The sequence below is a fragment of the Halomonas daqiaonensis genome (genome assembly GCF_900109725.1).
In the GTDB taxonomy this organism is placed as follows: Bacteria; Pseudomonadota; Gammaproteobacteria; order Pseudomonadales; family Halomonadaceae; genus Halomonas; species Halomonas daqiaonensis.
Window position 1 is genome coordinate 1 of sequence record NZ_FOBC01000027.1, and the last position, 46,451, is coordinate 46,451.

Genomic DNA, 46,451 nt, shown 5'->3' on the forward strand with positions numbered 1-46,451 from the left:
ATCAGGCTCCAGGTGGCGGAAGACCCGGCTGAAGGTGTCGTGGCTGGGAATGCCATGGGGCAGCGTCAGGAAGCGGCGTAGGAAAGGTTCTTTCGACTGTCCGAAAAGCGCCATATCTGAACAGTCCTCAGCCCCACAGAGCACAGCGCAGAGGGCAATAAACAGGATCTCATCCAACTCGTGACGGGCGTTGGGCCCCCTGGGGTCAGGCAGATCGGAAAAGCAGCTGGTGACAGATGCCATATCACTCCTTGATACCGGCACATAGCGGATACCGGCAAGAGTGCCTACGATGCGGGCAGCGTGTCTATGGACGACTACTTATCTAACTGCGATAGCCCTGCAGTATACCGCCCCTGCCGTGGCTGTGAACCGCGGGCCCGGTTACAATCGGTCCTCGTCTCGACCCGAACCCTCCGACTCCAGGATGCCTTGTGGCTGATTCTCCCGCTGATGTGTCTTCCTCCACCCTCGTGCTGAGCGACGAGGCCCTCGCCGAAGGCCTGGTTACCCTGCGTGACTGCCTGCGCTGGGCCGCCAGCGAGTTCCACCTGGCGGGCCTCTTCTATGGTCATGGCACCGACTCCGCCTGGGACGAGGCCGTGGCACTGACGCTGGGCGCCCTGCATCTGCCCTGGAATGTCGACCCGGCGGTGCTCGAGGCGCGGTTGCTGCCCATGGAGCGTACCCGCATCGTGTCGTTGGTGCGGGCCCGTATCGAGACTCGACGTCCTCTGCCCTACCTGCTGGGTGAAGCCTTCTTTGCCGGGGCTCCCTTCAGCGTCGACGAACGGGTGCTGATTCCGCGCTCGCCTGTCGCTGAACTGATCGAGCATGGCTTTGCCGCCTGGTTTCCCGACGAGCCCCCGGCACGGGTACTTGATCTCTGCACTGGGTCAGGCTGTATCGGCATCGCCACGGCGCTGCATCTGCCGGGCTGCGAGGTCGACCTGGCCGATATAAGTCCCGATGCCCTGGCCGTGGCCCGAGAGAACATTACCCGCCACGACGTGGGCGAGCGGGTGCGTGCCGTGGAATCCGATCTCTTCGCGGGGCTCGCTGGGCCACGCTATGACCTGATCGTCTGCAATCCGCCCTATGTGGATACCCGCGACCTGACCACCATGCCCGCCGAGTTCCGCCATGAGCCCGCATTGGCGCTGGGCGCCGGGGCCGATGGGCTGGATATCGTGCGGCGCATCCTGCGTGAGGCCCGCGAGTACCTCACTGGTGAGGGCGTGCTGATCGTCGAGGTCGGCAATTCCGACCACCACCTGGAGGCCGCCTTCCCCGAGGTGCCCTTCCTGTGGCTCGAATTCGAGCGTGGTGGCCAGGGCGTGTTTGCCCTGACCGCTGATGAACTCGACGCCCATGCGGCGTCCTTCGCCTGATTTCCCTCTCCCGATCCAGGAGGAGCGCCCATGTCCGGTAATACTTTCGGTAAGCTGTTCACCCTTACCACCTTCGGCGAGAGCCACGGCCCTGCGTTGGGCGCCATCGTCGACGGCTGCCCGCCGGGATTGACGCTCACCGAGGCGGACCTGCAGCACGACCTGGATCGTCGCCGTCCCGGCAGTTCCCGCCACACCACCCAGCGCCGCGAGCCCGATCGGGTAAGGATCCTCTCCGGCGTCTTTGAAGGGGTGACCACCGGCACGACCATCGGCCTGATGATCGAGAACACCGACCAGCGCTCCAAGGACTACTCGGAGATCAAGGACCAATTTCGTCCGGCCCACGCCGACTACAGCTACCATCACAAGTACGGGATTCGTGACTACCGCGGCGGCGGACGCTCCAGTGCACGGGAAACGGCCATGCGGGTAGCGGCCGGGGCCATCGCCAAGAAGTATCTCGCCGCACAAGGGATCATTGTACGCGGCTTCATGAGCCAGCTCGGCCCCATCGAGATCGAGTTCAAGCAGTGGGACGCCGTGCACGACAATCCCTTCTTCTGCCCCGATCCGGACCGCGTGGCAGAACTCGAGACCTACATGGACCAGCTGCGCCGTGACCAGGACTCGGTGGGGGCAAGGATCACCGTGCTCGCCGAGGGCGTGCCGCCGGGGCTCGGCGAACCGGTCTTCGACCGCCTGGACGCCGAGCTGGCTCACGGCCTGATGAGCATCAACGCGGTGAAGGGCGTCGAGATCGGCGATGGCTTTGCCGCCGTGGGCCAGCGTGGCAGCGAGCATCGCGACGAAATGACTCCCGAGGGCTTTCTCTCCAACCATGCCGGCGGCGTGCTGGGCGGTATCTCCAGTGGCCAGACGATCATCGCGCATCTGGCACTCAAGCCTACCTCCAGTATCACCACGCCGGGACGCAGTATCGATGTTCACGGCAACCCGGTTGAGGTGGTCACCAAGGGGCGGCATGACCCCTGTGTAGGCATCCGTGCCACGCCTATCGCCGAAGCGATGATGGCGCTGACCCTGATGGACCATCTGCTGCGCCACCGCGGCCAGAATGCCGAGGTCCAGGTATCGACACCCCGGCTGCGTTGAGCCGCGCCATCCGTCATGGCTGCTACACTCCAGTAGACCACCAAGAAGAGTGACGCCATGAAGATCAACGTCGAGTTCGACCTGACACCCGAGGAGTTTCGCCAGGCGCTTGGCCTGCCCGATGTGGAGGCCTTCCAGAAGGATCTGCTTAACCGGATCCAGAAGCATATGGAATCGGGGGTGGAGGGGTACGACCCGATGAGCCTGATGCAGCCCTTCCTTCAGCAGCCCGGCTTATCGCAGAACCTCTCCCAGAATCTCTCTCAGGGGCTGTCCAGTTTCGGCAACTACCAGCAGATGATGCTCGACATGCTGACCAAGGCTGCCAGTTCCGCGAGCAGCGGTGGTGGAGCAGCGAGCGAGTATCAGAAGGGTCAGAAGAACCAGAAGACCGAAGCTGGGGGCTCCGGTAACTCGGGGAACTCCTCCAGTGGCTCTGCCGGAACGTCCAGCACCGGCAGCAGCTCTCGCAAGTCCACGGCCAGTGCCCGCTCCCGCAGCAAGCGTGAGAGCTGACAGCGTGAAACGTCGGCGCTTATTCGACCTTCGCAGTAGGTGCTGTTAACACAGTTGCAACTGTAGAGGTGGAATACTACGCTTTGTGCATTGCAGCAAACCGATCGTTACCGATCCTCGAGGAGGAATTCGATATGAAAGACCAGGACAAGATGATGGACGCATTCAACGAGCAGACTCGTCAGTTCTTCGAACCGATGCGTAAGCTCAACTCGCTGATGCTGAACAACATGGAGAAGATGACTCAGTATCAGATGGAGTCCATGAAGCGCTATAGCCAGATGGGTACTGAGCGCATGCGGGACGCCAGCGAGATCAGCGATGCCGAGGGCATGAGGGACTTCGGTACTCGCCAGACCGAGATGATGAACGAGCTTTCCAAGCAGATGCTCGAGGATGCCAAGGCGATGAGCGAGATGAGCCTGGAATTCAAGGCTGAACTCGAGAAGCTCTACGCCGAATCGGGCAAGCAGCTCGCCGAGCAGGCCGAAAAGGCCGGTCAGGCTGCCAAGGGTGAGGCACCGAAGTCGGATGAACCCGCCAAGGCGAGCAGTCAGTCCACGTCGCGCAAGCGCTGATATCGCGATAACCTAATCGCGTCTGTCCGGTTCTCGGGTCACGAGGGCCGGACAGTGCCGTTGTTGGCCATATCGAACCCTAGGTCGGTTCCAGTCTCCGCCCGTCAGAAACACCGGCCTTCATGAATAACAGGAGGGGGCAATGCAGTCAGGGGTGCAAGCACCGACACAGGTCGAGCTCGAGGCGTGGAACGCCCAGCTCGCCGTGATCGGCGAGGAATACAAGGCCTTGATGCAGGATCTGCTGGCGCGCATGGTGCCCAGCGATGCAGCGGAATCGGTCCATGAAGATATGCGCCAGTGCTTCCAGGCCGGTGCCCAGTCGCTGATGCAGAACCCGCCCCTGCTTTGGCAGACCCAGTCGCGACTGCTCCAGGATCAGTTCCAGCTCTGGCAGCAATCGCTGCGTCGTCTCGCCGGTGAGGACGTCGAGCCGTTGATCACGCCGAGCAAAGGCGATCGTCGCTTCAAGGACGATGCCTGGCTTGACGACCCCTATTACCTGGCAATCATGCAGCAGTACCTGCTGTTCTCGCGCACCGTGGAAGAGCTGATCGAGAGCCTTGACGGTCTCTCGGAGGACCAGAAGCGCAACCTCGGTTTCTATGCGCGTCAGCTGGTCAATGCCATGGCCCCGACCAACTTCGTCACCACCAATCCCGAGGTGATGCGCAGGACCATGGAAACCCGAGGTCAGAACCTGATCGAGGGACTGGCCCGGTTGCGCGAGGACCTGGCCAACTCCGCCGAGGGCATCAATGTCACCATGACCGATCGCAGTGCCTTCGAGATCGGTGAGAACATTGCCGTCACCCCGGGGGCGGTGGTCTACGAGAACGAGTTGATCCAGCTGATCCAGTACACGCCGACCACCGAGCAGGTCTACAAGACGCCGTTGCTCGTGGTGCCGCCCTGGATCAACAAGTACTACATCCTCGACCTTCGCCAGGATAACTCCCTGGTCCGATGGCTGGTGGAGCAGGGCCACACCGTCTTCCTTATCTCCTGGCGCAACCCTGGTCCCGAGCAGCGTGACCTGACTTGGGCCGACTACATGCAGATGGGTCCCATCGCCGCCATGGGGGCCATCGAGCAGGCTACCGGCGAGAAGTCGGTCAATCTGATGAGCTACTGCATCGGTGGAACGCTTGCCGCCTCGACCGTGGCCTACCTGACCAGCACCCGGCGTGGTCGCAAGGTCAAGTCGGTAACCTACATGGCTACCCTGCAGGACTTCCGTGACCCGGGCGAGATCGGTGTCTTCCTCTCCGAGACGGTGCTCGAGGGCATTGAGGCCAAGCTCGAGCGTGACGGCTACCTGGACGGTCGGGTCATGGCCTACTCCTTCAACCTGTTGCGCGAGAATGACCTCTTCTGGTCCTTCTACATCAACAATTACCTGAAGGGTAACGCGCCGGCTCCCTTCGACCTGCTCTACTGGAATACCGACGGCACCAACCTGCCGGCCGGGACCCATGCCTGGTACCTGCGACGCATGTACCTGGAGAACCGTCTGGTCCAGCCGGATGGCATCGAGCTCGATGGGGTCAAGATCGACCTGCGCAAGGTCTCCACGCCGAGCTACTTCATCTCCCCCAAGGATGACCACATCGCCAAGTGGAACAGTACCTACTACGGTGCCCTCCTGCCCAAGGGGCCGGTCAAGTTCGTGCTGGGTGGCTCCGGTCATATCGCCGGAATCGTCAATCCGCCCAGCAAGAACAAGTACGGCTACTGGACCAACGACGAACTGCCGGCTACCGCCGATGAGTGGCTGGAGGGCGCTCAGCCCCATGAAGGCTCCTGGTGGCCCCACTGGCAGCAGTGGATCACCGAGAACGGCTACGTGGACACCGAGAAGCTGGTACCGGCGCGACAGCCCGGTGATGGCGAGCTCGACATCCTCGAACCGGCGCCGGGGCGCTATGTGCGCATGACTATCCCCGAGGTGCTGGGCGATAAGTAAGCACCGAGCTGTAAGCGCCGAGCCGTCTAGTGGCAGGGGCCGGTGACGAGGTAGAAAACAAAAAACCCGCTGGACTCTTTGTCCACCGGGTTTTTTTATGGCTTGGCCGCTTGGCCGCTTGGCCGCTTGGCCGCTTGGCCGCTTGGCCGCTTGGCCGCTTGGCCGTTAGTAGCTCGGTCCTCGGCACCGCAGCCGCAGGCCGGGCACCACCAGCAGGGCCGCCAGCAGCCAGGTCGGCCAGCTGCCCGTGCGGGTGAAAGGGGTGAGACCTTCCATGGGCGTGACTTCACCCTCGAGGATGGTGGTCTCGAACTGCGGTGCCCGGGCAGTGATCCTGCCCTGTGGGTCGATGAAGGCGGTGACGCCATTGCTGGTGGCACGCACCACCGGGCGGCCGTTTTCCAGGGCCCGCAGGCGGGCCATCTGCAGGTGTTGCAGGGGCCCGATGGAGGCCCCAAACCAGGTGTCGTTGGAGACCGTGAGCAGGACCCCCGCACCGCGGGCTCGAGAGGCTACCAGGTCGGCATAGATGATCTCGTAGCAGATGGCATTACCGAGGGTCAGCTCGCCGGCGCGGATCGGTGCTTGATTGGCCGGTCCCGGGGTCATGGTCGGCGCCGGCAGGTCGAAGAAGGCGATGACCCCGCGCAGCAGGCTCTCCAGGGGCAGGTATTCGCCGAATGGCACCAGGTGGGCCTTGCGATATTCACCCTCGACGTCGCCTCGGCCGACGACGCTGTTGTAGTAGAGGCCGCTGTCGTCACGCTGGAGGACGCCGGTGAGCAGATCGGTGCCCGTCGGCAGGCTGGCCCTGGCGCGGTCGAGGATGGGCGCAGCCTGGTCCTCGAACATGGGCAGCGCGGCCTCGGGCCACACCACCAGATCGATGTCCTTCTCTAACTGGCGGGTCATCGATAGGTAGGTGTCGACCGCGCGGCGCTGCCCCTCGGGGGTCCACTTGATCAACTGGGGGAGGTTGCCCTGAAGCAGGGCGACGCGCACAGGCTCGCTGACGGGCGAGGTCCACTGTGCGGGCAGGACCAGCGGTACCAGCCACAGCACGGCGATGGGCGCGATGGCCCACCAGCGGCGCCGCAGGACCTCGATACCCAGGCTGCCCGTTAGGGCGGTGATCAGCGAGAGCAGGTAGACGCCACCCACCGGGGCCCAGGGGGCGAGCGGCGAGTCCACCTGGCCAGTGCCCAGCAAAAGCCAGGGGAAGCCGGTGAACAGCCAGGTTCGCAGCCACTCGCCGAGCACCCAGGCACCCGCAAAGCTAAGCGCTGCGAGGTGTGGCCCGCACAGTCGCCGGTAGAGCCAGAGAGTAATGGCGAAGAACAGCGCCAGGCCTGCAACGAACAGCGCGGTGAGGAAGAGTGCCAAAGGCACCCCGGTGTATCCGTAATCATGAATCGAGACATAGACCCAGGAGGCGCCGGAGCCGAACAACCCCAGCCCATAGCACCAACCGCGAAGCGCCGCCTGAGCGGGTGTCAGGGCATGAAGGCCCAGGTAGACGAGGCCGGCTGCCACCGGCGCAAGCCACCAGAGCTCGAAGGGGGAGGCGGTCAGGGTGGTGAGGCCGCCGGCGATCAGTGCCGCCAGGCAGCCCAGTGCTGGGGTCAGGCGGAACTCAGCCAATGGTTTGTCCATCCGTGGTCATCGGGTCGCGCTACTCCTCGTCGCTCTCCTCGCAGGGTTCGGCCTCGAGCAGGCGGATGCGGCGGTTGTCGGCGTTGAGCACGGTGAAGCGCCAGCCACCTATCTCGGTATGCTCGCCGCGTCCCGGCAGGTGGCCGAAGCGCTGCATCACCAGGCCGCCAAGGGTGTCGAACTCGTCGTCCGAAAAGCGGGTGCCGAAGCGTTCGTTGAAGTCCTCGATGGTGGTCAGGGCACGAATCGCATAGCGATCGTCGCCTAGCTCGCGGATATCGATCTCTTCGTCGATGTCGTGTTCGTCCTCGATCTCGCCGACGATCTCCTCGAGGATGTCCTCGATGGTGACGATGCCCGCCGTACCGCCATACTCGTCCACCACCACCGCCATATGGTTGCGGGTGTCCTGGAATTCCTTGAGCAGGCTGTTGAGGCGCTTGGATTCGGGTACGAACATGGCCGGTCGCAGCACCTCGTCGAGTTGGAAGGGCGTGCCGTTCCCGTGGCCGTTGCGCAGCAGGGGCAGCAGGTCCTTGGCCAGCAGGATGCCCTTGACCTCGTCGAGATTCTCGCCGATCACCGGATAGCGGGAGTGGCCGGTTTCGAGGATCACCGGCAGGTATTCCTCGAGGGGTTGGTCGAGTGCGATGGCGGTGATCTGGGAGCGCGGGATGAGGACTTCACGCACCTGCTGATCGCTGATGTTCAGGGCGCCCTCGATGATCATCATGGCGTCCTGGTCGAGCTTGAGGCGGGAGCCCGCCTGGCGCAGGAATTCCAGCAGTTCGTCGCGGGAGCTGGGTTCATCGCTGTCGCTGGACAGGGCGCTGAACAGCTTGTCGAGCCAGGACTTGTTGCCCTGGCTGCTCGATCGATCTTCGCTCATGCGTCGGCTCTCTCGTCCTCGGTATCGGAATCGCGATTCGACGGCGCATAGGGGTCGGCGATCCCCAGCGACGCGAGTATTTCACGCTCGATGGCCTCCATGGCCTCGGCCTCGGTGTCTTCCTCATGGTCATGGCCCAGCAGGTGCAGGGTACCGTGGACCACCATGTGAGCGTAGTGAGCGCGCAGCGACTTGTCCTGCTCCGCGGCCTCACGGACCACCACCGGGTGGCAGATCACCAGGTCACCGAGCAGCGCAAGCGTGATCCCGGGCGGGCTCTCGAAGGGAAAGGAGAGCACGTTGGTAGGCCTGTCCCTGCCGCGGTAGTCACGATTGAGAGCCTGGCTCTCGGCGTCATCGACGAAGCGGATGGTGAGCTCGTGGCGTGATTCATCGGCATGGCGCGTTAATACGACGGCCACCCACTCCTCGAGCTCGGCCTGGCCCGGCAGGTCATCGGCCTCGAGCGCGACCTGGCGGTCGAGGAGAGAGTGGCTCATGAGTCGGCGGGTCCCTGGTCGTCGTGGCGCTGCCTGTCATGTCGGACACGCTCCAGGCGTTCCTGCCGTTGTGTCTCGCGTTGCTCGCGCTGGGCACGCTCGGAGGCTTCCTGTTCGGCCTCGAAATGGTCATAGGCCTCGATGATGCGCTGCACCAGCGGGTGGCGCACGACGTCCTTGGCGGCGAAGTGGGTCACGCCGATGCCGGGAGTCTCCTTGAGTACCTCGAGTACCTGGATCAGCCCGGAGGCCTGGCCACGGGGCAGATCGACCTGAGTGATGTCGCCGGTGATCACCGCGGTGGAGCCGAAGCCGATGCGGGTCAAGAACATCTTCATCTGCTCGCGGGTGGTGTTCTGGCTCTCGTCGAGGATGATGAAGGCGTTATTGAGGGTGCGTCCGCGCATGTAGGCCAGCGGGGCGATCTCGATCACCTGACGCTCGATCAGCTTGGCGACCTGCTCGAAGCCGATCATCTCGTAGAGAGCGTCATAGAGGGGGCGCAAGTAGGGGTCGATCTTCTGGGCCAGGTCGCCGGGCAGGAAGCCGAGCTTCTCGCCGGCCTCCACGGCCGGGCGCACCAGCAAAATGCGGCGAACTTCCTGCTGGTTGAGGGCCTCTACCGCCGCTGCTACGGCCAGGTAGGTCTTGCCGGTGCCCGCCGGACCGATGCCGAAGTTGATGTCGTGGGCACGTATGCTCTGCACGTAGCTCTGCTGATTCAGGCCGCGAGGCTTGATCAGCGTACGCGGGGTGCGCAGCAGGACCTCGTCCTCCGCCTCGCCGCCTTCCTCTTCGTCTAGTGCCTCCAGCCCCGATTCCTGCAGGAAGAGATGCACGGTGTCCGGGTCCAGGTCGCTGGCCTCTGTCTCGCGGTAGAGGTGCTCCAGCACGTTGGCAGCTGCCTTGACGTGATGCGTCGGTCCGGCGAGCTGGAAGATGTTGCCGCGGTTGCGAAGCGTGATACCGAGCCGCGATTCGACCAGTTTGAGGTTCTCGTCGCGTTGGCCACAGAGATTGGCCAGGCGACGGGGGTCGTTGGGCTCGAGGTTCAGGGTGATGATGCGATTGGCCTGGGAGGCTGGTTGGGTCAAGTCGGGGTGGTCCTGGCTAATGGATGTAGGATCAGCTTACTGCCCCGGAGCTCGCCGGGGCAACGGCAGAGCGACTCAATAGCACGCCGGCGAAGCGAGTTCGCCACGCAGCGAATTGGGCAGCGCCTCGCTGATCTCCACGTCGACGAAATAGCCGATCAGCTCGGTGGGGTTGGGCGCACGGAAATTGACCACCCGGTTGTTCTCGGTGCGTCCGGAGAGCTGGCCCGGGTCTCTCGGCGAGAAGCCGGTGACCAGGATGCGCTGGGTGGTGCCCACCATGCGCCGGCTGATCTGCATCGCCTGCTGGTTGATGCGCTCCTGGAGAATCGCCAGGCGCTGCTTCTTGACGCTTTCCGGGGTGTCGTCCTCGAGATTCGCGGCCGGCGTGCCCGGGCGTGCCGAGTAGACGAAGCTGAAGGAGTGGTCGAAGCCGATGCGGTGGATCAGATCCATGGTGGCCTCGAAGTCCGCCTCGGTCTCGCCGGGGAAGCCGATGATGAAGTCCGAGGAGAAGCTGATGTCCGGGCGCAGTTCGCGGATACGCTCCAGTTTCTCGACGTATTCCTCCACGCCGTGGCCGCGCTTCATGGCCGCGAGCACGCGATCCGAGCCGGCCTGCACGGGGAGGTGCAGATGGCTGACCAGCTCGGGAATCTCGCCGTAGGCCTCGATCAGGCTGTCGGAGAATTCCACCGGATGGGAGGTGGTGAAGCGCACGCGGTCGATGCCCTCCACCGCCGCCACGCAGGCGATCAGCTCGGCCAGGTCGATCTCGTCGCCCAGCTGGTTTTCGCCACGGTAGGCATTGACGTTCTGGCCCAGCAGGTTGATCTCGCGCACGCCCTGTTCGGCGAGGTGGATGACCTCGTCCATCACCGGTTCGAAGGGGCGTGAGACCTCCTCGCCGCGTGTATAGGGCACCACGCAGAAGGTGCAGTACTTGGAGCAGCCTTCCATCACCGAGACGAAGGCGGTGGCGCCGTCGGAACTCGGCTTGGGCAGGTGATCGAATTTCTCGATCTCGGGAAAGGTGACGTCGACTACCGAGATCTGGTCCTGCTGGCGCGAGTCGAGCATCGACGGTACCCGGTGCAGGGTCTGCGGCCCGAAGACCATGTCGACATGGGGCGCGCGCGTGCGAAGCGCCTCGCCTTCCTGGCTGGCCACACATCCCCCGACGCCGATCAGCAGGTTGGGGTTGGCCTCCTTGAGCTTCTTCCAGCGACCCAGCTGGTGGAATACCTTCTCCTGGGCCTTCTCGCGGATGGAGCAGGTATTGAGCAGGATGACGTCGGCATCGCGTTCGTCGTCGGTGAGCTCGAGCTGGTGGGATTCGCCGAGCAGATCCGCCATGCGCGCGGAGTCGTACTCGTTCATCTGGCAGCCGTGCGTCTTGATGAAGAGTTTCTTCGCCATAAGAATAGGTCGCGGCATCTGGCGCGACGATGCACCGGTGGATGGATGTTGGCGGGTGGCCGAATGGCTACCCGGAAAGACCCGTCATTATACGCCCGGGCCGCCATCGGGGCCAGCTGTCGTCAGTCGCGACTGTGGTACCCTGTGCGTCTCGCCGGGATGGGTGCGGGAGCCTGTCCTGGTCAGAAAATGACCGGAAGCGCCATGGGGCAGTTGGCATGCCGGCTGCCGGTCGCTTTCCAGCGGTTTTCCCGATGGTTGTCCACAGCCGCTGTGGGTAACCGATACCACGAACATCAGCATCGCCGCCACGGTCTTCTGTGGGTGGTGAATCTTTCGCAACACGCGAGCCTTGGACAGCCAGGACAACGGCATGACGATACACAGACTCAAGATTCTGACACTGGGCGTGGCGCTCGTGACGCTCCCCCTAACCCTGCATGCCCAAGAGGAAGTCGACGCTACCGCCTGGGTGTCGGACGACCTCACCACCTTTGTGCGCAGCGGCCCGACCGATGGCTATCGGATCATCGGAACCCTGACCGCCGGTGAGCCGGTGACGGTCCTCGAGACCAGCGGCGACTACAGCCGAGTCGTTGACGCCGAAGGTGACACGGTCTGGATTCTGAGCGACGAGTTGCAGGAGACCCCCAGCGCCCAGGAGCGATTGCCGGTGATGGAAGCTCGGGTGGAGGAATTGACCGAGGAGCTTGCCGGCATCAACGACACCTGGCAGAGCCGTACCGCGTCGATGAGCGAGACCCTCGAGGTCCGCGAGCGGCGCATCGCCGAGCTCGAGTCGCGCAACGCAGCCCTCGAGGAGGAGACCGAGCAGGCGCGCTCCACCATTCGTGAGCTCCAGGCCCGCCTGGATACCCAGGAAGAAGACCTTCTGATGCGCTACTTCATGTACGGTGGCGGTGTCGCTGGGGCCGGGTTGCTGGTGGGGCTGATCGTGCCCCACCTGCCGCGTCGTCGTCGCAAGCGCGATCGCTGGTTCTGACGCGGGCAGGGGGAGAGATGGCCAACGAATGGCTGGCGCGCTGGCGCGAGGGGCGCATCGGTTTCCATCGTGACCGGCCCCATCCGATCCTCGTCCGTTACTGGCCCAGCCTGGGGGCGCGCCCCGGCACCAAGGTACTGGTACCGCTGTGCGGCAAGAGCCTGGACATGCGCTGGCTGGCGCGCCATGACCACCCGGTGCTGGGCATCGAGCTGGCCGGGCAGGCCATCGAAGAGTTCGTCGCCGAGGGTGTGGGGGAGCTGACGCGTTACCGCCAGGCGGGTTTCGACATCTGTCGCCAGGGCAACGTGGAGCTGTGGTGCGGCGATTTCTTCCACTTCCATATCCAGCAGGCGGCGGAGATCGGTGCCTTCTACGACCGCGCCGCCCTGATCGCCCTGCCGGCGGCTACCCGCCAGCGCTACGCCTTCCATCTGGCCCAGTTGATTCCCCCCGGCGCTCGAGGGCTGCTGATCAGCCTGACGCGTGGCCCGGGCGGCCCGCCCTTCAGCGTCTCTGCCGAGGAAGTGCGCGAGCTGTTCGAACCCAACTTTCGCGTCACGCACCTGGAGGACGGCGAGCCGGAGCCCAACGGCTTTCGCGAGAGTGCCTGGGCGCTGGTACGCCGCGGCCCGCTGACCTGAGAGGATTCAGCGGGCCAGCAGTCGTCCCAGCTCGGGGTCGCGGAAGGCGCGGTCGAGGCCGTCGGAGAGCAGCTCGTTGACCATGCGGGTGTTGGCCTCCTTGCCGGGGCGCATGGCATAGCTCTGGGTGCGGCGCGAGGTGTAGGTGCCGGTATAGGTGGTACCGTCGTTGGTCGCCTCGGCGACCAGTACCGACTCGAGCCTTGCCTCGTCGATCACGGGACGGCTATTGCCACGCTCGTAGCCCAGGTGATCGAGGGTCAGTGTCAGGCTGGGTCTTCCCTCGGCGGGCTCCGGGGTGGGAGTGAAGCCCATTTCCCTTACGGCGCGTTCTGCCTCTGCCTGCAGCCGAGGCACCAGCTCATGGGCCTCCACCGTGATCACCGCAGTGGACATGGCACTGCCGGTGCGGGTGCCGATGACCTCGCTGTCGCGATCGTCTACGGCTGTCACGGTGACCGCCTGGCCGCTACCGCTCTGCGGCACCTGGGCCGTGCGCTTGGGGTCGAGTTGCAGGTAGTGAGGGCTTGAACAGCCGGCCAGCCAGCCGGTGATGAGCAGCAGGGCGCAGGCACCCAGGAAATGGCGACGCTGCATGGAAAGTCTCCCAATGATGGCAGGGCCTCGAGTATAGCCTCCGCCCCGGGTAGCGGGAACCGGTGCGAGACCCCTTGCCTGCAAGGGTTTACACTGCAGGGACAGCCTCAGGAGCCTCGACATGATCCGACCCGCCACATGGGAGGAGTTCCCGCATCTTGTCGACATCTGGTTGCGTGCCTCCCAGCAGGCCCACCCCTTCATTTCCGAGGCCTACTGGAGGGCGCTTGCCGATGACATGGCGCTTCGCCGCTTGCCCGCCTGCGAGGTGCTGGTGCTGGAAGCCGGGCAACGCGTGATCGGCTTCTGTGCCATGCATGGCGATCATCTCGAGGCGCTGTTCGTGGACCCTGAGGTGCAGAGCTTCGGGTATGGCAGCGGTTTGATGGCCCACGCCATGGCGGGCCACTCGTATATCACCCTGTGGGTCTATTCCCGTAATGTGCGCGCCGTCTCCTTCTATCGACGGCTGGGTTTCAACATTGTCGATGAACGCGAGGACCCGCAGACCGGGGAGTGGGAGTCACTCATGGCCTGGTCACGCTGACGGTGTGCGGTGAGGTCCTGACCCTCGCGGGGCTCTGGTAGAATGCCCGGGATCGCGCGATCGCCTGCACACCCTCATGACGGATGACTCCATGACAGACACGACCCGCGACTTCCTCATCGCTCCTTCCATTCTTTCCGCCGATTTCGCCCGGCTGGGCGCCGAAGTGGATGATGTCCTTGCCTCCGGCGCCGATATCGTGCATTTCGACGTGATGGACAACCACTTCGTGCCCAACCTCACGATCGGGCCGATGGTCTGCGAGGCCCTGCGCAAGCACGGGGTAACGGCGCCCATCGATGTCCACCTGATGGTCAAGCCGGTGGATCGGCTGATCGGCGATTTCATCGACGCCGGGGCCAGCTACGTCACCTTTCATCCCGAGGCTTCCGACCACATCGACCGCTCGCTGCAGCTGATCCGCGACGCTGGCTGTCAGTCCGGCCTGGTCTTCAACCCGGCCACGCCGCTCTCCTTCCTCGATTACGTGATGGACAAGGTCGACATGATCCTGCTGATGAGCGTCAATCCCGGTTTCGGAGGCCAGTCGTTTATCCCCGCGACCCTGGACAAGCTGCGCGAGGCCCGGCGGCGTATCGATGCCTCGGGCCGCCCGATTCGCCTGGAGATCGATGGCGGGGTGAAGGTCGACAACATCGCCGAGATTGCCCGGGCGGGGGCCGATACCTTCGTGGCTGGCTCGGCGGTGTTCAAGGCGCGCAACGAGGCCGATCCGCATCGTTACGATAGCGTGATCCGCGATTTTCGCGACCAGTTGGGCAGGCTATAGGCCACCCCTTGGAAGAGACGCCTCCCACCCCTCTGTGGCACATCTACCTGGTGGAGACGGCCGGCGGAGCACTCTATACCGGTATCACCACCAACGTGACTCGCCGCCTGGCCGAGCACCGTACCGGCCGGGGGGCCAAGGCGCTGCGCGGTCGCGGGCCCCTGATACTGCGCCATCACGAGTCGGTAGGTGGTCACGGTGAGGCGCTGCGCCGCGAGGCCGAGATCAAGCGGCTCTCGGCGGCACGCAAGCGGGCCTGGCTGGAGGATCGGCAGGCCGAGCAAGACGATCAAAGGCGGCAAGGAGCGAGCATGCACCCCATTCTTGACGGTATCGAGCTGGTGGCCTTCGATCTTGACGGCACCCTCATCGACTCCGTGCCGGACCTGGCCCTGGCCGTGGATGCGGCCCTGGCCGATCTGGGCCTGCCGCCCCCCGGCGAGACGAAGGTGCGCGACTGGGTGGGTAATGGCTCGCTTGTTCTGATGGAGCGCGCGCTGCGGTGCGCAATTCAGGCTTATGGCGAAGCTTCTCCCGACGAGGCGCCAGGGACCGATCGCAGAGGGGATCCTATGCCATGGATGGCATCGGTAGCGCCCAGGGAGGGGGTCACAGCGCCCCCTCGAAGATCAGTCGCCGGAAAAGCCTCACCGCAGACACAAATATACGACAATGCCTTGTTGGAGCGCGCCCACGCCGCCTTTCTTGAGCACTACGGCCGCGACCCCGGCGCTCATACCCGGCTCTATCCCGGGGTGCGGGAAGCGCTGGACGCTCTACGCGATCGAGGGCTCCCGCTGGCGCTGGTGACCAATAAGCCCTACGCCTTTATCGCACCGATCCTCGATGGCTTCGGTCTCAGTGATACCTTCGCGCTCTGTCTGGGCGGCGACAGCCTGCCCGAGAAGAAACCCGATCCGGCTCCGCTGCTGCATGTGGCGGCCCACTTTGGCGTTTCGCCTTCGGCCTGCCTGATGGTCGGTGACTCGCGCCATGACATCGCGGCCGGACGCGCCGCGGGGTTTCGCACCCTGTCCGTGACCTATGGCTACAATCACGGCGAGCCGGTGCGCGACAGCGGCCCCGATGGCGTGGTTGAATCGCTCTCGGAACTCGTTTAACGTGATTTCGGCTAATGCTATAAGCGCGGCCCAATCAATATGTTATTGCTATAAGACGCGGAAACCACTTGATGATCAGCCGCACGAAGCCCGACTCCCTCTCGACCGTTGGTGGCGCCATGGCCGCCGTCCGACGCCTGCCCCGTTCGCCTGCCCGCTGCGGCTGGCGATGGTGACGCTCGCCTCGCGAGCCTGACCCGCAGCGCCCCCTGCGCCCGCCATCGCCAACCCGTCATATCGAGGACCCGGGCATGATGACCCCCGAACGTTTCCATGAGCTGGCCGACGCCGGCTACAACCATATTCCGGTCACCCGCGAGGTGCTGGCCGATCTCGACACCCCGCTTTCCACCTATCTAAAGCTGGCCGACGCCCCCTGGACTTTCCTGCTGGAGTCCGTGCAGGGCGGCGAGAAGTGGGGCCGCTATTCGATCATCGGGTTGCCCTGCCGCGAACGTATCGAGATCCGTGGCTTCACCGTCAGCCACATAGTCGATGACGAACTCCACGGCGCCGCCGAGGTGGCGGATCCCCTCGAGTGGATCGAGCAGTTCCAGGCTCGCTTCAAGGTGCCGCGCCTCGATGACCAGCCGCGCTTCGACGGTGGCCTGGTGGGCTACTTCGGCTACGACACCATCCGCTACATCGAGCCGCGACTGCGCAGCGAGGCCGCCGCCAAGCCTGACCCGCTGGGCGTGCCGGATATCCTGCTGATGGTCTGCAACGACCTGGTGGTGTTCGACAACCTCTCCGGCCGCCTGGCCTTGTGGACCCATGCCGATCCGGCTGAGGCCGGCGCCTACGCCAGCGCAGTGGAGCGCCTGGAAGCCCTGGAGATTCGCCTGCGCAGTGCCACCCTCAATACCATCAGCCCCGGCACCGGACGCGCCGCGGTGGAGGAGGGTCACTTTACCTCGGGCTTCACCGAGGAGGGCTTCAAGGCGGCCGTGGAAACCATCAAGGAGTATGTGCTGGCCGGCGACGTCATGCAGTGCGTGCCCTCCCAGCGTATGTCGATCCCCTATCAGGCGCCGCCGCTCGATCTCTACCGGGCCCTGCGCAGCCTCAACCCCTCGCCCTACATGTTCTACCTGAACCTGGGCGATCATCAGGTGGCGGGTTCCTCGCCGGAGATCCTCACGCGGCTGGAGGAGGGCGAGGTCACGGTGCGCCCCATCGCCGGCACCCGCAAGCGCGGCTATAGCGAGGAGGAGGATTGGGCCCTGGAGGCCGACCTGCTCGCCGATCCCAAGGAACTCGCCGAGCACCTGATGCTGATCGACCTCGGGCGAAACGACGTGGGGCGCATCAGCGAGACCGGCACGGTGACGGTGACCGACCGGATGGTGGTCGAGCGCTACTCCCACGTGATGCACATCGTCTCCAACGTGGTCGGTCGCCTCCAGCCGGGGCTTTCTGCCATGGACGTGCTGCGCGCCACCTTCCCGGCGGGCACCGTGTCTGGCGCGCCCAAGATTCGTGCCCTGGAGATCATCGACGAACTGGAGCCGGTCAAGCGTGGCGTCTACGCCGGCGCGGTGGGGTACCTCTCCTGGCACGGCAACATGGACACCGCCATCGCCATCCGTACCGCGGTGATCAAGGATGGCCAGTTGCATGTCCAGGCCGGGGGCGGTGTGGTGGCCGACTCCGTGCCCGAGATGGAGTGGCAAGAGACCCTCAACAAGGGCCGCGCCATCTTCCGTGCCGTGGCCATGGCCGAGCGCGGCCTGGACAATCTCGAGTGATACGCCACCCCTGAATTCCTTGCGTCTGGCCTTGACCGGACGAGCGCCCCGCGGGCGGGAGAGAACGACCATGAAAGTCTGCATGATCGATAACTACGACAGCTTCACCTTCAATGTGGTGCAGTACCTGGGAGAACTGGGCGCCGAGGTGGTGACCCATCGCAACGACGCCATTAGCCTGGAGGAGATCGAGGCCCTGGCGCCGAGTCACCTGGTGATATCGCCGGGCCCCTGCACGCCCGACGAGGCCGGCATTTCCATGGCGGCCATTCGCCGCTTCGCTGGGCGGCTTCCCGTGCTGGGGGTCTGCCTGGGTCATCAGGCGATCGGCCAGGTCTATGGCGGCAAGGTGGTCCGAGCGACCCAGGTAATGCACGGCAAGACCTCGCGGATCCGCCACCTCGGCCAAGGCGTTTTCGAAGGCCTCGAGGACCCGCTGGAGGTGACGCGCTACCATTCGCTGGTGGTGGAGCGCGAAAGCTTGCCCGACTGCCTCGAGGTCACCGCCTGGTGCGACGATGACGACGTCACTCCGGGGCTGATCATGGGGCTGCGCCACCGTGAGCTGGATATCGAAGGGGTGCAGTTCCACCCCGAGTCGATCCTGACCCGCCAGGGCCATGAACTCTTGGCCAACTTCCTGAAACGTCGCTGAGCCGTGCCCATGCCAGAGGAGACCAATGTCATGCAGATGCGAGAGGCCATCGGTGCGGTGATGCGCCGTGAGAACCTGAACTTCGCCGAGACCCACGAGGTTATGCGCCAGATCATGACCGGCGAGGCCAGCGATGCCCAGATCGCCGCCTTCCTGGTGGGCATGGCCATGAAGGGCGAGACTGCCGAGGAGATCAGTGCCGCGGCTCAGGTGATGCGCGAACTGATGAACCCGGTCCGGCTGCAGGCCGACAACGTGGTCGACATCGTCGGCACCGGGGGCGATGGCGCCAACCTCTTCAACGTCTCCACGGCGGCGAGCTTCGTGGTTGCCGCGGGCGGGGCCCATGTCGCCAAGCACGGCAACCGTGGCGTCTCCTCGTCGTCGGGCAGCGCGGACCTCTTCGCCGTGGCGGGCATCGATCTGAACCTGGATGCCGAGCAGGTGGGCCGCTGCATCGAACAGGTGGGCGTGGGCTTCATGTTCGCTCCCAACCACCATCCGGCGATGCGCTATGCCGTGGGCCCGCGTCGCGAGATGGGCGTGCGCACCCTGTTCAATATCCTGGGGCCGCTGACCAATCCCGCCGGCGTCCTCAACCAAGTGCTGGGCGTCTATGCCCCCGAGTTGGTGCCGCTGATGGCCGAGGTGCTGCGGCGTCTGGGCAGTGACCACGTGCTGGTGGTACATGCCGAGGACGGCCTCGACGAGATCTCGCTGGCGCAGCCGACCCTGGTTGCCGAACTGAAGGATGGCGAGATTCGCGAATACGTCATCACCCCCGAGGACTTCGGCATCGAACGCCAGTCACTGGACCCGCTGCGGGTGAAGACCGCCGAGGACAGCCTGCGACTCGTCGAGCAGGCCCTGGTGGGCGATGGGCCGGCAGCGGACATCGTCGCGCTCAATGCCGGTGCCGCCCTCTACGTCTCGGGGGTGTCCGACAGCCTCGCCGAGGGCGTAGCCATGGCCCAGGATGCCCAGGCCTCGAAGTTGCCGCTCGAGAAGCTCAGGGAACTCGCCAACTTCACCCGCGTGTTCACCCAATGAGATCCGACATGACCGATAGCCGCCCCCTGCCCACCATCCTCGAGCGCATCCTGGCCCGCAAGGAGGAGGAGGTCGCCGAACGCCGCCGCGTCGTCTCCGAGCAGGAGCTGCTGCGCCTGGCCGCCGAGCAGTCCGACCCACGGGGCTTCGTCGCCGCGCTCGACCGTGCCATCCAGGCCGGTGACCCGGCGGTGATCGCCGAGATCAAGAAGGCCTCGCCCTCGAAGGGAGTGATCCGCGAGGACTTCCGCCCCGGAGAGCTCGCCGCGAGCTACGCCGAGGGCGGTGCGGCCTGCCTCTCGGTGCTCACCGATGCCGACTTCTTCCAGGGTCATGAGGACTTCCTGATCGAGGCACGCGAGGCCTGCACCCTTCCCGTGATCCGCAAGGACTTCATCACCCACGGCTATCAGGTCAGCGAGGCTCGCGCCCTCGGCGCCGACTGCATCCTGCTGATCGTCGCCGCCCTCGACGATGCCCGCATGGCGGACCTGCATCGCCAAGCCGTGGAGTTGGGCATGGACCTGCTGGTGGAGGTGCACGACGCCCAGGAGCTGGAGCGGGCCCTCAAGCTTGACCTCGCCCTGGTGGGCATCAACAACCGCGACCTGCACACCTTCGACACCCGCCTGGAGACCACCTTGGAATTGCTGCCGCGCATTCCCGCCGGCGTCACCGTGGTCACCGAATCCGGCATCCATACCCGCGATGACGTGCTGCGCATGCGCGAGCACGACGTCAACGCCTTCCTGGTGGGCGAGGTCTTCATGCGCGAGGCCGACCCCGGCCAGGCTCTTCGCCGGCTGTTTTTCTGAGCGAGCGGTGGGAGGAACCGAGAAGGGCCGGCGATGCCGGCCCCTCTGGTTTGTGCATCAGCGATCCAGCAGCCACATCACCGCCGAGAGCACCACGCTGATGATAATCATGGTGGTAATCGGGAAATAGAACGAGAAGTTCTCGCGGCGTATGGCGATGTCGCCGGGGAGCTGGCCCAGGGGCAGCCTGGAGAGCCAGGGCCAGAGCAGGCCCACAGCGATAACGAGCAGGCCGATCAGGATCAGGGTTCGGTTCATGGGTTCGCCTCCTTTCGCAATGATCTCACGAGTGCGGCAGGAGGCCCAACGGCAGCTCCTCTAGAAGCTCAGCTCGAGACCGGCGAAGTAGGTGCGTCCCGCGGCGGGTTCGTAATAGCGTCCTCCGAAGGAGTTGATGCGCACGTTCTCGTAATACTCCTCGTCCAGCAGATTGCGGACCCCCAAGTTGGCGCCCAGCCGAGTATTGCTGCCACCGAGGCGCCAGCTGTCGCCGCCCTTGAGGTGGAACAGCCAATGATCGTCGATCTTCACTTCGTTGGCGTTGTCGGCATAGTAGTCGCCGGTGTACTGGGCCTCGAGGGTGGCGAAGCGGTCACCGCTGCCGTACCAGGTCAGGCCATTGTGCCAAACCTGACGCGGCTGACCGGGCAGGCGATTGTCGGCGAAGTCGTTGTTGCCGTCATCGAACCGGTCGAAGCGATAGTCAGTCAGCGTCAGGGCGCTCGTCCAGCGCCAGTCCAGCGAGAAGCTCCAGTCCAGTCCCAGTTCGATACCGTCTCGGGAGGTCTTGCCGGCATTCTCGTAATAGGTCCTGCCGTCAGTGGCCTCGAAACCTATCAGTTCATCATCGACATTTACCGAGAAGGCCACCAACTCGTAGCCCAGGCCATTGCCGAAGATGCCACGAAGTCCGACTTCACGGTTCAGTGCCTTCTGGGGTTCGATCTCGGGGTTGAAGCCGCCGCGGCCGTCGGGGCGGGCGAACTCGGTGAAGGTCGGCGTCTCGAAGGCGTTGGCCACCGTGGCATAGACCTGGTGGTCGGGCTGGTAGCGGTAGCTCATCCCCAGGCTGCCGGTCCATTCACGAAAGGTGCGCTCGCCGCTGTCATCCTGGTCGTCGGTGAAGAAATGGTCGTCGATGTCCATGTGTACCTGGTCATGGCGGATGCCGGCGCTGAGATCCAGTGTCTCAGTGAGCCCCAGCTCCGACTGCAGGAAGACACCCGCTGAGGTGGCATTCTGCTGCTCATCGCCGGTGATGCCGGTAACATCACCCTGGGGATTCACTGAACGCCGACCACGATCGTCTTCCTGACGCGCCAGGTCGACGCCGGTGACATAACGCAGTGTCATGTCACCCACCGTTAGTGCCCCCGTGTAGTCGGCGCCTCCACCATAGTAGTTCCGCTCATAGTCGATCAGGCTGCTACCCGGAAAAGGCAGTTGCTGTTCGAAATCCCGGCGGCTGGCGAAGCCACGGATGTTGATTTCGCCGCCCAGGGCGTCGAGGTCTTCGTAGTGCAACCCGACCAGCTGCTGTTCCACGCTCTGCCCCGAATCCAGCGGGATTGCCACATCGCGCGCCTGGCGTCGATCCTCCTTGACCTCCTCGAGGGTCAGGGCACTGGGATCCTTGGCGGTGGGCATATCGAGGATATTGACCAGCGCTGACAGGGTCCGGTTATCATCCAGGCGATAACCGATGCGCGCATTGAGCAGCCGCTTTTCCACATCGCTCTGTTCGCGGTAGCCGTCGAAATCCAGCGCCGAGACACTCACGCTGTGCACCCAGTCGCCGGTTTCACCGCCATTACGCACTGAAAGCTTGCGAAAGTCGTCGCTGCCGCCCTGAAGCTTCAGGACAGGCGAGCGCGGCATCTCGCTGCCATCGCCGGTGGTGATGTCGATCACGCCACCTGCGGCATTGCCGTAGAGCACTGACGAAGGCCCGCGTATCACCTCGATGCGCTCGGCGCTGTCCAGGTCCACGGCATCGATCTGGGCTTGGCCGTCGGGCAGGGTGTAGGGAATGCCGTCGACACGGATATGCAGGCCGCGGATGCCGAAGGTGCCCCGGGCGCCGAAACCGCGGCTGGAGATGCGCTGGCCCTGGGCGAAGTTGTCGCGGTTCTGCAGGAAGACCCCGGGCACCCTGTCCAGGGCCTCATCCAGTCGAACACCTTGCTGGCCCTGCTGGATGTCCTCGCGGGTCAGGGTCGAGACAGCAACCGGGGTGTCGTAGAGGTCCCGCGCGAGTCGCGGCGCGCTCACCGTGATGGTCGGCAAGGCCTCGTCGGCTGAAGGGCCATCGTCCTCATCCAGGTTGCCGAGGCCTTCGGTGGCCTGGGCCCAGGAGAGGGTGCTCCAGCAGGCCAGCAGCAGGAAACTGGAACGATACGGCATGGGCTCATCCCTTATTGTGTTTTTGGTGAACGATCGATCCGGCGGCGAGTGGTTCTTGACATCAGGGTGACGGTCAGCGCCGGCAGGAAGGTCACCGTCACGAAGGCGGTGCCGAGCAGGCCGAAGAGTACTATGGCACCCACGCCGCGATAGAGCTCGGTGCCTTCGCCGGGCAGAAAGACCAGCGGCGAGAGCCCGCCGATGGTGGTCAGGGTGGTCATGGCGATGGGGCGCAGGCGGCTGGCCACGGCATCACGTACCGCCTGGCGCACGTCGGTGGAGGCCTCGCGCAGGTTCTCGCGGGCCTGGTGCACCACCAGGATGGGGTTGTTGACCACCGTGCCCATCAGGATCAGGAAGCCCAGCATGGTGATCATGTCGAAGGGCTGGCGGATCTCGGCGAGCCCGATGCTGGGCAGCCAGCCGCCCACCAGGTTCATCAAGGCCAGGCCTACGATGCCGCCGGCCGCTCCCAGCGGGATGGTAGCCAGGATCAGCAGCGGATAGCCCCAGTGCGCGAAGATGGCTACCAGCAGCAGATAGACGAGAGTCAGGGCGATCAGTCCGTTGTCCATCAGCGACACGCGGGTGGCATCCAACTGGTCGCCGGCACCGGTAAGGGTGATGTCGATGTGCCCCGGCAGTTCCCCCGAGGCGCGCAGGTGGTCGATCACCTCACGGTTCACCCGTTCTATCCCGGCTTCCAGGGGAACGTCGCGCGGCGGAATGATGTCGAGGGTTACGCTGCGCCGGCCATCCACGCGTCGTAGCGTGGCGGTAGCGACGGTCTCGCGAATCTCCGCCAGGCTGCTCAGCGGCAATGTGACACCCAGGGGCGTATGGACTGGTAGGTCGACGAGGTCGTCCAGATCGGTGTTCCCGATGTTGGGCCCATAGCCGTAGAGGTCGATCTTCTGGTCCTCGAGATAGAAGTTGTCCAGATAGGCACCGTCGGTGAGGGCGGCCACGGTGGTGCCCAACGCCTCGGCATCCAGCCCCAGTTCAGCGGCCCGATCCCAGTCCGGGTACACCTCGATCAGCGGCTGCCCCAGGGCCAGTGACGACGGCCGCGACTGGATGCGTGGATTGTCGAAAATCTCTTGCGAGCGTTCGTAGAGTAAGTTGGCGGCGGCGTAGAGCTCGGCGAGGTCGTTGCCGGCGATGTCCAGGGTGATGCTGCGCGTACCGCCGTCGTTGCTGGAGATGATCGAGCCACGCGCCGCGAAGGCGCGCATGTCAGGATAGGCCTCGAAGCGTTCGGTCAAGGCGTCCATCAGCGCCTCGATATGGTCCGGGTCGCGGGTCTCAGCGATGATCCGCAGGCTCTGCGCCTCCACTTGGGTGCCCATGGTGCGCATGGCAGGAACCTCGCTTCGGCCCTCGTCGAAATCGCGGGGATCGGCACCCACATGGGGGAGCAGTTCAGCCTGTATCTCCTCGGCAATGGCCGTCATCGTCGAGAGGTTGTAGCTCGCCGGGGCGTTCATGCTGGCGAAGGTCTTGGCCTCTTCGCCCTCCGGCAGGTAGGCGGCTGGCGGCGTCAGCCACACGAAGATCGCCAGGCCGCCCGCGATCGCCATGGCCATGGCCGCCCAACGCCGCACCGCGGAGGCGATCAGCACGTCGACCAGGCACAGGCAGCCGCGCATCCAGCGTGGCGTCTGCCCCTCGCCGGACGAGGCGCGGCCACGAAAGTCCAGGTGCGCGCCAAGCGTCGGTATCACGGTGATCGCCACCACCAGCGAGGCGAGGATCGAGGTGGCGATGGCCACGGCGATGTCGGAGTAGAGCTGGCCGGCTTCCTCCTCGATGAAGAAGATCGGAACGAACACCAGCACGGTGGTCAGGGTTGAGGCGAGCACCGCGGGCCAGACCTGCTGCACGCCCACCAGGGCAGCCTCGAAGCGATCGCGGCCACGGCGGCGCTGGGTCTCGATGCTCTCCAGCACCACGATGGTGTTGTCGATGGTCATGCCGATGGCGAAGGCGACACCGGCAAGCGAGATCACGTTGAGGGTGCGGCCGGCCAGCAGCAGCCCCAGGAAGGCGGCGATGGTACAGATAGGGATGCCGATCACGCCGGCCAGGGTAGCGCGCGGGGAGCGCAGGAAGGCGAACATCACCAGGGTAGCAAACAGCGCACCCAGGCCGAGATTGGTCCAGACATTGGCGATCGAGGCCTCGACATAGCGCGCGTCGTCGCTGGAGAGCGTCATGTGCAGGCCCTGCTCGGCGAACAGACCCTCGTTGAGCGACTCGACCTCGGCCAGCATGCGCCGCTTGATGTCAATGACATTGGAGCCGGGCTCGCGACTGACCTGGACGCTGAGCACCGGGTCGCCCTGGGAATCGAAGGAGCGCGAGGTCAGTTCGGCATGAGATAGCCTCACTTCGGCAACGTCGGACAGCCGCACCACGGCATCGCCGCGGCGCGTGAGGATCAACGACTCGAGTTCGGCGATGTCCTGGAAACGCCCTACCATGCGCAGCAGGTAGCGTCGCTTGCCGCTTTCCAGATCGCCGCCGGAGACATCCTGGTTGCGGGTCTGGAGGGCGGTACGAATGTCGTCGATGCCCAGCGCGTGCTTGGCCAGGGCATCGGGATCGATCAGCAACTGCACCTGCCGTGCGGCGCCGCCCGACACACCGATCTCCGAGACCCCCTCCACACTCTCCAGGCGAGGGCGGACATTGTCCTCCAGATAGTCGCGTAGCGCCGGCATGTCGAGATTGCGCGGATTGCCCTCACGGGGCGCCACGTTGAAATACATGAAGGCATTGGCCGAGAAGGAGGTGGCCACGATGCGGGGCTGGTCGACATTGGCCGGATAGGAGGGCACCTGACTCAAGGCGTTGTTGACGCGAATCAGCGTCTCAGTGAGGTCGATGCCGAAGGGAAAGTCGAGCTCGATCTCCGCTGCGCCGCTGGTGGCGGTGGATTCCATCCGCACCAGGTTGGGCACATTGCGCAGGTACTCCTCCTGCTCGATGAGGATATCCTTCTCGATGTCCTGGGGCGTGGCGCCGGGCCAGCGGGTCTCGATACCGATGGTGCGGACCTCCAGGTCGGGGATCATCTGCACGGGAATCCGCCAGATGGCGGCGATGCCCAGTATCAGCAGGATAAGCACCACGACGCTGACCAGGACGCCATGACGAATGATGGCCGCAAACATGGATTCAGTGCTCCTTCATTCGTCGTCCAGAATGAGCGGCTGGCCTTCTTCCAGGCGCTCGTTTCCCCTGAGGACGACGCGCTCACCGGCCTCGACGCCCTGCTGGATGGCGACCTGGCCCTCGTGGCTGGCGCCGGGGGTGACGCGTTGCTCGTTGGCGCGCCATTCGTCGTCCTCTTCACGGGCCAGCCAGACGCTGATGCTACCGTCCGGGCGGCGGATGAGGGCGTCGCGTGGCACCACAGGACCGCTCCCGTTCCTGAGCAGCAGCCGCCCCTGCACGGCCATGCCCGGCAGCATGGCCGGGGGGTTATCGAGCGTGGCGCGCAGCAGGAACTGGCGCGAGGACCCGTCCTCGAGCGGCACTTCGGCGATGGTTTGGGCCGAGAGCCAGTCGTCGCTCCCAGGAAGGCGGACCTCGAGCTCGGCGTCGGCGAGCCGGTGATGCAGGTCGAGGGGCACGGCAAAGTCGAGGGTCAGCCGTTCGAGGTCGATCAGCGTCAACAGCGGCGTACCTGGCGTCGCCCACTCACCGATGGCCACGTCGCGGTGGGTGAGCCTGCCGGCGAACGGTGCTTGCAGGCGGTGGCGTTCGAGCCGGACCTCGAGACGGTCGAGCTCGGCGAGGCGGCGCTCCAGCGTCGCCTCGGCGATGGCGACGTTGGTCTCGCGCTGACTCAGCTCGCTGCTGGCGATGTTGCGCCCTTCGCCGAGTCGGTTGCCTTCCCGTAGCCGCCGACGGGCGTTGTCCAGCGCCGCCCGGGCTTCGCCGACATCGGCGTCGGCGCTTTGTGCCTGAAGCGCGACCTCCTCGCCATCGATGGCCAGCAGCAGGTCGCCTTCCTGTACATGCTCGCCGAGCGAGACCGGCAACTGGGTGATGCGTCCAGCCACATCGCTGGAAAGATGCGCGGTTCGTGGGGCCGTCACGCTGCCGTTGATCGCGATCGTTTCCACGATGACGCGCTTCTCGATCCGGGCGGTAGTGACGCGAGCCTCCTGGGCCAGCAGCGGGGCGGCAAGCCCAAGCAACAGGCCCAGGGCGAGGAGGGAGCGCATGGGGCGAATGATGATCACGATTCTCCTTGTGAACTCGGGCGGCAAAAACTTCCCTGGGCCATGGTTTTCGCCGCTCAAACTTGAGCGATGCGCAGCTGCTGCAGCAATCCCTGCAGCGGGTGGGGTATAGCAGCGTCGGAGAACCGCTTTGCCTGGCTGCGGCAGGAGTAGCCGGTGGCCAGTAGCCTGCCGGCGTTGGCGTCATCCTCCACTACCGGCTGCCACGATTGGGCGTAGATGGTCTTGGAGGTCTCGCGGTTGCGTGCCTCGTGGCCGTAGGTGCCGGACATGCCGCAGCAGCCGGTGCTGACCAGTTCGAGCTCCAGGCCGAAGGCGGCGAAGACCTGCTGCCAGGCCTTGGGGCTGCCCGGGGCGTTGGTCTTCTCGGTGCAGTGGGAGAGCAGCCGGTAGCGCGGGTCATCCACGTCCAGGCCATTGGGGACCAGGGGGGTGGCCAGGGTCGTGGACTGAGCCAACAGCCACTCCTGCAGCATCAGCACCTCGGGTACAGCGTCCGGCCCCAGCGCCTTCACGTACTCCTGGCGATAGGTCAGGGTCATGGCCGGGTCGATGCCTACCAGGGGCACGCCGAACGCGGCCAGCGTTCGAAGACGCTTTGCCTGCTTCTCGGCGGTGCGTTCGAAGGCGCCCAGGAAGCCCTGGACATCGAGCGGCTTGCCGTTGGGCGCGTAGGGGGCGACGAAGACTCGCACGTCGAGGCGGCTGAACAGCTCGACGATGTCCATCACCAGCCTGGCCTCGAAGTAGCTGGTGAAGGCGTCCTGCACGAGCACCACGCTGCGTGCCTTCTGCGTCTCGGTAAGCAGGCCGAGCGACGTCGGCGTCGCTTCCGCTACGCCCCAGGCCGCCAGCTGCTTCTTCAGGCTGGCGCGGGAGAGCCGTGGGCTATCCACCATGCCGACGGGGCCAGCCAGCAGTCGGTTGACGAGGCGATTGCCCAGGGCGGCGTTATAGAGCGACGCGATCCAGGCAAGGCTGGGAGCGAGGAACTCCAGGCCGCCGATCAGGTAGTCGCGTGGCGGCCGCAGATAGCGGCCGTGGTAGAGCTCGAGGAAGCGCGAGCGCGAGTCCGGCACGTTGACCTTTACCGGGCACTGGCCGGCGCAGGACTTGCAGGCCAGACAGCCCGCCATGGCCTCGTAGACCTGGTGAGAGAAGTCCGCCTCACCGCGCCGCTTGGCCAGGGTGTTCCTGAGCCGCATGGGGAAATCCCTGATGAAGCCCCAGGTGCCTTCGGCCTTCTTCTTTCTCGACTCCTCGACCAGGTCGATATCGGCCTCGCCCTGCAGGCGCAGCCACTCGCGGATCAGGCTGGCGCGCCCCTTGGGCGAATGGACGCGGTCGCGGGTGGCCTTCCAGGAGGGGCACATGGCGTCATCGGGGTCGTAGTTGTAGCAGGCGCCGTTGCCGTTGCAGTAGACGGTGGCCGCGTGGGCCCGCCAGACCCGCTCATCGATGGTGCGGTCGAGCTGGCCTCGAGTGGGCACGCCATCGATAGCCAGCAGGCCCGGATCGACCAGCTTTATTCCCTGCTCCTCGACCGCTTCGACAGGCGTCGCGATCTTGCCGGGGTTCAACTGGTTATGGGGATCGAAGGCGGCCTTGATCCGCTGCAGGCTGGGATAGAGCTCGCCGAAGAACGCCGGCGAGTATTCGGAGCGCACCCCCTTGCCATGCTCGCCCCATAGCAGGCCGTGATACTTCTGCGTCAGCTCGACCACCTCGTCGGAGACCTCACGGATCAACCGCGCCTGTTCGGGGTCCTTCATGTCGATGGCCGGGCGCACGTGCAGCACCCCGGCGTCCACATGGCCGAACATTCCGTACTCGAGGCCCCGGGCGTCCAGGGCGGCGCGGAACTCGCCGATGAAGTCGGCCAGATGCTCCGGCGGCACCGCGGTATCCTCCACGAAGGGAATCGGGCGCTTCTCGCCCTGAACGTTGCCCAGTAGGCCCACGGCGCGTTTGCGCATCTCGTAGACGCGCTGGATCTGCTCGCGCCCCTCGGCCAGCGTATAGCCGAGGCGTTCGACGCTCGCATCTACCGCCAGATGGCGACAGAAGGCAGCGACCCGTTCGGCCAGCCGGTCGGGGTCGTCGTCATTGAACTCCACCAGGTTGATGCCGCGTACCGGCGTTTCCCCCGAGGGAAAGAATTCCGCCACGCTGTCCCAGACAAAGTCCTCCATGGCCAGCATCAGCACGGTGTCGTCCACCGTCTCGATGGAGGTGGGACGCGCCTGCGGCTGAGCTTGTGAAGAGCCCATGAGGGCCCGTGCATCGCGCAGGGCATCCATGAAGCCGGCGTAGCGCACATTGACCAGTGTCGAGTGCTTAGGGATCGGCAGAACATTGAGCACCGCCTCGTCGAGCAGGCCCAGCGAGCCCTCGGAGCCGCACAGCAGGCTGTTCATGTCGAGCCGGCCTTGCGAATCTCTCAGGTGTGCCAGATCGTAGCCCGTCAGGCAGCGGTTGAGAGGCGGAAAGGTGGCCTTTATCAGTTCGCCCTGGGTGTCGATGACCTCTCGCGCGGTGCGGTAGGCGCGGCCGCTGACGTCATCGCGAGCACACAGCGTCTCGAGTGCGTGCTCGTCCACCGGGTGGCTCACCAGCCGCTCGCCGCCCAGCAGTACGCTCTCGAGCTCGAGGACATGGTCGCGGGTCTTGCCGTACTCGCAGCTGCCCTGGCCGCTGGCATCGGTCGAGATCATGCCCCCGATGGTGGCGCGGTTGGAGGTGGAGAGGTCCGGCGCGAAGAATAGGCCATGGGGCTTCAGTGCGGCGTTGAGCTGGTCCTTGACCACCCCCGCTTGTACCCGTACACGGCGATTCTCCACGTCGATGTCGAGAATCCGGTTCATGTGCCGGGAAACATCCACCACCAGGCCGTCGGTGAGCGACTGGCCATTGGTGCCGGTGCCGCCGCCGCGGGGGGTGAGCACCACCTGGCGGTGCTCACCCCGACCGGCCAGTTGGGCGATGCGCTCGAGATCCTGCGTATGCCGGGGATAGAGCACTGCCTGTGGCAGCCGCTGGTAGATGGAGTTGTCGGTGGCCAGTACCGTGCGGGCCGCATAGTCCGGAGCGATTTCGCCCTCGAAGCCGGCAGCCTCGAGGGCATCGAGGAAGCGCAGGTAACGAGCGTCGAGGCCCTCGAGTCGGCGCGAGTCGGCGGTATCCAGTCGTGCAATCATGGTGTCGTGTTCAGTCTTGGCGCCACCACGGCAAGGCCGGGCGGGGGAGAGAGGGTGGCCCTACTCTACCCCGGTAGGCCGATGCGCGCACCCCGGCGCCGGGCGTGCGTGGCGCCCCTGCGGCCTTTTGCCTACAATGGGCGGCCTGTTTTCCAGCCGCCGCGTCCACGCGGCCGATACCTCCAATCACCGACTGCAACGGACCGGATTCCATGCTCGATCCCAAACTGCTGCGCAGCGACCTCGAAACCGTCGCTCAACGACTCGCCAAGCGGGGCTTTACCCTGGACATCGATCGCCTGTCGGCCCTGGAGTCCCGGCGGCGTGAGCTACAGGCCGAGACCGAGTCGCTGCAGAACGAGCGCAACACTCGTTCCAAGGCGATCGGCAAGGCCAAGGCGTCGGGCGAGGATATCCAGCCGCTGCTCGATGAGGTGAGCGACCTGGGCGATCGCCTGGATAGCGGCAAGGCGCGACTGGCCGAGGTGCAGGCCGAGTGGGACGATGCGGTCAGCGGCATTCCCAACCTGCCCCACGAGAGCGTTCCCGAAGGCGAGGACGAGAGCGACAACGTCGAGCTGCATCGCTGGGGAACACCACGCGAGTTCGACTTCGAGGTTCGCGACCACGTCGACCTGGGCGAACTGAAGGGCGATCTGGACTTCGACCTGGCCGTCAAGCTGACCGGGGCGCGTTTCGCGGTGATGCGCGGACCCGTCGCCCGGCTGCATCGGGCGCTGGCGCAGTTCATGCTCGACAAGCAGACCCTCGAGCACGGCTATGAGGAGTGCTATGTCCCCTACATGGTCAACGAGGCGTCCCTGCGCGGTACCGGCCAGCTGCCCAAGTTCGGTGAGGATCTGTTCAGGCTGGACGATGAACGCGGCTACCACCTGATTCCCACCTCCGAGGTGCCGCTGACCAACTTCGCCAGGGACGAGATCCTCGATGCCAAGACGCTTCCCATGCGGCTAACCGCCCACACACCCTGCTTTCGCAGCGAGGCGGGCTCCCACGGCCGCGACACCCGCGGCATGATTCGCCAGCACCAGTTCGACAAGGTCGAGATGGTGCAACTGGTGGCGCCGGAGACGAGTTATGCGGCGCTGGAGGAGATGCGCGGCCACGCCGAAGCGATTCTCCAGGCACTGGAACTGCCGTATCGTGTGGTGATCCTGTGTACCGGGGACATGGGCTTCGGTGCCGCCAAGACCTATGACCTGGAAGTGTGGTTGCCGAGCCAGGATACCTATCGCGAGATCTCCTCGGTCTCCAACTGCGAGGATTTCCAGGCGCGGCGCATGCAGGCGCGCTTCCGGCACCCCGAGCAGAAGAAACCGCAGCTCCTGCATACCCTCAACGGCTCCGGCCTGGCGGTGGGCCGCTGCCTGGTGGCCGTGCTGGAGAACTTCCAGAACGAGGACGGCTCGATCACCGTGCCCGAGGCGCTGCGGCCCTATATGGGTGGGGTCGATACCATCAACGCCTGACCCGGCTTACGGCTTGATTGCCCAGCTGACGCTGACGCCTGCCTGGATGGTGATGGTGCCTGGGCGGTATTCGGCCTGGGGCGCACTCTCGCGCGTATCGGCACTCATGGCCATCATCTGCGGCTGGAAGACCGGCGACCGGGTCTCGTTCACGTTGATCACCTCACCCAGTTCGATGTCCAGCGTCTCGGCCATTAGACTGGCCTTGTGGCGGGCCTTCTCCAGCGCCTTGACCAGCGCCTCGTCGGTAGCCCCGTCTCGGTCGGCCAGGTCATAGCTCACGCCATCCAGGGCATCCACGCCGGCCGCGGTCAGGGCATCGAGCAGCCTGGGCAGTTGCTCGAGATCATCGATCTGGACGCGAACAGGTCGCTCGAGGCGGGTGCGCACCAGCGTCTCGCGCTCCCCTTGCGCGCTACGCTCGCCCGGCAGGTGCTCGGGTTGCACATTCAGGGAGCCGGCATTTATCGCCTTGCGTTCCAGCCCCACCTCTTCCAGGGCGCGAATCAGGCTGGCGGCACGAGTTTCCAGCCTGTCGCGGGCCTCGCGAAGGGCATCCGGGTCGTTCGTCGACCCCTTGTGCTGGGCGATGGCCGGTGTGTGTTCCCACAGGCGGGCATTGAGCGTGGCGCGATCCGGCACCACGTGCAGTTCGGTCTCGGCCTGGACGTCCAGGCGGCTGGGCGTCTCCGCGGCGAGAGCATGGGACAGCATCGGCGGCGATACCGTGACCATCAGTATGGCCAGGGCCGGCACGAGCAGTGGTCGCAATGGGCGGGCAATCGGCATGTTTCTCTCCTTGTTGCGTAGCGCACACCTCGGCTTCGAGGCCGTGGACAGGGGATGGTTCCCGTGCTTTGCATTTCCCTCCTGCCCCGGCATCATGAATAGACTTCTAATGATCGTGAGTCCGGGTATGCCCCTTCCCCAAGACAATCAGCAGAGCACCATCCCCCTTAACCTGACCCTGGCATTGGCCGCCCTGGTGGTAATCGTCGCGGGCATGCGTGCGGGATCCAGCCTGTTGGTGCCGCTGCTGCTGGCGCTGTTTATCGCGGTCGTCTGCACTGCGCCCGTGCATTGGTTGCATCGTCTCGGGCTGGGCATGCGGTTGGCCGTATGGCTGACGCTGGTGGTGATCGGGGGTTTTCTCTTCCTGCTCGGCCTGCTGCTGGCCAACAGCTTCGGCACCTTCGTCGATGCATTGCCGGGGATCGAACAGAAGCTCTACCAGTACTATCTGGGATTCCTTGACGGCTTGGCCGGGCTGGGACTTGCCATCGATACCAATCGGCTGGCCGAACTGCTGGACGCCGAGCAGATCGGCGACTGGATTCCGGCGGTCCTAGGCGAGGTGGGCAACCTGATGATGCAGAGCGTCGTGGTGGCCCTGCTGGTGATGTTCCTGCTCTTCGAGACGCTCAACTTCCGCGACAAGGTCTCCCGCGCCCTGGTCAATCCGGCCCCTAGCCTGCGCCGCTTCAACGAGTTCAGCCTCACCCTCAAGCGCTACCTGGCCGTCAAGACGCTGATCAGCCTGGTAACCGGTGCGCTGATCTGGGTGGCCTGCAAGCTGGTGGGTGTGGAGTTTGCACTGTTGTGGGCGGTAATGGCCTTCGCGTTCAACTTCATTCCCAACATCGGTTCGGCCATCGCCGCCTTTCCTCCGGTGTTGCTGTTGCTCGTGGCTCCCGAGGGCGGTTTATTCGATGCGACGCTGTTGGCGGCGGCCTATCTGGGGGTCAACTTCGTGATGGGCAACATCATCGAGCCGCGGGTGATGGGAAGGGCTCTGGGGCTGTCGACTTTCGTGGCTTTCCTGTCGCTGGTGGTGTGGGGCTGGATCTTCGGTGCGGTGGGGATGCTGCTCTCGGTGGTGCTGACCATGACCCTGAAGATCGCCCTGGACAGTCATCCCGAGACCCGCTGGATCGCCCATCTACTGGGGCCGGGGGATGAGTCGCCGATCGAGAAGGCCGACCGCCCGATCTCCGAACGGGAGGAGGAATAAGTACGAGACGCAATGTAGGGACAGGAAACACCAGGGGCAGGAAACAACATCGCCCCAGGCATGGCCGGGGCGATAAGGCGTCCAGGGGGGCGTGAGATCAGGCGTTCTGATCGATGAACTGGGTCAGCTGTGACTTCGACTGTGCGCCGACCAGTGAGGCGACCTTGGTGCCGGACTTGAACAGCATCACTGTCGGCACCCCGCGCACGCCCTGTTCCGCGGCGATCTCGGGGGCATCGTCCACGTTGATGCTGACGACCTTGAGGTTGCCGTCACGCTCTTCGGCGACCTCGTCGACCACCGGTGCCATCACCTTGCAGGGACCACACCAGGGGGCCCAGAACTTCAGCAGGACCGGCGTATCGGCCTTGAGGACTTCCTGCTCGAAGTTGGCATTGGTGACATCGACGTTATTGGCCATGTGATTCTCCAGTTTCGTTGCGCTGCATCGAGCGGATGGGGTGACATGCAGGGCATGCCCGGTCGGACGATGGTAGCGGCCGACCGGAGTGCTGGCAAATCCCTTCCATGTAGCAGAGTTCATGAAAGCGGTTGCATCGGTTCGGCCAGGTTATGCTATAAAACGATCATGGGTAATTTTCTTATGTCTTACGGGTATTTTAAAGGCCCCGCGACACGCGAGGGAGGGCGGCCATGAAACTTCAACAGCTGCGTTACATTTGGGAGGTGTCGCGCCACAACCTCAACGTCTCGGCCACTGCCCAGAGTCTTTTCACCTCCCAGCCGGGAATCTCTAAACAGATCCGCCTGCTCGAGGACGAACTCGGTGTCGAGATCTTCGCCCGTAGCGGCAAGCACCTGACCCGCATTACCCCCGCAGGGGAGGCGATCATCGAACTGGCCGGGCAAGTGCTGAGGCTTGCCGAGAACATCAAGGAGGTCGCCCAGGAGCACAGCGATGAACGTCGCGGCAGCCTGGCGATCGCCACTACCCATACCCAGGCGCGTTATGCATTGCCCCCGGTGATCCGCGACTTCACCCGGGAGTATCCCGATGTCGCGCTGCACATGCAGCAGGGTACACCCAAGCAGATCGCCCAGATGGTCAGCGATGGCCAGGCCGACTTCGCCATTGCCACCGAATCTCTCGAGCTCTTCAACGACCTGGTGCTGCTACCCTGCTATCGCTGGAACCGCTGCGTTCTGGTACCCCAGGGGCATCCGCTGGCCGAAATGCAGACCCTGACGCTGGAGGCATTGGCGGCCTATCCGCTGGTCACCTATGTGTTCGGCTTTACCGGACGCTCTCAGCTCGACGATGCCTTCCGGGCCCGGGGGCTGACGCCCAACGTGGTGCTAACCGCCGCCGATGCCGATGTCATCAAGACCTATGTTCGGCTGGGCATGGGGGTCGGCATCGTCGCCCACATGGCCGTGGATGCCGAGCACGATACCGATCTGGTGGCGCTGGAGGCCGATCATCTCTTCGAGAGTTCCACCACCAAGATCGGTATCCGGCGCGGCACCTTCATGCGCGGCTACATGTATGACTTCCTTGAGGGCTTTGCCGTCCACCTGACGCGGGATCTGGTCGACGCGGCCCTTGCCGCTGGCCCGCGACACGAGGAAGTCCTCTTCAAGGATATCGAGCTGCCCGAGCGCTGAGCTGCCGTTTTGTCAGTCATCGCCGGTGATCGCACCGGCGATGGCCCCTCGCCATCAATGCTGCAGGTGCAGGCCGCACTCGCGCTTTTCCTCGACCTTGGTGGGGTCGAAGTAGTCGAAGTTGTTGGGCAGGTCATGCTCCTGCAGGTAGCGGTAGAGATCGCGAGCCGTCCAGTGAAGCAAGGGTGAAACCTTCAACAGGCCGTTCTCATTGCGACTCACTGGTGCCATGCGGGCGCGTTCCGGCGTGTCTTCGGCGCGCAGGGCGGTGAACCAGACATCCGGTGCCATCTCGCGCAGGGCGCGTTCGAAGGGTTCGAGCTTCACCTCTCGGGTGAAGGCGTCGTGGTGCGGATCCTCGATCCCCGGGGCAGGGCCTTCCAGTGCCTCTCGATGGGCCCTTGTGCGCCGTGGCAGGTAGCTCACAAGGTTGAGCTCCAGGCGCTTTATCAGGTCATCGGCGAACCGGTAGGTGGCCTCGGTATTGTAGCCACTGTCCATCCATACGATCGGAATATCCGGTTGCTGGCGCGTGACCATGTGCAGGATCACTGCCTCGAAGGGGCGGAAGTTGGTCGTGCAGATCGGCCGTTGCCCTTGGTCCAGCGCCCAGCGGATCAGGGCCTCGGGGTCGTTGCCGAGCTCCCGGTTGATGACATCGAGTTGCTGCGCCATTAGGGGCTCCCGGAGTGTTGCTCTTGAGTATGGGGCTACCCTAGCAGAGCCGGTGATGCCTTCCCCAATACCGATTCATTGGATATCTATTCCTTCAGGCAGTAACGGGCTGTCTTTTTATTCCATAAGAGGTCATTGTCAGCCGCGGACAAGGCCTGCATCAGGTGGCGGATCTTGTCCAGCGTCTCGGCGTATTCGTCTTCGCCCCGGGAGTCGGCGACCAGGCCTCCTCCGCCCCAGAGATGCAGCTTTCCTCCCTCGGCCACCACGCTGCGAATGGCGATGGAGGTATCCATCTGTCCCCGCACGTCCACGTAGCCGAGGCTGCCGCAGTAGGCGCTGCGCCGACTGGGTTCCAGTTCGTCGATGATCTGCATGGCTCGCACCTTGGGTGCACCGGTGATGGAGCCGCCTGGGAAGGCGGCGGCCAGCAGGTCCATGGGTCGCTGTCCTGTCGCCAGTTCGCCGATGATCACGCTCACCAGGTGGTGCACATTGGCGTAGCTCTCCAGGCCGCAGAGCTGTGGTACCCGTACGCTGCCCGGCCGGCACACCCGACCCAGGTCATTGCGCAGCAGGTCGGTGATCATCACGTTCTCGGCCCTGTCCTTGAGGCTCGCGCCCAGTTCACCGGCCAGCCGCCGGTCCTCCTCGGGTGTCGTGCCTCGCGGCCTCGTGCCCTTGATCGGGCGGGTCTCGACCCGCCCATCCCGGCAGAGCAGGAACCGTTCCGGTGAGAGCGAGAGGATCGCCTTGTCGTCCCAGGCCAGGTAGCCGGCAAAGGGGGTGGGCGTGGTATCGCGCAGGCGACGGTAGGCCGCCCAGAGGTCCCCTTCGAAGGGGGCGCTGAAGCGTTGGGCCAGGTTGATCTGGTAACAGTCGCCGGCGCGGATGTAGTCCTGCACGGTAGCAAAGCGAGCCAGGTAGTCGTCGCGGCTGAGCTCGGCGGTAAAGGGAACGGTAAGGCGGAAGTCCGCTGCCGGACGGGCCGGCGCGTTCAGCCACTCGGTTACCTGATGGCGGCGTGAGGCGCTGCTCACCAGCCAGCTTTCCCGGCAATCGTGGTCCTGGATCAGTGCCCAGTCATAGAGGCCGACCCGGCTGGCTGGCAGCTTGACCGTCTGTCGGGCCTGTCCTGCCACCGGTTCGAGTCGTTGCCCCAGGTCGTAGCTCCAGTAGCCGATCAACCCGCCGAGAAACGGTAGCCGGCTGTCCGGGACATCGCCGGGCAAGCGGTCTAGCAGCGCCTGCTGGGCGGCGAAGGGCGAGTGTGCCGCCAGTGTCGGATCACCCTGCACGCGGCCGGCGGCGTCGACCTCGAGCAGCGCGAGAGGGTCGCAGCTGAGGATGTCATATCGGCCACCCGGCGCCGTCGGGCGGCCGCTATCGAGCAGCACGGCACCGGGCCTGTCGCGCAGCGCAGCGAAGTACGCCAGCGGATCCTCGCGGTAGGGCAGGGGGGTGATCTCGATCGGTGGTGTCATCACGGCATCTTCCCGAAACAGACGCCCCATTCTAGGCATCGTGAGCCCTCTTGTCCCTCCCGCTGGCGTACCCGTCACGCTCTCGGCATGTCGCCTGGCGTCATCATTGTCGACATTGAAGGATAAGCGCTCCGGGTTGTCTACAACCAAAGGTTAAGCGCTTCTGCCCTTCCGGGCTGTTGACCCCGATGAGGGCAATGTCTACAGTTCTCTCACCACTTGATTGTCGACAATTCCCATGAACTCACTCGCACCGGAACACGCCACGCTCCCCGAAGTCCGCACTCTGGCGGAACGGGTCTTTCAGCAGCTGCAAGATGCCATCGTCAGGGGAGAGCTGGCTCCAGGCAGCAAGATCACCGAGCCGGGGTTGTCCAAGGCCTACGGAATCTCGCGCGGGCCTCTGAGAGAAGCCATGCGCCGTCTCGAAGGACATCGGCTGATCGAACGGGTGCCTCATGTCGGGGCCCGGGTGGTCAAGCTCTCCATGAAGGAGTTGCTCGAGCTCTTCGACGTGCGCGAGGCCCTGGAGAGCATGGCCGCCCGGCTCGCCGCCGAGCACATGACCCCCGGGGAGATCGCCGGGCTGCGTGAGGTGCTGGCCTTGCACGAGCGCCAGGCCGACCTGCGTCGCGGCGAGGCCTACTATCAGCGCGAGGGCGACCTGGATTTCCACTTCCGGATCGTCCAGGGCAGCCACAACAAGATGCTGATGGGCATGCTCTGCGATGACCTCTACTACCTGGTGCGGCTCTATCGTACCCAGTTCAGTGCCAGCGGCGCGCGACCCCAGCGCGCCTTCGTCGAACATCACCGCATCGTCGATGCTATCGAGGCCGGCGACACCGAGCTGGCGGAGCTGCTGATGCGCCGCCACGTCAGTGCGTCCCGGGCGAATGTCGTCCAACGCTATGCGGCATCCCTTGAACTGCAGGACAGTGAGACGCCCACCTGAGGCGCTCGGACAACATACGGAGACCTTTCATGACGCAACAGACCCCAGGTGCTCGCTTCCGAGCTGCCCTCGAGGCCAACCGCCCGCTGCCCATCCTCGGTACCATCAATGCTTACACTGCCTTGATGGCCGAACGGGTGGGTCACCAGGCCATCTACCTTTCCGGTGGTGGCGTGGCCAATGCCTCCTTCGGCCTGCCGGATCTCGGCATGACCACCATGAACGATGTGGTGCAGGATGCTCATCGCATCTGTGGCGCCACCGATGTGCCCTTGCTGGTGGACATCGACACCGGCTGGGGCGGCGCCTTCAACATCGCCCGTACCGTCAAGGAGATGCAGCGTGCCGGTGTGGCTGCCGTGCATATCGAAGACCAGGTCGCTCAGAAGCGCTGCGGCCATCGCCCCAACAAGGCGATCGTCTCCCAGGAAGAGATGGTCGACCGCGTCAAGGCCGCTGCGGATGCTCGCCTCGACCCGGACTTTTACCTGATCGCGCGTACCGACGCCTTCCAGAAGGATGGCCTGGATGCTGCCATCGAGCGGGCCAATGCCTGCATCGAGGCAGGGGCTGATGCTATCTTCGCCGAGGCCGTGCACACCCTCGATGACTACAAGGCGTTCTGCGAGCGAGTCGATGCGCCGATCCTGGCCAACATCACCGAGTTCGGGGCCACGCCGCTGTTCACTCAGCAGGAGCTGGGTGAGGTCGGTTGCCGCATGGTGCTCTACCCGCTGTCTGCCTTCCGCGCCATGAACGCTGCGGCGCTCAAGGTCTACCAGAGCATTCACGACAACGGCCATCAGAAGGACGTGGTCGACACCATGCAGACCCGCGACGAGCTCTACGACTTCCTCAACTATCACGACTTCGAGCGCAAGCTCGACGCGCTGTTCGCGGAAAAAGGTGGCGAGGCGTAACGCTGCCCGGCCACCAGCTCGACAAGAACCGACTTACTAGGAGACACCAGATGGCAGATAAACCCGTCAGCGGCGCCGGCCTGCGCGGCCAGAGCGCCGGCACTACCGCCCTGTGCACCGTCGGTCAGACCGGCTCAGGCCTGACTTACCGTGGCTTCGACATCAAGGAACTGGCCGATAAGGCCAAGTTCGAGGAAGTGGCCTACCTGCTGCTCAAGGGCAAGTTGCCCACCCAGGCCGAGCTCGATGCCTACGTCGCCAAGCTCAAGGGCATGCGTGGCCTGCCCCAGGCACTCAAGACCGTGCTCGAGCAGATCCCGAAAGACGCCCACCCGATGGACGTGATGCGCACCGGTGCTTCCATGCTGGGCAACCTTGAGACGGAAGAGAGTTTCGATGAGCAGCAGGACGTCTCCGACCGCCTGCTGGCCGTGCTGCCCTCGATCATCTGCTACTGGTATCGCTTCAGTCATGACGGCGTGCGCATCGAGACCGAGACCGATGACGCCTCGGTAGGTGGCCACTTCCTGCACATGTTGCGCGGCGAGCCGGCCTCCGAGCTCCATGCTCGCGTGATGAACGTCTCGCTGATCCTCTACGCCGAGCACGAGTTCAATGCCTCGACCTTCACCGCTCGCGTCTGTGCCTCGACCCTCTCCGACATGCACTCCTGCGTGACCGGTGCCATCGGTTCCCTGCGTGGCCCGCTCCACGGCGGTGCCAACGAGGCGGCCATGGCGATGATCGAGAACTGGCAGTCGCCGGACGAGGCCGAGAGCAAGATCATGGGCATGCTCGAGCGCAAGGACAAGATCATGGGCTTCGGCCATGCGATCTACCGCGAGTCCGATCCGCGCAATGCCATCATCAAGCACTGGTCCAAGAAGCTGTCCGAGGACGTGGGCGACAGCGTGCTCTACCCGGTCTCCGAGCGCGTCGAGGAAGTCATGTGGCGCGAGAAGAAGTTGTTCTGCAACGCCGACTTCTTCCATGCCAGCGCCTACTACTTCATGGACATCCCCACCAAGCTGTTCACGCCGATCTTCGTCTGTTCGCGCGTCACCGGCTGGTGCGCTCATGTGTTCGAGCAACGTGCCAACAACCGCATCATTCGTCCGAGTGCCGACTACGTGGGCCCGGAGAAGAGCGAGTGGGTGCCCATCGAGCAGCGTGACTGATCGACTGCGGCCGCCAGGACGGCCTAAGGGCCGTCCTGTCCAATCCCCGTCACGTGCCAGTTGTCAGTGAGAGACCCCAGACGCCATGAACACCGAATATCGTAAATCGCTTCCCGGCACCGAGCTGGACTACTTCGACGTGGGCGCGGCCGTCGAGGATATTCAGCCCGGTGCCTACGACACCCTTCCCTATACCTCACGAGTGCTGGCCGAGCAGCTGGTTCGCCGCTGCGAGCCGGAGATGCTCACCGAGTCGCTCAGGCAGTTGATCGAGCGTCGGCGTGACCTGGATTTCCCCTGGTACCCGGCCCGCGTGGTGTGCCATGACATCCTCGGCCAGACGGCACTGGTCGACCTCGCCGGCCTGCGTGATGCCATCGCCGAAAGAGGTGGTGACCCGGCCAAGGTCAACCCGGTGGTGCCGACCCAACTGATCGTCGATCACTCGCTGGCCGTCGAGCACGCCGGCTTCGATCAGGACGCCTTCGACAAGAACCGCGCCATCGAGGATCGTCGCAACGAGGATCGCTTTCACTTCATCGAGTGGACCAAGACCGCGTTCGAGAACGTCGACGTGATTCCCGCGGGCAACGGCATCATGCACCAGATCAACCTGGAGAAGATGTCACCCGTGATCCAGGTGCGCCGCGATGAGCAGGGCAAGCAGGTGGCCTTCCCCGACACCTGCGTGGGTACCGACAGCCACACCCCGCACATCGATTGCCTGGGCGTGATCGCCGTGGGTGTGGGCGGCCTCGAGGCCGAGACTGTGATGCTGGGTCGTCCTTCCATGATGCGCCTGCCCGACATCTTCGGTGTCGAGCTCACCGGCAAGCCTAAGCCGGGCATCACCGCCACCGATATCGTGCTGGCCATCACCGAGTTCCTGCGCAAGGAGCGCGTGGTCGGGGCGTATCTCGAGTTCTTCGGCGAGGGAGCCAAGAGCCTGACCATCGGCGACCGCGCGACCATCTCCAACATGACGCCGGAGTATGGTGCCTCGGCGGCGATGTTCTACATCGATGAGCAGACCCTCGACTATCTCACCCTCACCGGGCGCGAGCCGGAGCAGGTAGAACTGGTCGAGACCTACGCCAAGCAGGTCGGCCTGTGGGCCGACAGCCTGACGGAGGCCCAGTACGAGCGCGTGCTGACATTCGACCTCTCCTCTGTCGAACGCAACCTGGCCGGTCCTTCGAATCCCCATCGCCGCCTGCCTACCAGCGCCCTGCACGATAGCGGTATCGCCAAGGACCTTGACAAGGCCCGGGCGGAAGAAAAAGCGGGCAAGATGCCCGATGGCGCGGTGATCATCGCCGCCATCACCAGCTGCACCAATACCTCCAACCCACGCAATGTGGTGGGTGCCGCCCTGCTGGCCAAGAAGGCCAACGAGCTCGGCCTGATTCGCAAGCCCTGGGTGAAGTCCTCCTTCGCTCCCGGCTCGAAGGTCGCGCGCCTCTATCTGGAGGAGGCTGGCCTGTTGACCGAGCTGGAGAAGCTCGGCTTCGGCATCGTTGCCTATGCCTGTACCACGTGCAACGGCATGTCCGGCGCCCTGGATCCCGATATCCAGCAGGAGATCATCGACCGCGACCTCTACTCCACCGCGGTGCTCTCCGGCAACCGTAACTTCGATGGTCGTATCCACCCCTACGCCAAGCAGGCCTTCCTGGCCTCGCCAGCGCTGGTGGTGGCCTACGCCATCGCCGGTACCGTGCGCTTCGACATCGAGAAGGACGTGCTGGGTACCGACCAGAACGGCAACCCGGTGACGCTCAAGGACCTCTGGCCCTCCGACGAGGAGATCGACGCTATCGTCGGCGAGTTCGTCAAGCCGGAGCAGTTCAAGCAGGTCTATATCCCGATGTTCGACCTGGACGCCTTCGAGAAGGCCGAGAGCCCGCTCTACGACTGGCGTCCGCAGAGCACCTACATCCGTCGCCCGCCCTACTGGGAAGGCAACATGGCGGCCGCGCGAGCGCTGAAGGGCATGCGCCCGCTGGCGATCCTGCCGGACAACATCACCACCGACCACCTGTCGCCGTCCAACGCCATCATGATGGACAGCGCCGCGGGGGAATATCTGCACAAGATGGGCCTGCCGGAGGAGGACTTCAATTCCTACGCGACCCACCGTGGAGACCATCTCACCGCCCTGCGGGCCACTTTGGCGAACCCCAAGCTGTTCAACGAGATGGTGCGGGACGAGAACGGCGAGGTGAGGCAAGGGTCGCTGGCGCGCATCGAGCCGGATGGCGAGGTCACCCGCATGTGGGAGGCCATCGAGACCTATATGGATCGCGGCCAACCCTTGATCGTCATCGCCGGTGCCGACTATGGCCAGGGTTCGTCGCGTGACTGGGCGGCCAAGGGCGTGGCCCTGGCCGGTGTGGAGGCGATCGTCGCCGAGGGCTTCGAGCGCATCCACCGCACCAACCTGATCGGCATGGGCGTGATGCCCATCCAGTTTCAGGAGGGGACGACCCGCCATACCCTGCAGCTGGATGGCACCGAGACCTATGACGTGGAAGGTGCCCTGGCCCCCCGTGCGACACTAGAGCTGGTGATTCACCGCAAGACCGGCGAGGTCGACCGAGTGCCGGTCACCTGTCGCCTGGATACCGCCGAGGAGGTTTCCGTCTATACGGCTGGCGGCGTGCTGCAGCGCTTCGCTCAGGACTTCCTCGAAGGTGCAAAGAGTGAGGAGGTGGCGGGAGCATGAACCAGATCCGGATTCCTGCCACCTATATGCGTGGCGGTACCAGCAAGGGCGTCTTCTTCAAGCTCACGGATCTGCCGGAAGCTGCCCAGGTAGCCGGCGAGGCCCGTGATCGCCTGCTGATGCGGGTGATCGGCAGTCCCGACCCTTACCAGAAACAGATCGATGGCATGGGGGGAGCGACTTCCAGCACCAGCAAGACGGTGATCCTGAGCAGGAGCGAGAGTCCCGATCACGACGTGGACTACCTGTTCGGCCAGGTCTCCATCGACAAGCCCTTCGTCGACTGGAGCGGCAACTGCGGCAACCTTTCCGCAGCGGTGGGGCCCTTCGCGATCAGCAATGGCCTGGTGGACCCGTCGCGTATCCCGGAGAACGGCCCAGCCGAGGTGCGGATCTGGCAGGCCAATATCGGCAAGACCATCGTCTCCCGTGTACCGATCACTAACGGCCAGGTCCAGGAGACCGGGGATTTCGAACTGGACGGGGTAACCTTCCCTGCTGCTGAAGTGCCGGTTGCCTTCAAGGACCCGGCGGACGGCGAGGGCGCCATCTTTCCCACCGGCAACCTGGTTGATGAGCTTGAGGTGCCAGGCATCGGCCGACTCAAGGCGACCATGATCAACGCGGGTATCCCGACCGTCTTCCTCGATGCCGCCGATATCGGCTATACCGGTACCGAGTTGCAGGAAGCCATCAACGGCGATGTTAAGGCGCTGGGGATGTTCGAGACCATTCGCGCTTACGGAGCAGTGCGCATGGGGCTGATCGGTGACGTCAGCGAGGCAGCAGCCCGCCAGCATACCCCCAAGGTGGCCTTCGTGGCGCCTCCGGGCGACTATCTCTCCTCGAGCGGAAAGCAGGTCAACGCGCAGGAGATCGATCTGCTGGTACGCGCGCTCTCCATGGGCAAGCTGCACCACGCCATGATGGGCACCGCGGCGGTCGCCATCGCATCGGCCGCTGCCATCGAGGGGACTCTGGTCAACCTGGCTGCCGGTGGCGGCAAGCGCAATGCAGTGACCTTCGGTCATCCTTCCGGCACCCTGGGAGTGGGCGCCGAGGCCAGCCTGGTGGACGGCCGCTGGGTGATCGATGAGGCGGTGATGAGCCGCAGTGCCCGTGTGTTGATGGAGGGCTTCGTGCGAGTGCCCGGCGATAGTTTCTGAGCAGAGATCGCTGGAAAATTGTCATCGCCCCGGGTCCTGAGACTCGGGGCGTTTTCTATAGTGGTAGGGTGTAATCTCAAGCGACAGCAGGAGAAAAGCATGAGTACCGTGGAAGCCAATGTGCGGCCGGATTATGACGCCGAACTACAGAAGATCGCCGATTATGTCCTCGGCTTCACGATCGACAGCGGCGAGGCGCTGGACACCGCCCGCCATTGCCTGATGGACACACTGGGCTGTGGCCTGCTGGCGCTGCGCTTTCCTGAGTGCACCAAGCACCTCGGCCCTCTGGTGGAGGGCACCGTGGTGCCCCATGGCGCTCGCGTTCCGGGGACCTCGTTTCGACTGGATCCCGTCAAGGCGGCCTGGGACATCGGGGCCATCATCCGCTGGCTCGATTACAATGATACCTGGCTGGCCGCCGAGTGGGGTCATCCCTCCGACAACCTGGGGGGGATCCTGGCCATCGCCGATCATCTTTCCCAGAAGCGACTGGCCCAGGGCGAATCGCCGCTGTCCATGCGCGAGGTGCTGGAGGCCATGATCATGGCCCACGAGATCCAGGGCATCCTGGCGCTGGACAACTCCTTCAACCGCGTCGGCCTCGATCATGTGGTACTGGTCAAGGTGGCCTCGACCGCGGTGGTGGCCAAGCTGATGGGCGCCGGTCGCGAGCAACTGCTCTCGGCACTCTCCCATGCCTGGGTCGACGGCCAGAGCCTGCGTACCTACCGCCATGCCCCCAATGCCGGCTCACGCAAGAGCTGGGCCGCCGGCGATGCCACATCACGGGCGGTGCGCCTTGCCGATATCGCCATGCGCGGCGAAATGGGTATACCCGGGGTGCTGTCCGCCCCGCAGTGGGGGTTCTATGACATCCTGTTCAGCCATACCAACAAGAATTTGGCACTCAAGCCGGAAGCGGAGCGAAAGTTTACCTTTCAGCGCGAGTTCGGCACCTACGTGATGGAGAACATCCTGTTCAAGATCTCCTTCCCGGCCGAGTTCCACGCCCAGACGGCCTGCGAGGCCGCCGTCACGTTGCATCCTGAGGTCAGGAACCGTCTGGAAGAGATCGACCGCATCGTGTTGACCACGCACGACTCGGCGATACGTATCATTTCCAAGGAGGGAGGGTTGGCGAACCCCGCCGACCGAGACCACTGTCTGCAGTACATGACCGCCGTACCCCTGATCTTCGGCAACCTGACTGCCGAGCACTACGAGGACGAATTCCACGAGGCGAACCCGCTCATCGATGAGCTGCGCGCCAGGATGGAGGTGGTCGAGGATGAGGCCTATTCGAGGGATTACTACGATCCCGAGAAGCGCTCCATCGCCAATGCCATCCAGGTCTTCTTCAAGGACGGTAGTGCCACGGAGAAGGTCGAGGTCCACTACCCGGTAGGCCATCGCCGCCGCCGTGCCGAAGGGATCCCGTTGCTGGTCGACAAGTTCCGGCGCAACCTGGCGACCCGTTTCCCGTCCGGCCGCTGCGAGGAGATACTCGAGGTGTGCGAGGAACAGGCGCGCCTGGAGAGTACCCCGGTCAATCGTTTCGTTGATCTCTTCGTGATCTGAACATCCGCAGGGCCCGTCGCCATCCGGACTTCGCACGGCAGGGAGTACGGGAAAATCAACCGTCCTGGTTGCGACTCGAAGGGTCCCGAGGCGACTCTCCGGAGCGGCGTTGGCGGCGATCATGGCGCGTCGCGAGATGATGGACTATATTTTCTGACGCACAGGGGTTGCGTGTTTCAGCTGAAGATCGTAAAGTACGCATCCGCTGCCGGCGACGGGCAACGTTGCAGGCGGTGATGATCGGCGGAAGTGGTTGTTTCTGTTTGGGTTTTTCGAAACGCCCCGCAGGGTTGACAGCGCCAGCCGATCACGTAGAATACGCCTTCCTCGCAGGGCGCTGACGAGCCACCTGGTGGCACGCCAGCAAGCGAGACGCTCCTCTTGTTCTTCGAGAGATCAGAGCCGCTCTTTAACAATCGATCAGGTAATTCATGTGGGCGCTTGTCGGGATGTTGGTGACCAGTCACTGAAACATTCAAGGCAAGCGACTCGTCAAGGATCTTCGGATCCTTTTGAGAACGTTTAGACCTTGAGCCAAGTTTGGTGTGCTTAACGCACCGATGATTTTAAACTGAAGAGTTTGATCATGGCTCAGATTGAACGCTGGCGGCAGGCCTAACACATGCAAGTCGAGCGGTAACAGGCCCTTCGGGGTGCTGACGAGCGGCGGACGGGTGAGTAATGCATAGGAATCT

Annotated in this window: 39 protein-coding genes, 1 rRNA gene and 1 pseudogene; 25 read left to right on the forward strand and 16 right to left on the reverse strand. The window is 64.4% G+C overall.

Features of this window, described 5'->3' with window-relative positions; all coding sequences use genetic code 11:
* Positions 1-243, reverse strand: a 243-nt coding sequence (locus tag BMY30_RS16255) for a transposase family protein (RefSeq protein WP_139195542.1), incomplete at its 3' end; no start/stop codon positions are given.
* Positions 244-434: 191 nt separating this feature from the next.
* On the opposite strand from BMY30_RS16255, the gene prmB reads away from it, so the two are divergent.
* From prmB to phaC, 5 genes are all read left to right on the forward strand, one after another.
* The gene (gene prmB / locus BMY30_RS16260) at positions 435-1,391 is read left to right on the forward strand and encodes a 50S ribosomal protein L3 N(5)-glutamine methyltransferase (RefSeq protein WP_089715643.1); all 957 of its coding nucleotides are present in this window, start codon (positions 435-437) and stop codon (positions 1,389-1,391) included.
* A gap of 30 nt (positions 1,392-1,421) precedes the next feature.
* Entirely contained in the window at positions 1,422-2,507 is a 1,086-nt protein-coding gene (gene aroC / locus BMY30_RS16265; RefSeq protein ID WP_089715645.1) for a chorismate synthase, read from the forward strand.
* 57 nt (positions 2,508-2,564) lie between these two features.
* Complete coding sequence (locus BMY30_RS16270) at positions 2,565-3,023, forward strand: hypothetical protein (RefSeq protein ID WP_089715647.1); 459 nt, start codon at positions 2,565-2,567, stop codon at positions 3,021-3,023.
* A 134-nt stretch (positions 3,024-3,157) separates the two neighbouring features.
* Positions 3,158-3,601 carry a phasin family protein gene (locus BMY30_RS16275; RefSeq protein ID WP_089715650.1) on the forward strand — a complete coding sequence of 148 codons (444 nt, stop codon included), beginning with the start codon at positions 3,158-3,160 and terminating at the stop codon, positions 3,599-3,601.
* Between the two features lie 142 nt (positions 3,602-3,743).
* A complete protein-coding gene (phaC, locus tag BMY30_RS16280; protein WP_089715652.1) occupies positions 3,744-5,567 on the forward strand; it encodes a class I poly(R)-hydroxyalkanoic acid synthase in 1,824 nt (607 codons plus the stop codon).
* A 165-nt stretch (positions 5,568-5,732) separates the two neighbouring features.
* Here phaC and lnt read toward each other — a convergent pair whose 3' ends face one another.
* The 5 genes from lnt to miaB all read right to left on the reverse strand — a co-directional run bounded on the left by lnt (position 5,733) and on the right by miaB (position 11,122).
* Positions 5,733-7,220 carry an apolipoprotein N-acyltransferase gene (gene lnt / locus BMY30_RS16285; RefSeq protein ID WP_089715654.1) on the reverse strand — a complete coding sequence of 496 codons (1,488 nt, stop codon included), beginning with the start codon at positions 7,218-7,220 and terminating at the stop codon, positions 5,733-5,735.
* 19 nt (positions 7,221-7,239) lie between these two features.
* Positions 7,240-8,109, reverse strand: coding sequence for a CorC family transporter (locus BMY30_RS16290; protein ID WP_089715656.1), 870 nt, complete (start codon positions 8,107-8,109; stop codon positions 7,240-7,242).
* Positions 8,106-8,609, reverse strand: a complete 504-nt coding sequence (gene ybeY, locus BMY30_RS16295) for an rRNA maturation RNase YbeY (protein ID WP_089715659.1) — start codon at positions 8,607-8,609, stop codon at positions 8,106-8,108. Before ybeY ends, BMY30_RS16290 begins: the two co-directional genes overlap by 4 nt.
* Entirely contained in the window at positions 8,606-9,703 is a 1,098-nt protein-coding gene (locus BMY30_RS16300) for a PhoH family protein (RefSeq protein ID WP_089715661.1), read from the reverse strand. Before BMY30_RS16300 ends, ybeY begins: the two co-directional genes overlap by 4 nt.
* Positions 9,704-9,778: 75 nt before the next feature.
* Positions 9,779-11,122, reverse strand: coding sequence for a tRNA (N6-isopentenyl adenosine(37)-C2)-methylthiotransferase MiaB (gene miaB / locus BMY30_RS16305; RefSeq protein ID WP_089715663.1), 1,344 nt, complete (start codon positions 11,120-11,122; stop codon positions 9,779-9,781).
* Between the two features lie 373 nt (positions 11,123-11,495).
* On the opposite strand from miaB, the gene BMY30_RS16310 reads away from it, so the two are divergent.
* Positions 11,496-12,125 carry a TIGR04211 family SH3 domain-containing protein gene (locus tag BMY30_RS16310; protein ID WP_089715665.1) on the forward strand — a complete coding sequence of 210 codons (630 nt, stop codon included), beginning with the start codon at positions 11,496-11,498 and terminating at the stop codon, positions 12,123-12,125.
* A 17-nt stretch (positions 12,126-12,142) separates the two neighbouring features.
* Entirely contained in the window at positions 12,143-12,769 is a 627-nt protein-coding gene (locus BMY30_RS16315) for a class I SAM-dependent methyltransferase (protein WP_089715668.1), read from the forward strand.
* Between the two features lie 6 nt (positions 12,770-12,775).
* Here BMY30_RS16315 and BMY30_RS16320 read toward each other — a convergent pair whose 3' ends face one another.
* Positions 12,776-13,366 carry a YajG family lipoprotein gene (locus BMY30_RS16320; protein ID WP_089715670.1) on the reverse strand — a complete coding sequence of 197 codons (591 nt, stop codon included), beginning with the start codon at positions 13,364-13,366 and terminating at the stop codon, positions 12,776-12,778.
* A 121-nt stretch (positions 13,367-13,487) separates the two neighbouring features.
* On the opposite strand from BMY30_RS16320, the gene BMY30_RS16325 reads away from it, so the two are divergent.
* The 8 genes and pseudogenes from BMY30_RS16325 to trpC all read left to right on the forward strand — a co-directional run bounded on the left by BMY30_RS16325 (position 13,488) and on the right by trpC (position 20,092).
* On the forward strand, positions 13,488-13,913 hold the full coding sequence (locus BMY30_RS16325) for a GNAT family N-acetyltransferase (protein ID WP_089715672.1): 426 nt from the start codon (positions 13,488-13,490) through the stop codon (positions 13,911-13,913).
* A gap of 91 nt (positions 13,914-14,004) precedes the next feature.
* Positions 14,005-14,703 (forward strand): ribulose-phosphate 3-epimerase, encoded by a 699-nt coding sequence (rpe, locus tag BMY30_RS16330; protein WP_089715675.1) that lies wholly within the window; start codon positions 14,005-14,007, stop codon positions 14,701-14,703.
* Between the two features lie 8 nt (positions 14,704-14,711).
* A pseudogene (locus BMY30_RS18345) lies at positions 14,712-14,942 on the forward strand (GIY-YIG nuclease family protein); the annotation flags it as partial.
* A gap of 72 nt (positions 14,943-15,014) precedes the next feature.
* The gene (gene gph / locus BMY30_RS16335) at positions 15,015-15,824 is read left to right on the forward strand and encodes a phosphoglycolate phosphatase (protein ID WP_244516254.1); all 810 of its coding nucleotides are present in this window, start codon (positions 15,015-15,017) and stop codon (positions 15,822-15,824) included.
* Between the two features lie 254 nt (positions 15,825-16,078).
* Positions 16,079-17,572: an anthranilate synthase component I gene (trpE, locus tag BMY30_RS16340; protein WP_089715718.1), complete on the forward strand. Its 1,494-nt coding sequence runs from the start codon at positions 16,079-16,081 to the stop codon at positions 17,570-17,572.
* 70 nt (positions 17,573-17,642) lie between these two features.
* On the forward strand, positions 17,643-18,227 hold the full coding sequence (locus tag BMY30_RS16345; protein ID WP_089715679.1) for an anthranilate synthase component II: 585 nt from the start codon (positions 17,643-17,645) through the stop codon (positions 18,225-18,227).
* A gap of 30 nt (positions 18,228-18,257) precedes the next feature.
* Positions 18,258-19,277, forward strand: a complete 1,020-nt coding sequence (gene trpD / locus BMY30_RS16350; protein WP_089715681.1) for an anthranilate phosphoribosyltransferase — start codon at positions 18,258-18,260, stop codon at positions 19,275-19,277.
* Between the two features lie 8 nt (positions 19,278-19,285).
* Positions 19,286-20,092, forward strand: coding sequence for an indole-3-glycerol phosphate synthase TrpC (trpC, locus tag BMY30_RS16355; RefSeq protein WP_089715684.1), 807 nt, complete (start codon positions 19,286-19,288; stop codon positions 20,090-20,092).
* A 57-nt stretch (positions 20,093-20,149) separates the two neighbouring features.
* Here trpC and BMY30_RS16360 read toward each other — a convergent pair whose 3' ends face one another.
* Genes BMY30_RS16360 through ydiJ form a run of 5 tightly spaced genes read right to left on the reverse strand, consistent with a single transcriptional unit; the run spans position 20,150 to position 29,945 of the window.
* Positions 20,150-20,350: a DUF2905 domain-containing protein gene (locus BMY30_RS16360; protein ID WP_089715686.1), complete on the reverse strand. Its 201-nt coding sequence runs from the start codon at positions 20,348-20,350 to the stop codon at positions 20,150-20,152.
* Positions 20,351-20,410: 60 nt separating this feature from the next.
* Positions 20,411-22,495 carry a TonB-dependent receptor family protein gene (locus tag BMY30_RS16365; protein WP_089715688.1) on the reverse strand — a complete coding sequence of 695 codons (2,085 nt, stop codon included), beginning with the start codon at positions 22,493-22,495 and terminating at the stop codon, positions 20,411-20,413.
* Between the two features lie 11 nt (positions 22,496-22,506).
* Positions 22,507-25,671 (reverse strand): efflux RND transporter permease subunit, encoded by a 3,165-nt coding sequence (locus BMY30_RS16370; protein WP_089715690.1) that lies wholly within the window; start codon positions 25,669-25,671, stop codon positions 22,507-22,509.
* Between the two features lie 15 nt (positions 25,672-25,686).
* Positions 25,687-26,748: an efflux RND transporter periplasmic adaptor subunit gene (locus tag BMY30_RS16375; RefSeq protein ID WP_244516253.1), complete on the reverse strand. Its 1,062-nt coding sequence runs from the start codon at positions 26,746-26,748 to the stop codon at positions 25,687-25,689.
* Positions 26,749-26,804: 56 nt separating this feature from the next.
* Complete coding sequence (gene ydiJ / locus BMY30_RS16380; RefSeq protein WP_089715692.1) at positions 26,805-29,945, reverse strand: D-2-hydroxyglutarate dehydrogenase YdiJ; 3,141 nt, start codon at positions 29,943-29,945, stop codon at positions 26,805-26,807.
* Positions 29,946-30,157: 212 nt separating this feature from the next.
* On the opposite strand from ydiJ, the gene serS reads away from it, so the two are divergent.
* Positions 30,158-31,435: a serine--tRNA ligase gene (gene serS / locus BMY30_RS16385; protein WP_089715694.1), complete on the forward strand. Its 1,278-nt coding sequence runs from the start codon at positions 30,158-30,160 to the stop codon at positions 31,433-31,435.
* 6 nt (positions 31,436-31,441) lie between these two features.
* On the opposite strand, the gene BMY30_RS16390 is transcribed toward serS, so the two are convergent.
* A complete protein-coding gene (locus tag BMY30_RS16390) occupies positions 31,442-32,224 on the reverse strand; it encodes an SIMPL domain-containing protein (RefSeq protein WP_089715696.1) in 783 nt (260 codons plus the stop codon).
* 127 nt (positions 32,225-32,351) lie between these two features.
* Here BMY30_RS16390 and BMY30_RS16395 point away from each other — a divergent pair, with 127 nt between their 5' ends.
* Entirely contained in the window at positions 32,352-33,446 is a 1,095-nt protein-coding gene (locus BMY30_RS16395; RefSeq protein WP_089715722.1) for an AI-2E family transporter, read from the forward strand.
* A 97-nt stretch (positions 33,447-33,543) separates the two neighbouring features.
* Here the strand turns inward: BMY30_RS16395 and trxA are convergent, their stop codons facing one another.
* Positions 33,544-33,867, reverse strand: a complete 324-nt coding sequence (trxA, locus tag BMY30_RS16400; RefSeq protein WP_089715698.1) for a thioredoxin — start codon at positions 33,865-33,867, stop codon at positions 33,544-33,546.
* A 233-nt stretch (positions 33,868-34,100) separates the two neighbouring features.
* Here trxA and cysB point away from each other — a divergent pair, with 233 nt between their 5' ends.
* Positions 34,101-35,072 (forward strand): HTH-type transcriptional regulator CysB, encoded by a 972-nt coding sequence (cysB, locus tag BMY30_RS16405; protein ID WP_089715701.1) that lies wholly within the window; start codon positions 34,101-34,103, stop codon positions 35,070-35,072.
* Between the two features lie 54 nt (positions 35,073-35,126).
* Here the strand turns inward: cysB and BMY30_RS16410 are convergent, their stop codons facing one another.
* Both BMY30_RS16410 and pabB read right to left on the reverse strand, forming a co-directional pair.
* Positions 35,127-35,747: a phosphoadenosine phosphosulfate reductase domain-containing protein gene (locus BMY30_RS16410; protein WP_089715703.1), complete on the reverse strand. Its 621-nt coding sequence runs from the start codon at positions 35,745-35,747 to the stop codon at positions 35,127-35,129.
* Positions 35,748-35,833: 86 nt separating this feature from the next.
* A complete protein-coding gene (gene pabB / locus BMY30_RS16415; RefSeq protein WP_089715725.1) occupies positions 35,834-37,231 on the reverse strand; it encodes an aminodeoxychorismate synthase component I in 1,398 nt (465 codons plus the stop codon).
* 238 nt (positions 37,232-37,469) lie between these two features.
* Here pabB and BMY30_RS16420 point away from each other — a divergent pair, with 238 nt between their 5' ends.
* From BMY30_RS16420 to BMY30_RS16450, 7 genes are all read left to right on the forward strand, one after another.
* Positions 37,470-38,186 carry a GntR family transcriptional regulator gene (locus tag BMY30_RS16420; protein WP_089715704.1) on the forward strand — a complete coding sequence of 239 codons (717 nt, stop codon included), beginning with the start codon at positions 37,470-37,472 and terminating at the stop codon, positions 38,184-38,186.
* A gap of 29 nt (positions 38,187-38,215) precedes the next feature.
* Positions 38,216-39,106, forward strand: a complete 891-nt coding sequence (prpB, locus tag BMY30_RS16425; RefSeq protein WP_089715706.1) for a methylisocitrate lyase — start codon at positions 38,216-38,218, stop codon at positions 39,104-39,106.
* A 50-nt stretch (positions 39,107-39,156) separates the two neighbouring features.
* On the forward strand, positions 39,157-40,284 hold the full coding sequence (gene prpC / locus BMY30_RS16430) for a bifunctional 2-methylcitrate synthase/citrate synthase (protein ID WP_089715708.1): 1,128 nt from the start codon (positions 39,157-39,159) through the stop codon (positions 40,282-40,284).
* A gap of 85 nt (positions 40,285-40,369) precedes the next feature.
* Positions 40,370-43,009 (forward strand): Fe/S-dependent 2-methylisocitrate dehydratase AcnD, encoded by a 2,640-nt coding sequence (gene acnD, locus BMY30_RS16435; protein ID WP_089715711.1) that lies wholly within the window; start codon positions 40,370-40,372, stop codon positions 43,007-43,009.
* Positions 43,006-44,175, forward strand: a complete 1,170-nt coding sequence (gene prpF / locus BMY30_RS16440; RefSeq protein WP_089715713.1) for a 2-methylaconitate cis-trans isomerase PrpF — start codon at positions 43,006-43,008, stop codon at positions 44,173-44,175. Before acnD ends, prpF begins: the two co-directional genes overlap by 4 nt.
* Before the next feature lie 99 nt (positions 44,176-44,274).
* A complete protein-coding gene (gene prpD / locus BMY30_RS16445; protein ID WP_089715716.1) occupies positions 44,275-45,756 on the forward strand; it encodes a 2-methylcitrate dehydratase in 1,482 nt (493 codons plus the stop codon).
* Positions 45,757-46,324: 568 nt separating this feature from the next.
* Positions 46,325-46,451 (forward strand): 16S ribosomal RNA (locus tag BMY30_RS16450); the annotation flags it as partial.

What these genes read in the sequence shown, in the direction of transcription:
- aroC (WP_089715645.1), top strand. Translation starts at nt 1,422, where the DNA reads ATGTCCGGTAATACTTTCGGTAAGCTGTTCACCCTTACCACCTTCGGC.
- BMY30_RS16270 (WP_089715647.1), top strand. Translation starts at nt 2,565, where the DNA reads ATGAAGATCAACGTCGAGTTCGACCTGACACCCGAGGAGTTTCGCCAG.
- BMY30_RS16275 (WP_089715650.1), top strand. Translation starts at nt 3,158, where the DNA reads ATGAAAGACCAGGACAAGATGATGGACGCATTCAACGAGCAGACTCGT.
- phaC (WP_089715652.1), top strand. Translation starts at nt 3,744, where the DNA reads ATGCAGTCAGGGGTGCAAGCACCGACACAGGTCGAGCTCGAGGCGTGG.
- lnt (WP_089715654.1), bottom strand. Translation starts at nt 7,220, where the DNA reads ATGGACAAACCATTGGCTGAGTTCCGCCTGACCCCAGCACTGGGCTGC.
- BMY30_RS16290 (WP_089715656.1), bottom strand. Translation starts at nt 8,109, where the DNA reads ATGAGCGAAGATCGATCGAGCAGCCAGGGCAACAAGTCCTGGCTCGAC.
- ybeY (WP_089715659.1), bottom strand. Translation starts at nt 8,609, where the DNA reads ATGAGCCACTCTCTCCTCGACCGCCAGGTCGCGCTCGAGGCCGATGAC.
- miaB (WP_089715663.1), bottom strand. Translation starts at nt 11,122, where the DNA reads ATGGCGAAGAAACTCTTCATCAAGACGCACGGCTGCCAGATGAACGAG.
- BMY30_RS16310 (WP_089715665.1), top strand. Translation starts at nt 11,496, where the DNA reads ATGACGATACACAGACTCAAGATTCTGACACTGGGCGTGGCGCTCGTG.
- BMY30_RS16315 (WP_089715668.1), top strand. Translation starts at nt 12,143, where the DNA reads ATGGCCAACGAATGGCTGGCGCGCTGGCGCGAGGGGCGCATCGGTTTC.
- BMY30_RS16320 (WP_089715670.1), bottom strand. Translation starts at nt 13,366, where the DNA reads ATGCAGCGTCGCCATTTCCTGGGTGCCTGCGCCCTGCTGCTCATCACC.
- BMY30_RS16325 (WP_089715672.1), top strand. Translation starts at nt 13,488, where the DNA reads ATGATCCGACCCGCCACATGGGAGGAGTTCCCGCATCTTGTCGACATC.
- rpe (WP_089715675.1), top strand. Translation starts at nt 14,005, where the DNA reads ATGACAGACACGACCCGCGACTTCCTCATCGCTCCTTCCATTCTTTCC.
- gph (WP_244516254.1), top strand. Translation starts at nt 15,015, where the DNA reads ATGCACCCCATTCTTGACGGTATCGAGCTGGTGGCCTTCGATCTTGAC.
- trpE (WP_089715718.1), top strand. Translation starts at nt 16,079, where the DNA reads ATGACCCCCGAACGTTTCCATGAGCTGGCCGACGCCGGCTACAACCAT.
- BMY30_RS16345 (WP_089715679.1), top strand. Translation starts at nt 17,643, where the DNA reads ATGAAAGTCTGCATGATCGATAACTACGACAGCTTCACCTTCAATGTG.
- trpD (WP_089715681.1), top strand. Translation starts at nt 18,258, where the DNA reads ATGCAGATGCGAGAGGCCATCGGTGCGGTGATGCGCCGTGAGAACCTG.
- trpC (WP_089715684.1), top strand. Translation starts at nt 19,286, where the DNA reads ATGACCGATAGCCGCCCCCTGCCCACCATCCTCGAGCGCATCCTGGCC.
- BMY30_RS16360 (WP_089715686.1), bottom strand. Translation starts at nt 20,350, where the DNA reads ATGAACCGAACCCTGATCCTGATCGGCCTGCTCGTTATCGCTGTGGGC.
- BMY30_RS16365 (WP_089715688.1), bottom strand. Translation starts at nt 22,495, where the DNA reads ATGCCGTATCGTTCCAGTTTCCTGCTGCTGGCCTGCTGGAGCACCCTC.
- BMY30_RS16370 (WP_089715690.1), bottom strand. Translation starts at nt 25,671, where the DNA reads ATGTTTGCGGCCATCATTCGTCATGGCGTCCTGGTCAGCGTCGTGGTG.
- ydiJ (WP_089715692.1), bottom strand. Translation starts at nt 29,945, where the DNA reads ATGATTGCACGACTGGATACCGCCGACTCGCGCCGACTCGAGGGCCTC.
- serS (WP_089715694.1), top strand. Translation starts at nt 30,158, where the DNA reads ATGCTCGATCCCAAACTGCTGCGCAGCGACCTCGAAACCGTCGCTCAA.
- BMY30_RS16390 (WP_089715696.1), bottom strand. Translation starts at nt 32,224, where the DNA reads ATGCCGATTGCCCGCCCATTGCGACCACTGCTCGTGCCGGCCCTGGCC.
- BMY30_RS16395 (WP_089715722.1), top strand. Translation starts at nt 32,352, where the DNA reads ATGCCCCTTCCCCAAGACAATCAGCAGAGCACCATCCCCCTTAACCTG.
- trxA (WP_089715698.1), bottom strand. Translation starts at nt 33,867, where the DNA reads ATGGCCAATAACGTCGATGTCACCAATGCCAACTTCGAGCAGGAAGTC.
- cysB (WP_089715701.1), top strand. Translation starts at nt 34,101, where the DNA reads ATGAAACTTCAACAGCTGCGTTACATTTGGGAGGTGTCGCGCCACAAC.
- BMY30_RS16410 (WP_089715703.1), bottom strand. Translation starts at nt 35,747, where the DNA reads ATGGCGCAGCAACTCGATGTCATCAACCGGGAGCTCGGCAACGACCCC.
- pabB (WP_089715725.1), bottom strand. Translation starts at nt 37,231, where the DNA reads ATGACACCACCGATCGAGATCACCCCCCTGCCCTACCGCGAGGATCCG.
- BMY30_RS16420 (WP_089715704.1), top strand. Translation starts at nt 37,470, where the DNA reads ATGAACTCACTCGCACCGGAACACGCCACGCTCCCCGAAGTCCGCACT.
- prpB (WP_089715706.1), top strand. Translation starts at nt 38,216, where the DNA reads ATGACGCAACAGACCCCAGGTGCTCGCTTCCGAGCTGCCCTCGAGGCC.
- prpC (WP_089715708.1), top strand. Translation starts at nt 39,157, where the DNA reads ATGGCAGATAAACCCGTCAGCGGCGCCGGCCTGCGCGGCCAGAGCGCC.
- acnD (WP_089715711.1), top strand. Translation starts at nt 40,370, where the DNA reads ATGAACACCGAATATCGTAAATCGCTTCCCGGCACCGAGCTGGACTAC.
- prpF (WP_089715713.1), top strand. Translation starts at nt 43,006, where the DNA reads ATGAACCAGATCCGGATTCCTGCCACCTATATGCGTGGCGGTACCAGC.
- prpD (WP_089715716.1), top strand. Translation starts at nt 44,275, where the DNA reads ATGAGTACCGTGGAAGCCAATGTGCGGCCGGATTATGACGCCGAACTA.